The 54,675-nt window shown below is 37.2% G+C and carries 43 protein-coding genes and 1 pseudogene (1 of these 44 running past the window's edge); 32 read left to right on the top strand and 12 right to left on the bottom strand.

The window, feature by feature from the left end:
- Together ACTB0X_RS04685 and metF are read left to right on the top strand one after the other, a co-directional pair.
- Positions 1 to 479: gliding motility-associated C-terminal domain-containing protein (locus tag ACTB0X_RS04685; RefSeq protein WP_463023834.1), on the top strand; the 479-nt coding region annotated here is incomplete at its 5' end.
- A gap of 83 nt (positions 480 to 562) precedes the next feature.
- Entirely contained in the window at positions 563 to 1,516 is a 954-nt protein-coding gene (gene metF / locus ACTB0X_RS04680) for a methylenetetrahydrofolate reductase [NAD(P)H] (protein ID WP_463023835.1), read from the top strand.
- Here metF and ACTB0X_RS04675 read toward each other — a convergent pair.
- The 3 genes from ACTB0X_RS04675 to ACTB0X_RS04665 are packed head-to-tail and all read right to left on the bottom strand — an operon-like array spanning position 1,513 to position 5,877.
- Positions 1,513 to 2,097 carry a riboflavin synthase gene (locus ACTB0X_RS04675; RefSeq protein ID WP_463023833.1) on the bottom strand — a complete coding sequence of 195 codons (585 nt, stop codon included), beginning with the start codon at positions 2,095 to 2,097 and terminating at the stop codon, positions 1,513 to 1,515. The genes metF and ACTB0X_RS04675 overlap by 4 nt on opposite strands.
- Complete coding sequence (locus tag ACTB0X_RS04670; RefSeq protein WP_463023832.1) at positions 2,098 to 4,737, bottom strand: T9SS type B sorting domain-containing protein; 2,640 nt, start codon at positions 4,735 to 4,737, stop codon at positions 2,098 to 2,100.
- A 12-nt stretch (positions 4,738 to 4,749) separates the two neighbouring features.
- Positions 4,750 to 5,877 carry a CofH family radical SAM protein gene (locus ACTB0X_RS04665; protein ID WP_463023831.1) on the bottom strand — a complete coding sequence of 376 codons (1,128 nt, stop codon included), beginning with the start codon at positions 5,875 to 5,877 and terminating at the stop codon, positions 4,750 to 4,752.
- 144 nt (positions 5,878 to 6,021) lie between these two features.
- On the opposite strand from ACTB0X_RS04665, the gene pdxA reads away from it, so the two are divergent.
- From pdxA to accC, 6 genes are all read left to right on the top strand, one after another.
- Positions 6,022 to 7,080, top strand: coding sequence for a 4-hydroxythreonine-4-phosphate dehydrogenase PdxA (gene pdxA / locus ACTB0X_RS04660; RefSeq protein WP_463023830.1), 1,059 nt, complete (start codon positions 6,022 to 6,024; stop codon positions 7,078 to 7,080).
- A gap of 73 nt (positions 7,081 to 7,153) precedes the next feature.
- Positions 7,154 to 7,675, top strand: coding sequence for a YceD family protein (locus tag ACTB0X_RS04655; RefSeq protein WP_463023829.1), 522 nt, complete (start codon positions 7,154 to 7,156; stop codon positions 7,673 to 7,675).
- Positions 7,676 to 7,712: 37 nt separating this feature from the next.
- On the top strand, positions 7,713 to 7,904 hold the full coding sequence (gene rpmF / locus ACTB0X_RS04650; RefSeq protein ID WP_463023828.1) for a 50S ribosomal protein L32: 192 nt from the start codon (positions 7,713 to 7,715) through the stop codon (positions 7,902 to 7,904).
- A 247-nt stretch (positions 7,905 to 8,151) separates the two neighbouring features.
- Positions 8,152 to 9,153, top strand: a complete 1,002-nt coding sequence (locus ACTB0X_RS04645) for a beta-ketoacyl-ACP synthase III (protein ID WP_463023827.1) — start codon at positions 8,152 to 8,154, stop codon at positions 9,151 to 9,153.
- A 50-nt stretch (positions 9,154 to 9,203) separates the two neighbouring features.
- Positions 9,204 to 9,737 carry an acetyl-CoA carboxylase biotin carboxyl carrier protein gene (gene accB, locus ACTB0X_RS04640; protein WP_463023826.1) on the top strand — a complete coding sequence of 178 codons (534 nt, stop codon included), beginning with the start codon at positions 9,204 to 9,206 and terminating at the stop codon, positions 9,735 to 9,737.
- A 68-nt stretch (positions 9,738 to 9,805) separates the two neighbouring features.
- Positions 9,806 to 11,164 (top strand): acetyl-CoA carboxylase biotin carboxylase subunit, encoded by a 1,359-nt coding sequence (accC, locus tag ACTB0X_RS04635; protein ID WP_463023825.1) that lies wholly within the window; start codon positions 9,806 to 9,808, stop codon positions 11,162 to 11,164.
- A gap of 72 nt (positions 11,165 to 11,236) precedes the next feature.
- Here the strand turns inward: accC and dxs are convergent, their stop codons facing one another.
- The 5 genes from dxs to ACTB0X_RS04610 form a co-directional block, all read right to left on the bottom strand.
- Positions 11,237 to 13,171, bottom strand: coding sequence for a 1-deoxy-D-xylulose-5-phosphate synthase (gene dxs / locus ACTB0X_RS04630; RefSeq protein ID WP_463023824.1), 1,935 nt, complete (start codon positions 13,169 to 13,171; stop codon positions 11,237 to 11,239).
- Between the two features lie 303 nt (positions 13,172 to 13,474).
- Positions 13,475 to 16,966, bottom strand: coding sequence for an efflux RND transporter permease subunit (locus ACTB0X_RS04625; protein ID WP_463023823.1), 3,492 nt, complete (start codon positions 16,964 to 16,966; stop codon positions 13,475 to 13,477).
- Between the two features lie 3 nt (positions 16,967 to 16,969).
- Positions 16,970 to 18,142, bottom strand: coding sequence for an efflux RND transporter periplasmic adaptor subunit (locus ACTB0X_RS04620; protein ID WP_463023822.1), 1,173 nt, complete (start codon positions 18,140 to 18,142; stop codon positions 16,970 to 16,972).
- Positions 18,143 to 18,144: 2 nt separating this feature from the next.
- On the bottom strand, positions 18,145 to 19,494 hold the full coding sequence (locus tag ACTB0X_RS04615; RefSeq protein ID WP_463023821.1) for a TolC family protein: 1,350 nt from the start codon (positions 19,492 to 19,494) through the stop codon (positions 18,145 to 18,147).
- 11 nt (positions 19,495 to 19,505) lie between these two features.
- The gene (locus ACTB0X_RS04610; protein ID WP_463023820.1) at positions 19,506 to 20,183 is read right to left on the bottom strand and encodes a TetR/AcrR family transcriptional regulator; all 678 of its coding nucleotides are present in this window, start codon (positions 20,181 to 20,183) and stop codon (positions 19,506 to 19,508) included.
- Between the two features lie 161 nt (positions 20,184 to 20,344).
- On the opposite strand from ACTB0X_RS04610, the gene asnS reads away from it, so the two are divergent.
- The 3 genes from asnS to ACTB0X_RS04595 all read left to right on the top strand — a co-directional run bounded on the left by asnS (position 20,345) and on the right by ACTB0X_RS04595 (position 24,023).
- Positions 20,345 to 21,787, top strand: coding sequence for an asparagine--tRNA ligase (gene asnS, locus ACTB0X_RS04605; RefSeq protein WP_463023819.1), 1,443 nt, complete (start codon positions 20,345 to 20,347; stop codon positions 21,785 to 21,787).
- A gap of 172 nt (positions 21,788 to 21,959) precedes the next feature.
- On the top strand, positions 21,960 to 23,414 hold the full coding sequence (gene rpoN / locus ACTB0X_RS04600; protein WP_463023818.1) for an RNA polymerase factor sigma-54: 1,455 nt from the start codon (positions 21,960 to 21,962) through the stop codon (positions 23,412 to 23,414).
- Between the two features lie 3 nt (positions 23,415 to 23,417).
- Positions 23,418 to 24,023 (top strand): hypothetical protein, encoded by a 606-nt coding sequence (locus ACTB0X_RS04595; protein ID WP_463023817.1) that lies wholly within the window; start codon positions 23,418 to 23,420, stop codon positions 24,021 to 24,023.
- Between the two features lie 48 nt (positions 24,024 to 24,071).
- Here ACTB0X_RS04595 and ACTB0X_RS04590 read toward each other — a convergent pair whose 3' ends face one another.
- A complete protein-coding gene (locus ACTB0X_RS04590; RefSeq protein WP_463023816.1) occupies positions 24,072 to 24,434 on the bottom strand; it encodes a YraN family protein in 363 nt (120 codons plus the stop codon).
- A gap of 152 nt (positions 24,435 to 24,586) precedes the next feature.
- Between ACTB0X_RS04590 and ACTB0X_RS04585 the strand changes: the two genes are divergently transcribed.
- The 16 genes and pseudogenes from ACTB0X_RS04585 to ACTB0X_RS04510 all read left to right on the top strand — a co-directional run bounded on the left by ACTB0X_RS04585 (position 24,587) and on the right by ACTB0X_RS04510 (position 35,426).
- Complete coding sequence (locus ACTB0X_RS04585; RefSeq protein ID WP_463023815.1) at positions 24,587 to 25,264, top strand: porin family protein; 678 nt, start codon at positions 24,587 to 24,589, stop codon at positions 25,262 to 25,264.
- 202 nt (positions 25,265 to 25,466) lie between these two features.
- The gene (locus ACTB0X_RS04580; protein ID WP_463023814.1) at positions 25,467 to 26,570 is read left to right on the top strand and encodes a zinc-dependent alcohol dehydrogenase family protein; all 1,104 of its coding nucleotides are present in this window, start codon (positions 25,467 to 25,469) and stop codon (positions 26,568 to 26,570) included.
- A 54-nt stretch (positions 26,571 to 26,624) separates the two neighbouring features.
- A pseudogene (locus ACTB0X_RS04575) lies at positions 26,625 to 27,494 on the top strand (DnaJ C-terminal domain-containing protein).
- A 9-nt stretch (positions 27,495 to 27,503) separates the two neighbouring features.
- Positions 27,504 to 27,800, top strand: coding sequence for a chaperone modulator CbpM (locus ACTB0X_RS04570; protein WP_463023813.1), 297 nt, complete (start codon positions 27,504 to 27,506; stop codon positions 27,798 to 27,800).
- A 10-nt stretch (positions 27,801 to 27,810) separates the two neighbouring features.
- Positions 27,811 to 28,278, top strand: a complete 468-nt coding sequence (locus tag ACTB0X_RS04565) for an OsmC family protein (protein ID WP_463023812.1) — start codon at positions 27,811 to 27,813, stop codon at positions 28,276 to 28,278.
- A gap of 125 nt (positions 28,279 to 28,403) precedes the next feature.
- Entirely contained in the window at positions 28,404 to 28,616 is a 213-nt protein-coding gene (locus ACTB0X_RS04560; RefSeq protein ID WP_463023811.1) for an SHOCT domain-containing protein, read from the top strand.
- An 82-nt stretch (positions 28,617 to 28,698) separates the two neighbouring features.
- Positions 28,699 to 29,292 carry a YceI family protein gene (locus ACTB0X_RS04555; RefSeq protein WP_463023810.1) on the top strand — a complete coding sequence of 198 codons (594 nt, stop codon included), beginning with the start codon at positions 28,699 to 28,701 and terminating at the stop codon, positions 29,290 to 29,292.
- A gap of 41 nt (positions 29,293 to 29,333) precedes the next feature.
- On the top strand, positions 29,334 to 30,614 hold the full coding sequence (locus ACTB0X_RS04550; protein WP_463023809.1) for a hypothetical protein: 1,281 nt from the start codon (positions 29,334 to 29,336) through the stop codon (positions 30,612 to 30,614).
- Positions 30,615 to 30,677: 63 nt separating this feature from the next.
- Positions 30,678 to 30,908 (top strand): hypothetical protein, encoded by a 231-nt coding sequence (locus ACTB0X_RS04545; protein ID WP_463023808.1) that lies wholly within the window; start codon positions 30,678 to 30,680, stop codon positions 30,906 to 30,908.
- An 18-nt stretch (positions 30,909 to 30,926) separates the two neighbouring features.
- Positions 30,927 to 31,241: an HPF/RaiA family ribosome-associated protein gene (locus tag ACTB0X_RS04540; RefSeq protein WP_463023807.1), complete on the top strand. Its 315-nt coding sequence runs from the start codon at positions 30,927 to 30,929 to the stop codon at positions 31,239 to 31,241.
- A gap of 12 nt (positions 31,242 to 31,253) precedes the next feature.
- The gene (locus ACTB0X_RS04535; protein ID WP_463023806.1) at positions 31,254 to 31,631 is read left to right on the top strand and encodes a hypothetical protein; all 378 of its coding nucleotides are present in this window, start codon (positions 31,254 to 31,256) and stop codon (positions 31,629 to 31,631) included.
- 11 nt (positions 31,632 to 31,642) lie between these two features.
- Positions 31,643 to 32,335 carry a DUF6629 family protein gene (locus tag ACTB0X_RS04530; protein ID WP_463023805.1) on the top strand — a complete coding sequence of 231 codons (693 nt, stop codon included), beginning with the start codon at positions 31,643 to 31,645 and terminating at the stop codon, positions 32,333 to 32,335.
- Positions 32,336 to 32,420: 85 nt separating this feature from the next.
- A complete protein-coding gene (locus tag ACTB0X_RS04525; RefSeq protein WP_463023804.1) occupies positions 32,421 to 33,134 on the top strand; it encodes a ZIP family metal transporter in 714 nt (237 codons plus the stop codon).
- A 26-nt stretch (positions 33,135 to 33,160) separates the two neighbouring features.
- On the top strand, positions 33,161 to 33,868 hold the full coding sequence (locus tag ACTB0X_RS04520) for a VIT1/CCC1 transporter family protein (protein WP_463023803.1): 708 nt from the start codon (positions 33,161 to 33,163) through the stop codon (positions 33,866 to 33,868).
- A gap of 266 nt (positions 33,869 to 34,134) precedes the next feature.
- Positions 34,135 to 34,695 (top strand): helix-turn-helix domain-containing protein, encoded by a 561-nt coding sequence (locus tag ACTB0X_RS04515; protein ID WP_463023802.1) that lies wholly within the window; start codon positions 34,135 to 34,137, stop codon positions 34,693 to 34,695.
- A 104-nt stretch (positions 34,696 to 34,799) separates the two neighbouring features.
- Entirely contained in the window at positions 34,800 to 35,426 is a 627-nt protein-coding gene (locus ACTB0X_RS04510) for a hypothetical protein (protein WP_463023801.1), read from the top strand.
- Here ACTB0X_RS04510 and ACTB0X_RS04505 read toward each other — a convergent pair.
- Positions 35,423 to 36,325 carry a S66 peptidase family protein gene (locus tag ACTB0X_RS04505; RefSeq protein WP_463023800.1) on the bottom strand — a complete coding sequence of 301 codons (903 nt, stop codon included), beginning with the start codon at positions 36,323 to 36,325 and terminating at the stop codon, positions 35,423 to 35,425. The genes ACTB0X_RS04510 and ACTB0X_RS04505 overlap by 4 nt on opposite strands.
- Positions 36,326 to 36,469: 144 nt before the next feature.
- On the opposite strand from ACTB0X_RS04505, the gene metG reads away from it, so the two are divergent.
- The 5 genes from metG to ACTB0X_RS04480 all read left to right on the top strand — a co-directional run bounded on the left by metG (position 36,470) and on the right by ACTB0X_RS04480 (position 53,257).
- Positions 36,470 to 38,542, top strand: coding sequence for a methionine--tRNA ligase (gene metG, locus ACTB0X_RS04500; protein WP_463023799.1), 2,073 nt, complete (start codon positions 36,470 to 36,472; stop codon positions 38,540 to 38,542).
- A gap of 58 nt (positions 38,543 to 38,600) precedes the next feature.
- Entirely contained in the window at positions 38,601 to 39,191 is a 591-nt protein-coding gene (locus ACTB0X_RS04495) for a gliding motility-associated C-terminal domain-containing protein (RefSeq protein ID WP_463023798.1), read from the top strand.
- Positions 39,188 to 40,111, top strand: coding sequence for a PorP/SprF family type IX secretion system membrane protein (locus ACTB0X_RS04490; RefSeq protein ID WP_463023797.1), 924 nt, complete (start codon positions 39,188 to 39,190; stop codon positions 40,109 to 40,111). The genes ACTB0X_RS04495 and ACTB0X_RS04490 overlap by 4 nt, the downstream gene beginning before the upstream one ends.
- Positions 40,112 to 40,325: 214 nt before the next feature.
- Positions 40,326 to 52,337 (top strand): T9SS type B sorting domain-containing protein, encoded by a 12,012-nt coding sequence (locus ACTB0X_RS04485; RefSeq protein WP_463023796.1) that lies wholly within the window; start codon positions 40,326 to 40,328, stop codon positions 52,335 to 52,337.
- Positions 52,338 to 52,339: 2 nt separating this feature from the next.
- Positions 52,340 to 53,257, top strand: a complete 918-nt coding sequence (locus ACTB0X_RS04480; protein ID WP_463023795.1) for a PorP/SprF family type IX secretion system membrane protein — start codon at positions 52,340 to 52,342, stop codon at positions 53,255 to 53,257.
- Between the two features lie 2 nt (positions 53,258 to 53,259).
- On the opposite strand, the gene ACTB0X_RS04475 is transcribed toward ACTB0X_RS04480, so the two are convergent.
- Positions 53,260 to 53,874: a polysaccharide deacetylase family protein gene (locus ACTB0X_RS04475; RefSeq protein WP_463023794.1), complete on the bottom strand. Its 615-nt coding sequence runs from the start codon at positions 53,872 to 53,874 to the stop codon at positions 53,260 to 53,262.
- A 1-nt stretch (position 53,875) separates the two neighbouring features.
- On the bottom strand, positions 53,876 to 54,675 hold the 3' portion of the coding sequence (gene radA / locus ACTB0X_RS04470) for a DNA repair protein RadA (protein ID WP_463023793.1). It continues 571 nt past the right edge of the window; the window shows 800 of its 1,371 coding nt (coding positions 572-1,371); its start codon lies off the right edge, out of view; it ends in the stop codon at positions 53,876 to 53,878.

The following is a 54,675-nucleotide window of genomic DNA, read 5'->3' as shown; positions in this document are numbered from 1 at the left end:
AGTCTATTCCATCTGCATCTTACTATGAGTATAGCTTTGATCAAGTTAATTGGTTGACACTGCCTACTACTATTTCTCCTAATCCTTTATTGGGTGATGTAGCAGCTAGAATTCCTGGACTAGGCAGCCCAACTGCATACATTAGAGCAGTAAGTGATGTGCCTGAAGGCACAGTTGGTGGTTGTAAATATGGCGCTAGTGCTGCTGCTCCTGATTGTGAAATCATTGTAATTATGCCAAACGTATTGACACCAAATGGAGATGGAATCAATGATTACTTAGATTTAGGTTTAATTGACATTTATCCTGGCAATAGTATTTCTATCTATAACAGATGGGGACGTCAGGTGTTCCAAAAAACAGATTACAAAAACGATTGGAAAGCCGACAATGTAGAGGCAGGAACATATTTCTACGTGCTTGACTTAAATGACAATGAGCAGCCCATCCAAAAAGGAACATTGACGATTATTAAATAAATCAACATTTCAATATTTTTAAAAACCTCCGTTTGTGAATAGCAAACGGAGGTTTTTTTATATTTGCACACATGATAGCACCTATTAAAGTTTCTGAATTACTTCGCAACACAAAGAAGACCCTCTTTTCTTTTGAAATATTACCTCCTTTAAAAGGAAAAAGCATTCAATCAATTTATGATGGAATCGACCCTTTAATCGAGTTTAAACCTGCTTTTATAAATGTAACTTATCACAGAGAAGAGTTTATTTATAAGAAAAGAGAAAAGGGCTATTTAGAAAAATTCTCCATAAAAAAGAGACCGGGTACTGTAGGAATTTGTGCTGCAATAAGTAATAAATATCAAACACCATCAGTAGCTCACTTAATCTGTGGAGGATTTAGTAAAGAAGAAACGGAAAATGCATTAATTGACCTCAACTTTCTAGGTGTAAATAATGTTTTAGCATTGCGTGGCGATCCCATTAAAACAGAACAGTATTTTATTCCTGAAGAAGGCGGAAATGAATATGCCGTGGATTTAGTGAAGCAAATCATCAATCTAAACAATGGCAATTACATCGAGGAAAATATTGAAAATGCGGCTCCCACTACTTTCTGCATTGGCGTTTCAGGCTACCCAGAGAAGCACTCAGAGGCACCGAACATGAAAGAAGACATCATGCGCCTGAAAGCTAAAATAGATGCAGGTGCTGAGTATATTGTTACCCAAATGTTTTTTGATAATCAAAAGTACTTTCAATTTGTGGATCTCTGTAGAGAAAGTGGTATTGATGTCCCAATAGTCCCTGGAATAAAACCGATAGCTACAAAAAGACAATTGCAAATCTTGCCAAAGCTTTTTCATATAGACCTACCAGAAGAACTAACAGATTTGGTGGAGGCTTGTACAACTACTGATGAAGTCAGAACAGTTGGCGAAAAATGGGCGCTAAAGCAATGTAAGGAGCTAGTTAATTATGGAGTGCCTTGTATCCACTTTTACACCATGGGTAAATCAAACGCAGTTAGAAATATTGCCAAAGAGATTTTTTAATCTCTTTTAGTCAATCGTTGAACGTATTTCCCAATAATATCAAATTCTAAATTAACTTGGTCTCCCATCGACAAATGCTTGAAAGTAGTGTGCTCAAATGTGAAGGGAATTATGGCAACTGTAAATTGATTGTCGGACACATTAAAGGCTGTTAAACTCACACCATTGATACAAATAGAACCCTTTTCTACTATTAAGTTCAATCGACTAGGAGCTTGAAATGTAAATTCCCAACTTCCCGCTTTGATCACCAAATTGATGCATTGAGCTAATCCATCAACATGCCCTTGAACAATGTGACCATCTAGTCGAGCATTCATTTGCATGCAGCGCTCTAAATTCACTTCCATTCCAACTTTCCATTCGTTAAGTGCGGTTTTTTTCAGCGTTTCATCAATGGCCGTCACTTCATAATCTACTCCATTAATTTGTTCAACAGTCAGACAAACGCCATTATGAGCTACACTTTGATCCACCTTGAGTTCATTAGAAAATGGTGCTTCAATGGTGAACGTTTTATTGGTTTGATTAGAAACTACTTTTTTAATAATTCCCAATTGTTCTATAATTCCAGTAAACATCTAATTTTTATTGAATTTAATAATAGCATCCAACATCGTCACAGTACCTTTCAGTTCTCTACTTCTGATACCTGAACGCGTGAGCTCGAAAACCTTACCGACATAAAAATAAACACCATCTTTCAACAGGTCTTCATCGCCATTTAATTGCCCACTCCAATTAACATCCGGATCTGTGGTATAAAACACCTCTCTCCCCCAACGGTCGTATATGTATAACTCTACGCTTTCTACATATCGATATGGTAATGGAACAAATAAGTCATTGATTCCATCGCCGTTTGGGGTAAATACATTCGTGAGCTCATAGACTGGACAAGTTTCTAAACAAATAGCTTCTGAAAAAGCACTTTCATTTCCAGTTGAGTCCACAGCAGTGATAACATAGCATCCCGCCAACGATTTGTTTTGTATGTCGATTGAAAACAATTTACTTCTTACCGTATTGATTGGAATTGATTCAAATAGAACAAAATCTGAAGTGGTGCTACTTTTATAAATATTGAAACTTTGGATATCATTGGAGGCCAGACATTCGTCTGTGGTTAAATCCCAAGAGAACTCCACTTTCCCATCGATACAATCATAATCTGATTTAAATTCGGGAGCACAAGGAGGCTCAATATCAAGTGGTGTAGCACAGAGTTCCTGAGAGAAATTATAGATTTTTGCTTCAAATACAGTTGAGTCAAATCCTCCAATGGACTGAACTTTATAACAATACTCCTCTCCATTTACGAGTCCTAAAGTATCTAGGTATCTACTAGTTGTGGTTATTCCTAAAGAATCAAACAGACCTGTAGTTTTGTTTTTTCTGTAAATTATAAAGTTCGAATTTTCCCAAGGCACATCAAATGCCCAATTTAAAGTCAACGATTCATCACCAATAGTCGAAGATAGAAAAAGTTGTGAAGCCTTATTTGCGACACCTACTTTTCGCTTACCATTGCCATAACTGAATAGGGTTACGCGATATAAATTTGTATTGACAGTGGTATTTACTCCAAGGTGTGTGAAAGTGGTATCCAACAGGGACAATGTAGAATCAATTACTTGAAAATTAGAACCAACTCTTTTTTCTATCAAATAATGATATGGGGATTGATGAACTGCTTGATCAATGGTGTCGGGAGAAGACCATTCCAAATTAATTATTCCGGAGGAGGAATTCGTAGAATCTACGGACACTTTCGTCATTATAGGCACCACCTTAGTGAAAAGCACACACGCTTCTTCTGAAGCATAACTTTCATCACCATCTTCATAATAAGAAATAATTAAGTAACAGTATTTCCTACCAGGCACCAACCCTTCTCCATTGTTGTCATCTAAAAAAGAGGTCTGAGAAATATCTGTAATAGTCTTTATCCGAGTGTATCCTGTTTGCGCAGGAACACCAGTTTGACAACTATCAGGTAGAAAACCAGAAGAATCAATTCTCCGGTAAATTTTATACCCCTTACCATTCATGCACAAACTAGTATCCCATTCTAAGAAAGCAGTATTGTTCTGCTTGGTAATTCTAAAATTTTGAGGAGCAGGAGCATTTACCTTAACATATGCTGTTTTGTAGGTCGATAAGTTTGGATTTCCATTATCAATTGCTCGAAATAGAAAATTATATTCCGGAAGTCTAACTCTAGTGCAATTTGGAATCCAAACGAAAGTGCCATTTACATTTCTGCTAACAGTAGGCTCTACAAATACTGGCTTATTGGTTCCAAAACCATAAGCGATTCCTGTACTAGTCAATTCTACTTGATTTTTCGAACTTTCAAAATCCGGGTCCGCAGCATTGACATTAAATGACAAGACATCATTAGCTGTGACACAATAATTCTGATTCATTGTTATCACAGGAGGTTTATTATTACACGCAATGACATCTATTTGAATGTCTCTCAAAATATATCCTAAAAGGATTCCATCCCGGTATTCTTTGATTTTCATTGCCACATTAAAACTTCCTGATCTGGTAGGGGAATCCCAAATTAAATCACCAGTAATTGGATTAACTGAAAGTGAATTGGAAGCCTCAGGCAGAAAATATCCATCAGCGATCTCACCGTTATAGGTTCTACTTTTATCTAGTGAATACGCCAAACTGTCTCCATCAGGATCTACTGCTCCAGGATTATGGATAAATAATTGCCCAGTGCAACCATTATCGATTGGGTAGTTCAAGAGTTGAGGGGAATTATTTATATCATTGTTAAAAGGACTAATATTTAAAGTTGTTTCTAGATACAAGGGTACCGAAACAGAATTAGAGATATTTGAAATAGCTGCATTTCTTGCTTGGTCAGTTAAAGAAATGGTGAAAATACCAGCCCCATTATAGGTATGGGTCGCTTTCCACTCATTCCGCTGAACCTTGTCATTAATATTCATCTCAAGTGTCCGTATTAGTAACGTTAAATTATTATCGTTACAAACTCCTTCATCACCCCAACAGACTTTAATCTCATCTCTTGTGCTGGCAATGGAAGATGGATCTGAATAAGTTATGAAGGTCACTTCATAAGTTAACCCACTGATGTGTCGATACACAATTTCTCCAGCTCTGTTGTGAGTGGCCAATAAATTGGCACTCGACAATAGGAAAATCAGAACGAAAATTTGTCTCAGTAGTCTATCCACAGCAATAAGACGCTAATAAGTGATTAATTGTTGCTCGATGTTCTCAGGAATATCGCGGTATTCGTATTGCTGGGTTCTCAATTGAGGAGTAAAGCCTGCTTCACGAATAGCTTCTTGAATACCTTCTGCCGTAAATCGATGTGGTGCTCCTGCTACAGAAACAACATTCTCTTCAATCATAATCGATCCCATGTCATTGGCTCCTCCATGCAAACAAACTTGTGCAGTTTTCTTGCCAACTGTCAACCAAGAAGCTTGAATATTTACTACATTAGGCAACATGATTCTCGAAAGCGCAATCATTCGAATGTATTCTTCGGGACTCACATTATTCTTCACCCCTTTTACTCTCGAAAGCAATGTCCCATCATCCATAAATGGCCATGGAATAAACGCCAAAAATCCTTTTGCCTCTTTTGGTTTTTCTGCTTGTACTTCTCTCAACCAAACCAAATGTTCAAATCGTTCAAAAAGAGTTTCAATGTGCCCAAACATCATGGTAGCCGAAGTCGTTATGTTCAATTGGTGAGCTGCTCTCATCACATCCAACCATTCTTTACCAGTGCATTTTCCTTTTGAAATTAATCGACGAACACGATCATTCAAAATTTCTGCACCTGCTCCAGGCAAGGAATCCATTCCAGAAGCCATTAATGATTTTAACACTTCCGTATGACTTAACCCTTCTAACTTGGAAATGTGTGCAATTTCGGGTGGCCCCAATGCGTGTAACTTTAAGTTAGGATACAATTGCTTCAATTCTGAAAACAGTTCTGTATAAAATTGAAGCCCTAACTCGGGGTGATGACCACCTTGAAGCAATAATTGCGCACCACCGTAGCGCAACATTTCGTCAATTTTCTGCTTGTATTCTGGGATGGAAGTTATGTAAGCCTCACCATGCCCAGGAATTCTAAAAAAGTTACAAAACTTACAGTTTGCGGTACAAACATTTGTCGTATTGGCATTTCGATCAATGATCCAAGTTACTTTATCACCATCAGGCTTATGCTTCTTTTTCATTTCGTTAGCCACATAACTCAATTGAGCAGTAGGTGCATTCTGGAATAAAAAGACCCCTTCCTCAGCGGAAAGAAATTCGAAATTTAAGGCCTTCTCTAATAAAGATTTTACGTTCATTCGATTTATTTTCTCAATAAACAATTGCGCTGTATATTGGTTTGAATTGTCTTAACTTTGAATTTCAAATTTACGAATTAATCCACTTCTAATTTGCGATTTAACAGCGACAAAAAAGATGGATTTACAATTAATTAAGATTAAATGCAAGTAGAAAACAATCAGTTGACTAAAGTGGGGATTTCTGTTGGAGACATCAACGGAATTGGCATAGAAGTAATTTTAAAATCAATACTAGACAATCGAATTTTTGAGCTTTGCACCATAATTATATATGGTTCTTATAAAACAATCAGTTTTCACCGGAAGGCACTAAATATTGCCAACTTAAGTCTACACAAAATAAAAAGTCCAGAAGAAGCCAATCCTAAAATGGCCAACTTAATCAGTTGTTGGACGGAAGAGGTAAATGTAGAATTAGGGACAGTGAATGAAGATGGCGGAAAGTATGCGTTACTTTCATTGGAAGCAGCCACTCAAGATTTAATGGACAAGAAAATTGATGTGTTGATTACTGCACCCATCAATAAAGACAATATTCAATCAGACAATTTCACTTTTCCGGGTCACACAGAATACTTAATGGAGAAAGATGGATCAGAAGAGGTGCTGATGTTTATGGTAAGCGATGTGGCAAGAATAGGCGTTGTAACTGGACACATGCCTTTAAAAGAAGTCGCGGCTAAAGTTACTACTGAGGGAATTTTAAAGAAACTTTTGCTGATGCAAAAATCCTTAATAGAGGATTTCGGCATCATTAAACCAAAAATTGCCGTTTTTGGTTTGAATCCTCATGCGGGAGACAATGGGTTATTGGGCGATGAGGAAGAAAAAATTATTATTCCTGCTATTACACAAGCAAAAAATAGAGGAGTATTGGCCGTTGGACCTTTCGCAGCTGATGGTTTCTTTGGTTCAGGAAATTTTAAAAATTTCGATGGTATTTTAGCCATGTATCACGACCAAGGGTTAATTCCCGCTAAAACGCTTTCCTTTGGCGATGGAATCAATTTTACTGCAGGATTAAAAGTTATCCGCACCTCACCAGATCACGGTACAGGATATGACATCGCAGGAAAAGACATGGCGAATGAATCTTCATTTAGAAATGCGATTTACAAAGCAATTGATATTCATAAAAATAGAGTTCGATATAAAGAAATGACAGCCAATCCACTTCAAGTAAGTCGAGCAAGAAATTAATACCTGAAAACAATTGATATATTTCAAAAATTATTTAATAACTTTGACGCCCTTTAAAAAGTGAGAAGGAAACGTGAAGAAGAAAGATAAATTGATTATCCCTTTTGAGGGTTTAAAAGAAGGAATACATGAATTTGATTTCCATGTAGACCGAGAGTTCTTTAGTGGTTTTGAACATTCAATCATTGTCGATGCTGAGGTTGACGTATTTGTGACTTTTGAAAAAAAGTCAAGTTTATTTCTATTACACCTTAGTATTAATGGAATGGTCAACACAGAATGCGATAGATGTTTGGATGATTTGCAATTAGAAATTGATGGTGAACAGCAATTTGTGGTTAAGATCACTGAAAAATCATTGGATGATGAAGACCACATTATTGCAATATCAGCAAATGAGCAAGAGTTGGATTTAACGCATGTGATTTATGAAAATATTCACTTGTTGATGCCCATAAAAATTGCTCATGAGGATGTTAAAGATTGCAATCCGGAGATAATCAAACAACTGAATCTGGTAAACGATCCAGAGGAAGATGATGAAGACGAAGACGAGCAAGACCCACGATGGGATGCGCTCAAGAAGATAAAGTAGAAAAAAGTAGTATTAAAAAAGTAAATTAAATAGAAAAATGGCACATCCTAAACGAAAGATATCCAAAACAAGAAGAGATAAAAGGAGAACCCACCATAAAGCTGTAAAGCCAACGGTAGCAACATGTAGCACTACTGGAATGCCACATTTATACCACAGAGCTCACTGGCATGAAGGTAAATTGTATTACAAGGGTAAAGTAGTATTAGAAAAAGAAGTTGCTATTTAATTTCCTGACTTTGTATAAAGTTAGAAAACAAGCAATAAAATTCGACGGTTTGATTTATAATTAAACAGAACTATAGATTTAAAAGGCCAATAACGTTCACGTTAATTGGCCTTTTGTTGTTAAATAAAAATAGATGATTTGCATCATTTTAAGGAGTTTTTTGAATATTCCTTTCGTTTTATGCATTTAATCATCTAAATTGTGCGATTATTTCGCAATTTTACACTTTTCACTAAAGAAATTTAGAATGACCAAAACAAAAGCAGCAATTACAGCAATTGGAGGGTATGTGCCTGAGTACCGTTTGACCAATGAGGTGTTAGAAACGATGGTAGATACCAACAATGAATGGATATTGAGCAGAACAGGAATAGAAGAGCGAAGAATTCTAAAAGGGGAAGGCCTAGGAACTTCTGACATGGCTATTCCTGCAGTTCAAGAACTGTTGAAAAAAAGAGGCATTGGCGCAGAAGAAATTGACTTGATTATCTGCTGTACAGTTACTCCAGATATGACATTCCCTGCTACTGCTAATATCATCAGTGATAAAATTGGTGCAAAAAATGCCTTTGGATACGATTTAAATGCAGCTTGCTCTGGCTTTCTTTATGGATTAGTGACCGGTTCAAAATTTATTGAATCAGGACAGTACAAGAAAGTAGTTATTGTAGGCGCAGATAAAATGTCATCAATCGTAGACTATGAAGATAGAACAACTTGCATCATCTTTGGAGATGGAGCAGGCGCGGTGCTTTTGGAGCCAGATACAGATGGAAATGGAATTCAAGATTCTATTTTAAAAAGTGATGGGTCAGGTAGGATTCACTTGCATCAGAAGGCAGGCGGTTCTGTTAAACCATCAACACATGAAACAATCGATCAAAAAGAGCATTATATCTATCAAGAAGGTCAGGCAGTATTTAAATTTGCAGTGACCAATATGGCTGATGTTTCGGCAGAAATAATGAAAAAAAACAACCTTGTTGCAGATGACATTTCTTGGTTAGTTCCGCATCAGGCCAATAAAAGAATCATTGATGCTACTGCTAGAAGAATGGGTGTGAGTGATAAAAAAGTTATGTTGAACATTCAGAAATATGGAAATACGACCAATGGTACTATTCCATTGTGTTTGTGGGAATGGGAAAATCAACTTAAAAAAGGCGATAACCTAATACTATCTGCCTTTGGTGGTGGCTTTACATGGGGCTCCATTTATATTAAATGGGCTTACAACACAGAAAATTAAATTATACAGATTTATTTATATCTTTAATCTTACAACAAAAAGAAACCAATATGAAAATCACAGAAATTCAAGAGCTAATCAAGTTTGTTGCTAAATCAGGAGTAAGTGAAGTTGAAATAGAGGATAAAGACTTTAAAATCAACATAAAAACACCAGCTAGTAAAAGGGGTAAAGGATCTGAAGTGACACAACAAATGATGCCACAAGGGATGCAAATGATGCAACCTCAATATGCACAACCGATGCAACAGCAAATGCAACAAGCAGCACCTGCGCCAGCTCCTGCACCTGCACCAGCACCAGCTGCTCCAGCTCAAACTGCAGAAGACAAAGCAGCGGCGAATTATATTGAGATAAAATCACCAATGATTGGTACATTTTATAGAAGCCCATCACCAGACAAGCCACAGTTTGTGAAAGTAGGTGATACGATCAAAGCAGGCGATGTAGTTTGTATCATTGAAGCAATGAAATTATTTAATGAAATAGAAGCTGAAGTTTCTGGTAAAGTGGTGAAAGTACTGGTAGACGATATGACTCCAGTAGAATACGATCAACCATTGTTGTTGATTGACCCTAGCTAATCTAACTCAGTATTGATAAAAATGTTCTGCTTTAATTTATAAGTAGAATATCGAATAAAACAACATCTATGTTTAAAAAGATATTAATTGCCAATAGAGGTGAGATTGCATTGCGTGTAATTAGAACCTGTAAGGAAATGGGCATTAAAACAGTGGCGGTTTATTCAACAGCGGATGCAGATAGTTTGCATGTGCGTTTTGCCGACGAAGCTGTTTGTATTGGTCCTGCGCCAAGCTCGGAGTCCTATTTAAAAATGACACACATTATTGCTGCAGCAGAAATCACCAATTCTGATGCCATCCATCCAGGATACGGATTTTTGTCTGAGAATGCAAAGTTCTCAAAAATCTGTGATGAGAATGGTATAAAATTCATTGGTGCATCTCCAGAGATGATTGATTCAATGGGTGATAAAGCCTCGGCTAAAGCAACAATGTTAGCTGCAGGTGTACCTTGTATTCCTGGTTCTGAAGGAATTTTAGACTCATTGGAAGAAGCTAAGAAAGAAGCTAAAAGAATCAAATACCCTGTAATGATTAAAGCGACTGCCGGTGGCGGTGGAAAGGGAATGCGAATGATCAAAAGCGAGAAGGAATTGCCTGACGCTTGGGATTCTGCGCGAAAAGAAGCAAAAGCTGCTTTTAGTAACGACGGCATGTACATGGAGAAATTCATTGAAGAGCCTCGCCACATTGAGATTCAAATTGCAGGTGACCAATTCGGTAACTATTGCCACATGTCTGAAAGAGACTGTTCTATTCAGAGAAGACATCAAAAATTAGTGGAAGAAACTCCATCGCCTTTTATGACGAAAGAGTTGCGCGCTGCTATGGGAGAAGCTGCCATAAAAGCTGCTGCTGCTGCAAACTACGAAGGCGTGGGTACAGTAGAATTTTTAGTTGACAAGCACCGAAATTTCTACTTCATGGAAATGAATACTCGTATCCAAGTAGAGCACACCATTACTGAAGAGGTCATTAACTTTGACTTGATCAAAGAACAAATTAAAATTGCTGCGGGAATCAAAATTTCAGGTAGAAATTACGAGCCTCAGATGCATGCAATACAGTGTAGAATTAATGCAGAAGATCCATACAATGGTTTTAGACCTAGTCCTGGAGCAATTACAACTTATCACTCTCCAGGTGGACATGGCGTGCGTGTAGACACTCATTCTTATGCTGGATATGTGATTCCTCCAAACTACGATTCTATGATTTCTAAGTTGATCACAGTGGCGCAAACCCGTGAAGAAGCCATTAAGAAAATGAGAAGAGCGTTGGGCGAATATGTGATAGAAGGAATTAAAACGACTATCCCATTTCATTTACAATTGATGGATGATCCTACTTTCTTAGCAGGTGAATGCACCACTAAGTTTATGGAAACATTTGTACTAAAAGACAAGTCGACTTTAGAAGACTAAATCAAAAATAAAAATTACAAAAAAGGCCCTTGAATTTAAATTCAAGGGCCTTTTTTTATGCTTTAGTAGTTCTCATACAGCCTGCTTACTCAATTTTATTCCCACCAATTTAGCAGCCATTTGTGCGATACTTTCAGGATCAAAACCACATTCTTTGTGCAATTCCATCTGTGTACCATGCTCTATAAATGCATCAGGAATACCCAATCTTACAACAGTCGTGTTTTTGTATTGATGGTCAGCAGCAAATTCTAATATTGCACTTCCTATTCCACCCATCACACAACCATCTTCAATGGTGATCACTTTATCAAATTTCCCGAATACTTCATGCAACAACATCTCATCCAATGGCTTTGCAAATCGCAAATCGTAATGTGCTGCGTGAATGTTGTTTTCTTCTAAACGTTCACAAGCTTCAATGGCATAGTTTCCGATGTGTCCAAAAGATAAAATGGCCACATCCTCTCCATTTTTAATTCGCTTCCCTTGACCAATTTTCATTGATTTTAGAGGTGTTTTCCAATTGGGCATCACCCCATTTCCTCTTGGGTACCGAATCGTAAAAGGTCCATGATTTTTTTCTTGAGCGGTGTACATCATGTCACGTAACTCTTCTTCGTTCATCGGAGAAGCGACAATCATATTGGGTATAGATCGCATGTAAGAAATATCATAAGCTCCGTGATGCGTTGGGCCGTCTGCTCCTGCAAAACCTGCACGATCTAAACAAAATACGACGTGTAAATTTTGCAAAGCAACATCGTGCACCACTTGGTCATAAGCACGCTGCATAAATGAGGAATATATGTTGCAAAATGGAATCATTCCTTGCGTTGCAAGTCCAGCTGAAAAAGTAACCGCATGCTGCTCAGCAATACCAACATCAAATGCCCGATCTGGAATGGCTTCCATCATAATGTTCAATGAACTCCCTGATGGCATAGCTGGAGTAACTCCCACTATTTTCTCATTTTTCTCCGCCAATTCTACGATAGTATGCCCAAAAACATCTTGGTATTTCGGTGGCTGCGGACTCTTTGGTGTTACCTTGATAATCTCACCAGTATCTTTATTGAATAAACCTGGAGCATGCCATTTAGTAGGACTTCCATCCTCTGCCGGCTGGTATCCTTTTCCTTTCTTAGTCAGGCAATGTAAAATTTTTGGTCCAGGAATATCTTTCAAATCCTGTAAAACCTTAGTCATATGATTCACATCGTGCCCATCGATTGGTCCAAAATATCTAAAATTTAAGGACTCAAAATAATTGCTTTGCTTCAACAAAGCACCTTTCAATCCATTCTCTATTTTCTGAACTATAGCCTGTGCATTAGGTCCGAACTTACTCACTTTTCCGAGCAATGTCCAAACCTCATCCTTTACTTTATTGTAGGTATGAGACGTTGAAATGTCAGTTAAATATTCTTTCAACGCGCCTACATTTGGATCGATTGACATGCAATTGTCATTCAAAACCACCAATAAATTAGAGTCTTCTACTCCACCGTGGTTCAACCCTTCAAATGCTAAACCAGCTGTCATGGCACCATCACCAATCACAGCAATGTGCTGCCGATCGTTTTGACCTTTTAATCTGGAAGCAACTGCCATACCTAAAGCCGCAGAAATTGAAGTAGATGAGTGACCTACTCCAAAGGTATCGTACTCACTTTCTGAGCGTTTTGGAAAACCACTTAATCCTTTATAGAGTCTATTGGTGTGAAATTCTTCCCTTCTTCCGGTTAATAATTTGTGCCCATAAGCTTGGTGACCTACATCCCAAACCAATTGGTCATATGGTGTATTGAATACATAATGCAAAGCCACAGTCATCTCCACGACCCCTAAACTAGCACCAAAATGCCCTCCCTTTACAGAGACAATGTCAACAATATATTGACGTAATTCTTTAGAAATTTGAAGCAGATCTTCTTCTTTAAACTTCCTTAAATCAGCGGGTACCTTTATTTGATCTAGTAATTCGCCTGCTTTAAATTCACTCATATTATTCGTGTTGAGAAGAGAAATTTTTAATGAAACAAATGTATGAAATATTTGTTTTTAAAGGCCTTATAGCGCTATTTCATTCAATGCAGTACGCCTTACTTTATGTGGATTTGACAATTACATTTACTACAACCATCAAATCACCAACATAAGCCAGAAAGTTTTGCAAAAAGAATGGGGACAATAACCGCTGTTACTATCCCCATTCAACCAAACCTAAACCTCTATATAACCGCTATAATAACGCCTCAGTTTTTGGAATGTTATATCCGTATTTCTTAAAAATCCTTAATACTATTGCTATTTAGCAAGTCTTATCTTCAATCGATACACTAAGTAGTTCATAACTGGCACCACAATAAGTGTTAAGAATGTTGCAAACGTTAATCCAAAAATTACCGTCCATGCTAAAGGACCCCAGAAAATAACATTATCTCCACCCATGTAAATCTGAGGATCGAACTCTGTAAACAAAGAGAAGAAATCAATATTCAACCCAATTGCTAAGGGAATTAATCCCAATACGGTAGTAATGGCAGTCAAAATAACTGGACGTAATCTAGCTTTACCACCAACCACAATGGCTTCCATTATTTCTTCTTTTGACAATAAATCACCCTTGCCTAAGCCATTTTTCTTCTTCTTGCGCTCGATCAAAATATCGGTATAATCCAGTAGAACCACTCCATTGTTTACCACGATTCCTGCGAGAGAAATAATCCCAACCATCGTCATCATAATTACGAAGTTCCATCCTGTAATAACCAACCCTAAGAATACTCCGATAAAACTTAAGAAAATCGCCATCATAATAATGGAAGGTTTAGAGATGGAACTAAATTGGAAAACCAACAATAGCATAATCAAACCTAAACCAGTTGCAAGTGCTCCAAGTAAAAAGGCCATCTGCTTACCTTGTTCTTCAATTTCTCCAGTAAAGCTAAACGATACGCCTTCTGGAGTTTCGAAATCAAGCATCTCTTGCTTTAATACTTTTACAATCTGATCTGCATTTGCTCCGGGTAATACTCCTGAATAAACCGTAACAATTCGTTGTAAATCTATGTGCTTTATTGCACTAAATCCAGAAGTGTTTTTCTGAGAAGCTACAGTGCTGACAGGAATTTCCTTGATTTTACCTGATGCTTGATCTCTAAAGATAATATTCTGATTAAATAATGCACTTGGATTATTTTTCAAGTCTTCATTGAATCGAACATAAATATCGTAATCATCTCCATCTTCCTTATATACTCCTGCCTTTATTCCGAAAATAGAACTTCTTAATTGATTGCCAACTTGACTTGCACTAACACCCAATTCACCGGCTTTTTGTCGATCTACTTCTACCTGAATTGCAGGTTTACTTTTATTTACATCAATTTTTAATTCTTCGATTCCACCAACATTTTGGGAATTGATGAAATTTCTTATTTTTTCAGCAACATCAATTAATTCGGTATAGTCCTTCCCGCTCACTTCAATATTAATTGGATAACCCACAGGAGGACCTGCAGCATCTTTCTCAACAGAAATTGAAACGCCAGGATATACTCCTCTCAAGGCATCTTGCACTTTTAAACGTAGAGTTTCACTGTCTTCTCCTCTTCTGTATTTATATTCTCTCATTGAGGCTGTAATTTTACCTCGATGAGGCATCTCTGCTGCAGAACCACCATCTGTTTGTGGATTACCCGCACCCTCGCCTACTTGAGAAATAACCGACTCAGTCATGAAGTTGTAACCATCATCAATATATTGTTCATCTTTCAAAACAGCATACACCTGCTTCTCAATACTTTTAGTAATCTCATTGGTTTTGTCAATGTCGGTTCCTTGAGGATACTCAATGTAAACTATAATTTGGTTCGGCTTGTTATCGGGGAAAAACTCAATCTTAGTTCTACCTGAACCAACTGATCCACCGAATAAAAACAATGATACAAACAGCAATATAATAGTTCCAAAAAAGAAGTAGTAAGCGTTTCTTTTTCGAAGTGCAAATATTAAGGTGTTCTCATACCAATTTTCAAATTTTACTAATGTCTTGCGCTGAAAGTTATCTGCCCAGTTTTTGAATACATAACGATACAAAAGAAGCATGATTGCCGTAAAGATCATTAACGTTCCTAATCCCCTAACTTGTCCACCCACAATCATCATGAAAATTCCAAGCGCAACTAAGATGATTACATTTCGAATCAACTTTTTGAATGGCAAAACTTTTTCGTCCACTTCCATGAATTTAGAAACCAACATGGAGTTGATGAAAATCGCAACAAACAAAGAAGATCCTAACACAATGGAAAGTGTAATCGGGAAGTAGACCATAAACTCTCCCATTACTCCAGGCCAAAATCCAAGAGGAACAAAGGCTGCTACAGTCGTTGCTGTTGAGATAATAATAGGAACAGCAATTTCACCGATCCCTTTCTTAGAAGCCTCGTACCTGCTCATGCCTTCACTCATCAAGCGATAAACATTTTCAACAACCACAATTCCGTTATCCACCAACATTCCTAAGCCCATTACCAAAGCAAAAAGTACCATTGTGTTCATGGTGTAACCCAATAATTCAATCACCATAAAGGACATGAACATTGACATCGGAATTGCGAATCCTACGAAAAGTGCATTTCTGAATCCTAGAAAGAACATCAATACCAAAATCACCAAGATAATTCCGAAAATGATGTTGTTTACTAAATCGTTTACTTGGTTGATTGTCTTTGCCGACTCATCGTTGGCAGAAGTAATTTTTACATCTGAAGGAATGTAACTTTCTCGTGCTTCTTGAATAATTTTATCGGCTTGCTCAATAGCAGAAATCATATTTTTACCAGCTCTCTTCTTTACATCAAGCATAACTACTTGATCTCCCCATTCACGGGCAAAAGTAGTTCTCTCTTCTGCTTGAAACTTAACGGTTGCAATGTCCTTTAAATAAATCGAGTTCCCTTTTTCAGACTTTACAACAAAGTTTTCCAAATCAGTAGGTTGGTCAATTTCTCCTAAAATACGAATGGTTCTGCGCTGTCCGCTATTAATCAAGTTTCCCGCAGACATCGTTACGTTTCCGTTACTAATTGCATTCTGAATGTCCTGAAAGCTCACTTTTGCTGCCATCATCTTATAGACATCCACAGCCACTTCAACTTCTTTTTCTTGAGCACCACGTATATCTACCTGCTTAATTTCAGGAATCTTTTCAATTGCATCTTCTAAGTACTCTGCGTATTCCTTTAATTTCTGGATAGGGTAATTTCCTGTTATATTATAATTTACAATAGGCACCTCTTCAGAAAGGTTCAAATCAAATACATTTGGCTCTACCTTAGCTCCGTTAAAAGTCGGCCAGTCCTCGCTCGCCTTAGCTGCATCTACTTTATCTTTTACCTTGACCTTGGCATCTTCTACAGAAATATCTTCATCGAATTCTACAGTAATAATTCCATAATCTTCTTGTGAAGTTGATAAAATCTCTACGACGTTACTTACATCATCTAATTCATCCTCTAAAGCATCAACCAGCAGTCGCTCAATATCTTCGGCTGTATTACCTGGATAAGGTGCGCTAATGTATATTTTAGTCTCCTTAATTTCAGGAAAACTCTCCCTTGGTAATCCAAAATAAGACGAAAGCCCTAGGAATAAGAAAATGGCAATCATCACATAAATAACCGTCGGGTTATCTATTGCCCAAGAAGACAATCCAAACTCTTTTTCTTCTGTGTTTACTTCAGAAGGTTGGATATTTTCCGGCAAATCGTTGTTTTTTGTTTCTTCTGACATCTTCTATTGTTTGATGATTTCTATTGCTTGTTTGTCTTTTACCGTTCTAGCACCTTCTTTTATCACTTGATCATTTGGTGATAAACCTTCCAAAACTTCAATAAAGTCTCCACCTTTCTTTCCTGTTTTGATAAAAACACGCTCTACAAAAGGTTCTGTATTTTTTGAATTCACTTTATACACATATTGCTTACCTTCAGAATCTTCAGATATAATACTCTGAGGAATCAATAGTGCATTTTCAACAGTATAATCGTTAATTTTCAAACGAGCAGTCATGTTTGGCTTTATCATTCCCTCTTTATTTTGAAGCACTGCTTCTACTCTAAAAGATCTATTGTCTGGTTTTATGTAATTACTCGCTTGGCTAATGATGCCGTCAATTGTTTGATTTAAAACCGGAATTTCTACTTTCACAGATCTGCCTTTTGCAATCGCTGAAATATATGTTTCTGGGACATCAGACTCTACGTACATCTGACTCATATTAATTACTCTCATTACACCCATTTGGCCAGGTCCAACAACGTTTCCTTCTTCAATCATAATCTCATCCACTATTCCTGAAAAAGGAGCCTTTATTTGAGTTTTAGCCAATTGTGATTTTAATTGAGCAACTGATTTCTGTTGCGCTTCATAATTTGCCTTTGCTTGAAGAAACTGCATTTCAGATCCAATTTTCTGATCCCATAAACGCTTCTGACGTTCAAAAGTAGTTCGAGATAACTCCGATTGAATTTCCATTTGATTCACTTGTTGAGCTAATCCACCATCTTCGATAGTCGCCAATAACTGACCACTGCTTACTTGCTGTCCTTCTTTAACTAAAATTTTAGTTAGAACTCCTGCATATTCAGGATATAGAACCACATTTTGTTTGGTATCAATGTTTCCTTGAACTTCAACATAATGCTTAAACTCTTCAGGTGTTAGAGTATAAACTGAAACTAAAGGCCTTACTTTATTGCTATCAAGTAAGGCTATAGCAGTTCCTAATTTCTCTATTTGGTCTGCTAATTCGTGCTCTTGAGTAACCAATTCGTTTTGTTTCTCCTTCAATTCTGCTAAATCATTGTTCTCTATAATCTCATCAACAGATTTTCCTTGCTGAGCTCCGCCGCATGACGCTAAAGTTGCACTTATTATGAATGCACCGATTAATTGTTTTGTCTTCATTTTTAATAGTTATTTAACGCCTTATCTAATTTAGATTTTGCTGATATGAGTTGTAAAATTGAATTGAGGTAGTCGCCTTGAGTAGACAACAATTGATTGTTTGCTTGAGTTAATTCCAAACTAGATGAAATTCCTTCTTGATATTTGATCTGTTCTTTTGTAAAAATTCGATTGGCCAGCTCCATGTTCTCTTTTTGAGAATTGTATTGATCCAAAGCAAATGTATAATCCGAACGACTAGTCATTAAACCCATCTTCAAATTTTCAGACACTTGCTTTTTTGCAATCACTACCTTCTCAAAATCTAATTGAGCTTGTTTTACTTTGGACAATCGCATTCCGCTGCTAAAAATTGGTACGGATAAACTAACACCTACATATTGTGAATTAAACCAAGGTGCATCAGAAAAGAAATTAAAGTCGTCGCTGTATGAATTTTCTTGAAAACTATAGTTGGCGGAAAGTCTCGGTAAAAAAGTCGACTTTTCTTGCTTCACCAATAACAAAGAAGCACGTTCTTGATTTTCGATTATTCTGTAGTCGATGTGTGACTCTATATTAAAATCAGAAGAAGCTAATCCTTCAGCATCCACTGAATTTACGATTTGATCCAATGGCTCTGTCAATTCGATGGTATTTGCGATTTCAATACCCATAGAAAACTTCAACAAGTTTTTTGATATTTGAACTTGGCGATTGGCATTATCAAAAGCACTTTTAGTTTGGGCACGTAACAACTGCAATTGGTCATAATCTTGTTCCGCAACAAAACCATTCTCATAAAGCGCCTTATTATCTGAAACGATTTTATCAATATTGGCTAGGTTTTCTTCCAAGATTGTTTTGTTTCGCTCAGCTACTAAAACTCCTCCGTAAGCTTGTGTCACTTGGTCTTTGATTTCTATCTCTGACTTAGCTTTATCGTTTACCGAAATTTCTTTGTACACCTTAGCAGCTTGCAAACCGACAATGTAACTTCCATCAAAAAGCAACTGGTTTACATTAACAGCAGCATTCATGCTCTGCTTGGTTCCAAATGTCAATTCTTGAAAAGTACCGGGAGGTCCACCAAAAGCTTCTGCTGGAACCAATTGTACTGGAAGTTTAATGTTATAATTATAACCTGCTGTTCCAGAAATTTGTGGCAACCCTATTGCTGTGGTTTCCCAAACTTTCTTTTCTGCTTTCTCTACATCCAATATGGCAGAAAGTGTTTGGTAGCTGTTTAAGACTGCGTAGTCTTGCGCCTGCTTGAGCGTAAATTTGTATGTCTGTGTGCTTTCTTGCGCATTTGCTGTTGCAAACAAGAAAGAAAACAGAGACAAAGTAATGAGCTTATTCAGCTTCTTCATGGTTCTATATGTTAATTGTCCTCTTTAAATTTTTGCTTTAAGTACTCTCTTCCTTTTCCATTTGCTATTCCTCGAATATGATAGCGCATCAACTCCAAGTGAAGCTCTTGAAAATTGAATTTTCCCGGGATTGCCAATTGATTAGACATCATTGCTTCAGTCATTACCAAAAAAGCCTTGGTTAAAACTTCAGGATTCAAATTGTCTCTATACAATCCTTCACTCATCCCTCTTTTTAAGTTGGTCAACATTTTATTGAACACAAACTCTTCTTTATGATTCATTAATATCCGCCAAGCTTGAGGATAATATTTTTGGATGTCAAACATGATGGATGGATGTGCATCTGAAAGTCCTTCGTTCACTTTTCGGCCAATCCCCATTAATTCATCTATCGCATTCTCCCCTTCGATGCATTCATTCTCCACTTCACACTGCACAGTGCTGATTTGGTATTCCATAACTTTCTTTACCAAATCCCTCTTATTCGCAAAAGAGATGTAAAGTGTCTTTTTTGAAATTCCCAACTGGCGAGCAATGTCATCCATTGTAAGGCTCTTAATGCCATACTTTACGAACAAGTCGCGAATTGAATCGAATAATTTATTATCAGTAGTTGAATTTTTCACGCTGCAAACGTAAGAAACAAAAAATACATTGGAAACGTTTTTTGTGAAAAATGTTTCCAATGTCTCAACATTTAAAATAATTTCACATTTTTTAAGCATTTGTAAAACTTACAATCGCATGAAATTGAATTCAAAATTTCATCAAAAAACCGTTCCTTTGCGGTTCTATTCGTAAGAATTGAAGCAATTTGAAAATCAATAATTTTTAATCAGATAATTGAATGGGACGTCAAACAGTAAATGCATTATTAAACAGCACAGAGAAAGACATCGAAGTAAACATTAGTGCATGGGTAAGAACTAAACGCGGAAGTAAAAATGTAGCATTTATTGCAATCAATGATGGCTCCACTCAACATAACCTTCAAATTGTTGTAGACTTAGAGAAAATGGGTGAAGCGACAGTTGAAAAAGTTACAACAGGCTCATGCATTAAAGTCATTGGAAAACTAGTAGAATCTCAAGGTAGCGGACAGAAATACGAAATTGAAGCAACCTCTGTTGAAGTATTAGGAGAAGCCGATGCCAATGAATATCCATTGCAACCAAAGAAGCACTCATTAGAATTTTTGAGAGAAAATGCACACCTAAGATTCCGTACAAGTACATTTAGTGCAGTAAGTAGAATTAGACATACCTTAATTTTTGCAGTACATAACTTCTTTAATAGCCGTGGATTTTACAACATCCACACTCCTATTATTACTGGTTCGGATGCAGAAGGTGCTGGTGAGACATTCAATGTTTCTACATTAGATAAAAAGAACCCACCATTAACAGAGGAAGGTGAAATCGATTACAAAAAAGACTTTTTCGGCAAACTGACTAACCTAACCGTTTCAGGTCAGTTGGAAGCGGAAGCTGCTGCAATGGCTTTAGGAAAAGTATACACTTTTGGGCCAACTTTTAGAGCGGAAAATTCAAACACCACGAGGCACTTAGCTGAATTCTGGATGATTGAACCTGAAGTGGCATTCAATGAATTGGAAGACAACATTGACTTGGCGGAAGATTTTATGAAATATTTGATTGCCTACACCTTAGAAAATTGTCACGATGATTTAGTGTACCTTGAAAATCGAATAATAGAAGAAGAGAAAAATAAAAAAGCAGACGAACGCCAACCTATGGACTTGATTGAAAAATTAAAGTTTGTGGTTGAAAATGATTTTGAGCGATTGACTTATACCGAAGCGATTGAAATACTGCGTAACTCAAACCCCAACAAAAAGAAAAAATTTCAATACCCGATTGAAGGGTTCGGAACTGATTTACAATCGGAGCACGAAAGATACTTGGTCGAAAAGCACTTCAAAAAGCCTGTGGTTTTAACAGACTATCCTAAAGAAATCAAGGCGTTTTACATGCGTCAAAACGAGGATGGAAAAACTGTACGAGCAATGGATATCCTATTCCCGGGGATTGGAGAAATGGTAGGAGGATCTCAGCGTGAAGAACGATTGGATTTATTGTTAAAACGTATGGAAGAGATGCACATTGAAAAAGATGAATTGTGGTGGTATTTAGAGTTGCGTAAATTCGGTACCGCACCACACAGTGGATTTGGATTAGGTTTCGAACGATTGGTTCAGTTTGTAACTGGAATGGGCAATATTCGTGATGTGATTCCATTTCCGAGAACACCTAAGAGTGCAGAATTTTAATACCGAAAGGAAAAATAATATAGTCCAATTTAGACTAAAGTCTTATTCAACTATTTATTTTAACCATCGGCATATACTTCTGTAAGATTTATAAAACCTAAAAACTGTTTTATAAATCACATTGATTTAAAAAAATAGTTACATTTAATTCCACCTACTCAATCTTTGAATTATGTTAAAGCAGTCGTTACAACAAAATATGCTTCAGAAGCTTTCTCCTCAGCAAATTCAGCTGATGAAGTTACTTCAATTGCCTACTGTTTCTTTGGAGCAAAGAATTAAAGAAGAGCTAGAGATTAATCCTGCACTGGATGAAGGGAAGGATAACGACGAAGAATTCGAAGAAAAAGAGGAGGATTACGAGGAGAGAGAAGATGCTACTGAGGCACAGGAAGATTTTGATTTCTCGGACTATATGGACGACGATGGCACGCCAGATTATAAATACAATATCTCCAACCACAGTAAAGATGATGAGGACCGACAAATTCCATTGAGTGGAGGAAAAACCTTTCACGAACGGTTGGAAAATCAATTGTCGTTGCAAAATTTGAACGAAGCAGAATTCCAAATCGGACAGCACTTAATTGGCAGCCTTGACGATTCCGGCTATTTGAGAAGAGAGTTATCAGCGATTGAAGATGATTTAGCTTTCACTCAAAACATCATGACTACAGAAGATGAGCTGATGAAGGTTCTCCGCATTATTCAGCAAATGGACCCAGCTGGGGTTGGCGCTCGTGATCTACAAGAATGTTTGTTGATTCAAATACATCGAAAGGATAGAAACAAGCTTTCCATCGTATTTGCGACTCATATTTTAGAGGAGTACTTTGATGAATTTACCAAAAAGCATTACGAGAAAATCAAGAAAAACGTAGAAATTTCGGATGAAGATTTAAAATCAGCCATCGACGAAATTTTACGATTAAACCCCAAGCCGGGCAACTCTATGAACGAATCTGCCAAAAGCGTGCAAGTAGTTGTTCCTGATTTTAACATGACCATTAAAGATGGTAACATTGAAATTTCGCTTAACGGAAGAAATGCCCCAGAATTAAAGGTGAGCCGTGAATACAAAAACATGATGCAAACCTATTCTGAATCCAAAAAAACGGATAAATCACAGAAGGAAGCATTGATGTTTGTGAAGCAAAAGTTAGACAGTGCCAAATGGTTTATTGATGCGATAAAACAGCGTCAAGGAACATTGATCAACACTATGGAAGCGATAGCAGCTTACCAAAAAGCCTACTTTTTAGATGGAGATGAAACCAATCTTCGTCCAATGATTTTGAAGGACATTGCTGACATTGTTCATTTAGATATTTCAACAGTATCAAGAGTCGTGAACAGTAAATATGTGAATACTCCATACGGTACGTTTTTATTGAAATCGTTCTTCTCAGAATCACTATCAACAGACAGCGGAGAAGAAGTAAGCACGAGAGAAGTAAAGAAAATATTGCAAGACTTTGTCGAAGCAGAAAGTAAGAAAAAACCAATTACTGACGAAAAATTATCACAACTATTAAGAGACAAAGGATACAACATAGCTAGAAGAACTGTTGCCAAGTATCGCGAACAATTAGGCATTCCAGTTGCTAGACTAAGAAAAGAACTCTAATTGATGTCTACTGGACTCGCTAATTTTCTATCAAAATTATTTCATCCGCTATTTATGCCCGTGTTGGGTATGGGGGTCATTTTCAGTAGTCCCACATTTTTCAACTATCGATATCCGTTTCTTTTAAAGGCCATTGTTATCGGATTTCTATTTCTAAACACTTTTATTTTTCCTTTAATATTCAGCTTATTACTTAAAAGAAGAGGCACCATCAATAGCCTAGAAATGGAAACGTGTAAAGAAAGAAGGTGGCCCTATTTCTTCACTACAGTAATGTACCTTACATCTGTTTGGCTGTTTGTAAAATTGAATATTTCATCCGTCATTCTGCACTTTACATTGGGGGCAGCCATTTCTATTTTTATCTTGTTTTTAACTTCATTCATTCAATTTAAAATTAGCGCTCACATGATAGGATTGGGTGGATTAATCGGGATGATACTAGTTCTTTCGTTAAAAACTCAAGTCGAATTAATTTCAACAATCTCGGTATTTGTTCTGATTAGTGGGTTTGTTGCGATGGCTAGGTTACAACTAAAGGCACATCGACCAGTAGAAATTTACACCGGCTTTTTAGTTGGCTTTTTGATTCAGTTGTATTTTTTATAGGGGATTTTTTCTGTTAAAATTTGAATCTCTTTCTCACTTTTATATCCATCACAACAACGGATAAAACGCATCTTCAATATGTTCAACTTCTGTTTTCTTCCCTTCTAACAATACACTAACTATATCAAACCGCGCCTCCAAATCGCAATTCGCTTGCTCAATGTATGCGTGTGCTGCTCTAATAATGTTCTTCTGTTTCTTTTTAGTCACCGCATCTTTTGGATTCTCAAAATACCGGGATGTTCGTGTCTTCACTTCTACAAAAATGATTTGGGTTTTGGTTTTGCAAACAATGTCCAGCTCTGCTTTTTGGAACGTCCAATTAATCGCTTCAATGGAATATCCTTTATCGGCCATTAATTGTTGAGCAATTTGTTCTCCGCGTTCCCCGATTTCATTGTGTTCTGCCAAAAGAGTTCCATTTTAGATTAAAGGTTTCACAAAATAGGAAATTTCATCGAGTTAACCTGTGTCTTATTGAGCTAATTAAAGCTGTGAATTATATAACTCTTTTCATTTATTGTATAACTCAATTTACGAGCAAAGAGCTAAACTTTGACCTGTTGCAGAAAATCATTTGCACCACTAATTTGAAAGAAATGAAATGCATTCTAATTGCTTCGAGTTTAACGCTCCTATTCTTTGCAAACCCTTTGATGGCGCAAAAAGATTACAATGATTTGAGAGAAGATTTGACCATCGGCTTCAAAGCTGGAATCAACTATTCAAACGTTTGGGACGAAGAAGGACAGGACTTCAAAGCAGATCCGAGAGTAGGGTTTGCAGGTGGAGCTTTCATCAGCATCCCCATTGGAAAATACTTAGGAATTCAACCTGAAGTTTTAATTTCTCAAAAAGGATATGAAGGAAAAGGAACCCTATTGGGAACTTCTTATTCTTCTTCAAGAACAACAACCCATTTAGATATTCCTTTGCAACTTCAATTCAAACCTAGCGAGTTTATAACTATTGTTGCAGGTCCTCAGTTTTCGTATTTATTCAACCAAAAAGACAGTTACACTTTTGGAGCCAACAACACCGAGCAAGAAAAGGAATTTAATAATGAAAATCTGAGAAAGAATACGTTGGGTTTTGTGACAGGTGTAGACATTATGTTAAAACACATCGTGCTATCAGGTAGAGCCGGATGGGATTTTCAAACCAACAATGGAGACGGATCATCCTCAACACCACGCTACAAAAATCAATGGCTACAGTTTACTGTAGGATACGTACTATAGCTATATTTAAAATTATACTGATTATTGAAGCACTTCTAATTCATTGATTCATTTCAATGCAATAGAGGTGCTTTTTTATTCTAATTTGAGCGATAAATGTGTGATATGTGTAAGGATAACAATTAATTGTATAATAATTCTAAAAATTAACAGACCCATCTTTACGGAATTAATATTCAGTTTCATTTAATCATAAAGTAAAATGTCAACTACAGTAGATTCGACCAAAACGAACTCATCAATTGGCTCCTCAAATGGAGTACTTACCACCATGAAAGGCTTGGTTTATAATGGCCCAGGTAAAATTGAGTGGAAAGAAGTTCCGATGCCTAAAATAGAAAAGCCAACAGACGCAATCGTAAAAATAGTAAAGACCACCATTTGCGGAACTGATTTAGGGATTTTGCATGGTAAAACGCCTTCTGTAAAACCAGGCACTACTTTAGGTCATGAAGGGATTGGTGTAATTGAAGAAGTCGGATCATCGGTGACTAATTTTAAGAAAGGCGACCAAGTGATTATATCTTGTATTACATCTGATGGCTCATGCGAGTATTGTAAAAAACAAATGTATGGACATTGTGAAGATGGTGGTTGGATTCTTGGAAACTTGATCAATGGCACACAAGCAGAATATGTGAGAATTCCTCATGCGAACAATAGTTTATATGCGGTTCCAAAAGGGGTTGATGAAGAGGCATTAGTGATGTTGAGTGATATTCTTCCTACTGGCCATGAAATTGGGGTAATTAGCGGAAGGGTTAAACCAGGAGATACCATCGCCATCGTTGGTGCAGGTCCAATTGGGATGTCTGCATTATTGACCGCTCAATTTTATTCTCCAGCCAAAATTTACATGATTGATTTAGATGAAAATCGATTAAAATTGGCCAAAAAATTAGGTGCAACGCACACGATTAATTCGGGTGAAGAAGATGCAGTTAAGAAAATATTGAATGCCACAAAAGATGGGGTGGATGTAGCCATAGAAGCAGTTGGAGCTCCTGCGACATTTGATATTTGTCAACGAATAGTTCGGCCAGGTGGTCATTTAGCAAATATTGGGGTACACGGTCATGCTGTGGATTTGCAAATTCAAGATCTGTGGATTCAAAATATCACCATTACAATGGGATTGGTGAATACGAACACCACAGCAATGTTGCTAAAAACTGTGGAGTCTGGAAAAATCAAACCAGAAGAATTAATCACACACCGATTTAAATTGGATGAAGTCATCAAAGCGTATGAAGTATTTGGAAATGCCTCTAAAGAAAAGGCATTGAAGATTATATTGACGAATTAAGGAGTACAGAATTATCCGAAAATATCGCTTTAAAAACGTTGTTTAAAATACCTTATGGATTTCATTGACTACTATAAAATTCTGGAGATTGATAAAAATGCGAGTCAGGAGGATATCAAGAAGGCTTATCGAAAATTGGCTCGAAAATATCATCCTGACTTAAATCCAAACAATGCGGCTGCAAACTTAAATTTTCAGCGCATCAATGAAGCCAACAGTGTACTAAGTGATACAGAAAATCGTAAAAAATACGACCAGTATGGAAAGGATTGGGCTCACGCCGATGAGTTTGAAAAAGCAAAGAAACAAAACACGTCAAGCCAGAGAACGTCTAGTGCCCATCAAAGTGGAGGCGATTATTCAGACTTCTTCGAATCAATGTTTGGTGGAAATCCATCGGGAGGGCGAAGTGTAAAATTCAGAGGAGAAGATTTTCAGGCCAACTTGCAATTGTCCCTTCTCGATGCATAAAAGACGCATCAACAAACGATTACTGTCAACGGTAAAAACATAAGAATAACGGTACCTGCAGGTATTGAAAATGGACAAACCATCAAAATTAAAAATCATGGTGGTCCGGGAGTAAACGGAGGACCTAATGGGGACTTGTACATTGCTTTTTCAATAGCTACTCATCCAGACTTCAAGCGCCTAGAAAATGATTTGTACCTCACGAAAGAATTGGATCTATATACGGCTATTCTTGGCGGAGAAATGATCATAAATACCTTAGATGGGAAAGTTAAACTCAAGGTGAAGCCAGAAACCCAAAACGGAGAGAAAGTGAAACTGAAAGGAAAAGGATTTCCAGTGTATAAAAAGAATGATGTCTTTGGTGATTTATACGTGACCTACACCATCAAAATGCCTACAAATTTAACAGAACGACAAAGGGAATTATTTACTGAGTTAGCGCAAAACTAAAAAGTGACTATGCAACGAAAGAATCTAATTGAATTGAACCAAATATGTGTCCACTATAACATTGACGCTGATTTTATTGCCTCCCTGAAAGAAAAGGGATTAATAGAAGTGGTCACTATTAGGGAGACAATCTACGTCGACAATCAACAACTTGTGCTGCTTGAAAAGTACATTCATTTTTACCATTCATTGGACATCAATTTGGCGGGAATAGAAACCATCAGTCACCTACTTCAAACCATAGAAATTCTTCAAGAAGAAGTGACTCAATTAAACAACAAGCTTCAATTTTATAAATCAACTTAATAAAAAAACAATGGAACCACACTACTATAACGTAGATATCAATTGGGAAAACACGCGTAAAGGCATGATGTGTTCACCGGAATTGAATAAGAACAATGGCGTATGTATTGAAGTGGCTACTCCTCCAGAATTTGCTAAAGGAATCAAAGGGATTTGGTCGCCAGAGCATTTATTTGTAGCGGCGATTAGTGGTTGCTTGATGACTACTTTTCTGGCAATTGCTGAGAATTCTACATTGGAGTTTGCAAGTTTTAGTTGCACAGCAAAAGGAAAGCTAGAGAACGTCGACGGTGCATTAATGATTAGCGAAATTCTGCTAAAACCGACAGTTGTCATCCACAATGAGAAATACAAAGACAAAGCAACTCGCATTCTGAAAAAAGCGGAAGATGCCTGTTTGATTACCCATTCTGTAAAATCAAAAATAACTATGGAAGTAACTGTTCTAGTAGAACCTCTTTTGATCCAGAATAACTAAAGACAGTACTTTAATGTGGGAAATGTGTAAGATATATACCTAAATCTATAACACTTTCATTAGCTTTTAAAAAGAACTTTGAAAAGAACCTTTTAAAGGAAATAGTCACTTAATAATAAGTAATCATGGAGATGTATGAAAATTATCATTATTGGGGAATGCACTTGGTCTGGTGGTTCGTTTGGATCGTATTGCTTTTTTGGATTTTTGCACTGCCGTATAATATTCCCGGACAACGTTCGAAGAAAGAAACTCCACTGGATGTAGTAAAAAAACGTTTTGCTTCGGGTGAAATCAATAAAGAAGAATACTTGGAGAAAAAAGACCTACTTCAATAGTTCTGTTTTATCTCAATGCATTTTCCATTGTCAGGATAGAAAATGCATTGATCACATTATAACTCACTAAAAAAATTAATAAATGAAAAAACTATTGAACCGATTGACTGTGCTCCTAATCAGTGTCATGTTTACAATTAGCACAACCGCTCAATCACTATATAGCATCGACAATACAACAAATAGTACTGTAAAATTATTGGGAACTTCTACTTTTCACGATTGGGAAATGGATGCCAAATCCACAAAAGGAGAAGCTAAATTTGAAGTTAATCCGGCACAAAGCAATGACCTTATTGGTATAAAATCGCTTTGGTTTTCCTTGAATGTTAAAGATTTAAAAAGCGACAACAGTGCACTTGATGACAATGCCTACGAAGCTCTAAAGTCAGATGAGTTTAAAGACTTACGATACGAGTTAACTTCTGCTACTGTAACTCCTGAAGTGGGAGGGAAACTAATTCACTCTAAAGGGAATCTGACCATAGCAGGAGTGACGAAAGAGATAATAATGCAAGTGCATTGCATTATCAATGCTGACGGCTCTGTTACCTCTAAAGGGTCTTACCAGCTCAATATGACTGATTATAATGTAGAGCCCCCCTCATTTATGTTTGGGGCTATGAAAACTGGCGATGCATTGACGCTAAATTTTGAAGTCAACTATCAAAAATAATAATGAGCATAATGCTCGATCAAACAACTAACTAAATAATCATGAAAAGAATTTTATTTTTATCCGTATTTATTATTTCGATTGGTCTTAAAGCCCAACAACCGAATCTACAATACTACAGAGCCAATGACAAAAACGGACTCAACGTGTATGAAAGTTCGAAGATCGATTCCTCCAAATTTGACGGAGTGAAAGTACGCGTTGGTGGAGATTTCGCCATGCAATTTCAAAGCATCAACCAAAGCAATGATGCCAATAATCTAGTAGAATTAGGATCAAACTTGAATTTACCAACTGCCAACCTAAATCTAGATGTTCAATTACTAGATGGTGTTCGCATGCATTTAGGAACTTATTTATCTTCCCAGCATCACGAAGAATCGTGGGTAAAAGGTGGCCACATTCAGATAGACAAATTAAACTTTATTAAAGATGGATTCCTTGAAGGTATCATGGAATATACCACCATTAGAGTAGGTTTGGATGAGTTTAACTATGGGGATGCTCACTTTAGAAGAACAGATAATGCGAGAGCGATATTCAATCCTTTTATAGGAAATTACATCATGGATGCTTTTTCTACAGAAGCTTTTGGTGAAGTAACGGTTCAGCATAGCGGATTCCTTGCTGTAGCTGGTTTGACCAATGGGAAGTTGAATCAAAATGTAGTAGTCAATGACCAAACAGACAACAAAGTTTCTATTTATGGGAAATTGGGTTTTGACAAACAATTGAATGAAGACCTGAGAGTAAGATTAACAGCTTCCATTTATACCAACCAAGGGAAATCGACTGGAGCCTGGTTATATGGCGGCGATAGAACTGGAAGTAGGTATTATGAAGTATTGCATACTGTAGCCGACTCTTCTGGTAACACCCAAGGTGGTGCATTTGAAGGCAGATACAATGCGCGTTTTGTAAAACTAACAGCCATTCAGATCAATCCTTTCATCAAATATAAAGGACTTGAGTTTTTCGGGATTTATGAATTAGCTTCAGGAAGCAATGAAGTGAGCACTCCAGTAGCTTATAAAGAAGGCGCTTTTACACAAATGGCTGCTGAATTAGTTTACCGTTTTGGACAAGAAGAAAAATTCTACGTTGCCGGAAGATACAATACCGTACAAGGAAAAGCCACAGAGGGCGCAACTGAAGATTTAAAAATCAACCGTTTGAATGTAGGCGGTGGTTGGTTCATCTCTAAAAATATTGTGACTAAAATAGAATATGTGAATCAGCAATACACTGGTGATGCATGGACAGGTCGATTTGCGGGTGCAGAATTTAATGGAATAAATGTAGAAGCTGCAATAAGTTTTTAAGTAAAAGAATACCTGTTCAACGGAAAAAACCCGCATAAAAAATCTTAAAAAAATATAGCGCATATGAAAACAAAATTGGAATTGGAACAGAAGATTGTCAATATTACTTCGTTGATTAGTAAGGAATTCCCAGAGCTTTCAAAATATATTTCTGAAATGCCACAGGATCATACAGAAAAAGATAGAATCAATATTCAAAGCCTTGAAGACTACTTTAATTCTTTGGTAGATCTTTTAAATGAATATTCTAAAACTCATATGCATGAAAAGATTAAGAGGAATTCAAACAGTTAAACCAATAAAAATACAACAATGAAAATTCAATTTAATACGGATAAAACCATTGATGGGAAAGAAGCAGATCAGGTTTATTTTAGTTCCATGATAACAGAAGGACTTACAAAATTTGAATCTTATATATCTAGAATAGAAGTGCATTTGTCAGATGAGAATGGCAAAAAGGAGGGACAGAATGACATCCGCTGCCTACTAGAAACTAGGATAGAAGGCAGACAACCATTGGCAGTTTCTTGTCAGACCGAAACCGTTGAATTAGCGGTTTCGGGAGCCATCGACAAACTCAATGCGACTTTAGAAACAATTTATGGTCGTTTAAAAAATCACTAACCCAAACAGAAAATGAAAACTCAAAAACAGATAGGCATTTGGATGGATCACTCGGTGGCTAATTTAATAGACACCAGTTTAAATACCAATAAACATGAAATTACTTCAAAATTTACGGAGGAGGTCAAAGAAGAAGCATTCGAAAAAAGTGAAAGTTTGATGCACAATAAACGGCAGCAAATGAATGAGGCATTTTATAAAGAAATATCAGAAGAGGTATTGAAATACGATGCTGTCCTTTTATTTGGACCGACGGATGCAAAAACAGAACTGCGCAATTTCTTAAATAAAGATCAGCATTTTAAGAAGATTAAAATTGATGTGGCATCAGCTGATAAAATGACGGATAACGAGAAAGATGCTTTTGTAAAAAAGCACTTTAACCATTAACTCTAAAAAATATGTGTTTTTCGGCAAGTGCAAGTTTTAGTGCAGGAGTTGTACTCACAGTAATTGGTGTTGCGTCTATTAAAAAGGCGCAACACCCTTCTCAGATACTATTTGCTAGCATTCCTTTAATTTTTGGAATCCAGCAATTTGCCGAAGGTATTCTATGGGTTACATTGCCCCTTTCAAACTTTGAGAATACTCAGAGAGTAGCCACTTATATTTACCTCCTATTTGCTCAAATAATTTGGCCCATTTGGACGCCAATTGCCATCTTGTTATTGGAGAAAAATAGAACTAGAAAAACAATACAAAAGGGATTTGTTGGAGCAGGGGTTTTAGTTGGGGTATATTTAGCATATTGCCTAATCATGTTTCACCTAGAAGCCAAAATTGAAGGGAAACACATTCTTTACATACAAGATTATCCGACCTATTTTAAAAACTTTGGTATCGTGTTTTATGGTTTGGCCACCATTGCTCCTTCTTTCTTTTCCCACATCAAACGGATGTGGATACTTGGAACCACCATTCTGATTTCATACATCATCACCACCATTTTTTACGAGCATTACATTCTTTCGGTATGGTGTTTTTTCTCTTCCATTATTAGTTTATCCATCTATGCGATAATGTTGGAGATTTCAAATGCTAAACAAAAAGAATCCATCAATTCACAGTTAACTCAGGACAGTGAATCAACCTAAAAGAATACTATAACTGTTAACCTAGAAAAAGAATGAGCTATAACTTTCGTCTAAGTTATTATTGAAAATAATAAAATCCAATAAAGTGACTGACCTACAACTCATGTTCATATACTCTTTACTCTCCGGATCCACGGTATTTATTGGCGGAGTTTTATCCCATTACTTTGGCCATTATGTCAAAAATGGACTGCTCAAAGATGAAGTCATTCACAGTTCCACTGCTTTTGGAGGTGGTATTTTAATGGCAGCTGCAGCTTTGGTTTTGATTCCTGAAGGAATGAAAGTTTTTTCAATCTTTCCAATGGTCTTTTTTTTCCTAGCAGGTGCAGCAGTTTTCTTCCTCTTGGATCGATACATCAGTAAAAAAGGAGGAACCATGGCACAACTTCTTAGCATGCTCTTGGATTTCATTCCTGAATCGATTGCAATGGGAGCTGTGTTCACAAAAAATATAAAATTGGGCACCTTGCTGGCCATCATTATTGGGATCCAAAATTTGCCTGAAGCGTTTAACTCCTACTTGGATTTGAAGACAAAATACTCCAGTGGGAAATGTTTGACAATATTATTTTTACTCAGTTTCTCCGGAGTGGGATCTGCATTCTTGGGATATTATTTTTTGTCTGATATGCCTGGAGCTGTTGGAGCGCTCATGCTGTTTTCATCAGGAGGAATTGTTTACCTCATTTTTCAGGACATTGCCCCCATGTCAAGCTTAAAAAAGAATTGGATTCCTGCACTGGGAGCGTGTTTAGGGTTTTTAGTAGGAATGGTAGGTGTGAAATTTTTAGCCTAATTTAATGCCGATTAAAATCAATAATTATGAACGATAGTTTAAACGAATACATCGGAAATCACTACATCAACCGAAGCAATTGGTTGAGAGCAGCCGTTTTGGGTGCCAATGATGGGATTCTTTCCACCGCTAGTTTAGCAATAGGAGTAGCAGCAGCAAGTGAATTTAGAGAACCGGTGGTATTGGCCACTTTGGCTGGCTTAGTCGCCGGAGCATTGTCTATGGCCGCTGGAGAATACGTTTCAGTGAGTTCACAAACCGATATAGAGCATGCAGACATTGAACGGGAGAAAATTGAATTGAGTGAGACCCCTGAACTAGAATTGTTGCGACTAACCGAAATTTATGAAAGTAGAGGGTTAAAAAAAGAAACAGCAACACTAGTCGCCAAGGAACTCACGGAATTAGATGCATTAGCAGCTCACGTGAGAGATGAATTAGGAATTAACGAGATGAGCAAAGCCAATCCCATTCAGGCTGCTTTTGCTTCAGGAGCTGCTTTTACCGTTGGTGGAATCTTACCACTTATTGTGACTATTTTTTTACCGCTTCAATACATGGAATATTGGTTGTATGGTTTTGCAACTTTATTTCTAATCCTGTTGGGTAGTCTGGCAGCAAAAACTGGCGGCTCCAATGTGCTCAAGGCAATCATTCGAATAACCTTTTGGGGAACGGTAGCGATGGGACTAACGGCGTTAGTTGGATATTTGTTTGGTGTGCAGCTTAATTAATTTTCCAAAATTGACAGTTGTCAAGAATTCTATTCACATCAACTTATATAAAGGTCTAGCTAAAGGCAATCACAATCTAATTTAAGGTTGTTAATTTAGCGTATAGAATGCTTCTCGACCTGCTCTAGTTTTAAAAAGACTATATTTAGACAGAATACCGAATAAGATCAAATGGCGCCTTGTTAAACCCTGTATCTCCTTTTACTGTACTCCAATTTTAACATTGTCTTTTTTTTAGCATCCATTTCTTAAACTAAACGATTAGCATGAAATTGTATATCAAGTATATGGTCAGCTTAAGATGTAAAATGACCGTAAAACAAGAGCTGAAGCGCATCGGATTGCACTTTGTCTTTGTGGATTTAGGAATGATAGAAATTTTAGAAGAAATCAGTACTGAACAACGTAATCAGTTAAAATTAAATTTATTGAGATATGGTCTCGAATTGCTTGAAGACAGTAAGAATATTTTAATAGAAAAGGTAAAAAACGTCATTGTTGAAATGATTCATCATTCCGAAGAGTTTCCTAAAGTAAATTATTCAGATTATATAAGCAATCAATTGGGCTATGATTATACGTATCTATCCAATATTTTTTCTGAAGTCAAGGGTATTACCATTCAGCATTTTATCATCATGCATAAAATAGAAAAAGCAAAGGAGTTATTACTGTATCAAGAGTTGAATCTAACTCAAATCTCTCAAAAACTACACTATAGTAGTGTTTCCCATTTATCCAATCAGTTTAAAAAGATAACTGGATTGACTCCGACTTATTATAAGTCATTAAAGAAGAAACGAACATTAAACTTGGAAGACATGTAGGTTTTTGAACCTACTTATAACCAAAATTAAACTAGACTTTATTGCTCCCCGATTTCGTTGTGTTCTGCCAAAAGAGTTCTATTTTTGATTTTAAATTAACAGAAATGAAACCATTCTTCTTCCTTTTAATTCTAATCAACAGTTTGATTGCAATCGGACAAGAGGACTTTCGTGGTAAAATTTCTTGGAAAATAGAGCGTGGAAAGGAAACTTTCTATCGCGATGTATATGTAAAAAATGACAGTGTTAAGGTCATAGAATGGAACAAGCTTTCGCCTAAAAATAAAAGCACGATTATTTTGGATTTAAAAGCTGGAAATGCCAACATTCTGAGTAATGAACGAAAAACCTACCTTGTAGTGCAACCCCAAAATGAAACCCAAGAAAAAATAGATTTCACTTTCAAGACGGATGAAGCAATAGATAGTTTAATGAACTTGTCCATTACCAAATGGAAAGTAGATGCTTATAATCTTTCTCGCTCTTCCAGTTATTGGTTTTCTGCGGCAAATTTTATTTTCTACCATAAAATGCTGGAATTGTTACCCGATAAAAATTTCTTAGAAAGGCAGTTTTTACAGCTTCCGATTTCACAAGAAGTGATGCCCATTAAAGCCGAATATTCTAACATCAACAAATCACAAATCACTTCAATGGAAGTCATTCAAATTGAAAATAGCACACTTCCTGATTTGACTTTTAAAATACCTAAAGGGTACCGAGCCTTCTAAAATTGTAAAGAAGATCCATTCGAATCCACTTTCAATTGACATTTCCTGCCGAAGTAAATTGCTTTATTCGGATCGCAATGCCCCGCCGGGAAATTGTAAGTAACCGGAATATCCAAATCAGCTACTCGATTTTTTATAATCTCCAGAGCAGTTTGTCCATAAGGTATCGCATTGTCATTCATGTCTGACATTCCGCCAACAATAATTCCTTTCAATCCAGCTAAAAAACTCGATTTTTTCAGGTTCATCATTATGCGATCAATGTGGTAGAGGTATTCATCTAAATCCTCGATAAACAAAATCTTACCATCAGTATTTACAGCAGAATTAGTCCCACTCAGACTGTATAGAATAGATAAATTCCCGCCAATTAATTCTCCTTCACATTCACCCAATTGATTGAATTCATTCGACTCAAACTCATACCCTTTCAATTGTCCAAATAGCGCTTGTTTTAAGGTTTTTGTCGATTCATTTTCGGAACCATCTTTTGGAAAATTAATGGGCATAATTCCATGAATGGTTTCTACTCCCACATTTTGATGAACATGACAGTGTAAAGTAGTGACATCGCTATAGCCAATCACCCATTTAGGATTGGATTTGAACTTCGTAAAGTCTAACTGATCGACAATTTGAACCGTTCCATATCCTCCTCTCGCACACAAAATAGCGTGAATAGTACCATCGTCTAAAAAAGCTTGCAGACTTTCTGTTCGCTGCGCTTCCGTTCCCGCAAATTGATGGTCTTCCTCAAACAGGTGTTTAGAAAACTTCACATTCAACCCCCAACTTTCTAACAATTCAATAGCGGGCTTTAGTTCCTCTGAAGAAATTTTACGAGCAGTAGAGACTATTCCAATGGTATTTCCTGATGTTAGATATGGTGGTTGTGTCATGTAAACAAGTGTATTTTTCGTTAAAAATAGGAAGGTTTTCTTGAAGTCAAAGATAATGACGTATAGAACCAAAGTTTTCTACTTCCTCGTTTTAAAGTGCAATAGGGATAACTTATCTTTGCACTCTATTATAAAAAAGACACATTGGAAAAGCCGAAAAAACATCTAATTACAGCAGCATTACCCTACGCAAATGGACCATTACACATCGGGCACATTGCAGGAGCTTACCTTCCTTCAGACATTTACACTCGATTTTTAAAACTGAAAGGAGAAGATGCGGTATTGATTTGCGGATCTGATGAACATGGAGCAGCCATTACTATTCGAGCTAAAAAAGAAGGTATATCTCCACAAGAAATTGTAGACAAATATCATGATATCAACAAGAAGGCTTTCCAAGATTTGGGAATTAATTTTGATATATATCACAGAACGAGCTCTGAGTTACACAAAGAAACTGCCCAAGATTTTTTCAAAGTGTTGGACAATAAAGGAAGCTTTACCAAGCAAACCAATCTTCAATATTTTGACGAGACCGCTCAGCAGTTTTTAGCTGATCGATACATTATAGGAACCTGTCCAAATTGCAGTTTCACCAATGCTTATGGTGATCAATGTGAAAGCTGTGGATCGACTTTGAATCCTGAAGATTTAATTGATCCAAAATCTACTCTAAGTGGAGAGAAGCCAGTAAAAAAAGAAACTACACATTGGTTTTTGCCAATGAATCAGCACGAAGCATGGTTGAAAGAATGGATTGAACAAGGTACATTAGATGGTCAACCACACCACGATCCAAAAACGTGGAGAAACCAAGTGATTGGACAATGCAAATCATGGATCGATAATGGTTTGCAACCAAGAGCAATGACTCGCGATTTAGATTGGGGAGTAAAAGTTCCTGTTGCTGGTGGCGAAGGAAAAGTGCTTTATGTTTGGTTAGATGCTCCAATCGGATATATTTCAGCAACCAAACAATGGGCTACTGACAATAACAAAAACTGGGAAGAGTATTGGAAAGATGACACTACTCAAATGGTTCATTTTATCGGTAAAGACAACATCGTGTTTCACTGTATTATATTTCCGATTCTATTGAAAGAACATGGTGGATTTAACCTTCCAATCAATGTTCCCGCCAATGAATTTTTAAACTTAGAGGGTGGAAAATTATCTACTTCAAGAGATTGGGCAGTTTGGGTACATGAATATTTAGAAGACTTCCCAGGCAAAGAAGATGTGTTGCGTTATGTATTGTGCAGCATTGCACCAGAAACCAAAGACAGTGAATTTACTTGGAATGATTTCCAAGCTAGAAATAACGGTGAGTTGGTTGCTATTTTTGGAAACTTCATCAATAGAGCGGTAGTATTAACACATAAGTATTATGAAGGTAAAGTTCCTGAAATCGCTACTGATGCCAATAAATACAGTGATGTTTTTACTCAGTTAAACACTTTAGTAGAATCTGTTAACACTAAGTTATCTGCATTTCAATTTCGTGATGCACAAAATGAAGCAATGGCAATCGCCCGTTTAGGGAATAAATTCTTAGCTGAAACTGAGCCTTGGAAGTTGATTAAAACGGATGAAAATGAAGTAAAAACGATCTTAAATATAGCACTTCAAATTGCGGCTAATTTGAGTATCATCTTCGAACCATTTTTACCATTTACATCCAAAAAGCTTCAAGATATTTTAAATATCACTCACTTAAAATGGAATCAATTAGGAGCTGATAATTTATTAATTGCTGGTCACCAATTGAATCCTGCCACATTGTTGTTTGACAAAATAGAAGACGACATTGTAAATGCGCAAATTGAAAAGCTGAAACTAAAAAAAGCGACAAAAGAAGCCGAAAATAAACAGGTAACTCCAGCTAAAGACACCATCAGTTTCGAAGATTTTTCAAAGATTGACATCCGTGTTGGTAAAATTATAGAAGCAGAAAAAGTAGCCAAAACAAAAAAGCTATTGAAACTAAAAGTGGACACTGGCATTGATGTTCGCACAGTAGTATCCGGAATTGCGGAATCTTATTCTCCAGAAGAAGTAATTGGCAAACAAGTTTCAATTCTCGTTAATTTGGCTCCTAGAGCAATTAAAGGAATTGATAGCGAAGGGATGATTTTAATGGCGGAAGATGCCAATGGAAAACTGAGTTTCGTTTCACCTGACTTAGAAAACCTCACAGGAAGTGAAGTGAAATAATCAAAAAATTTGTTTTGAATTAGAATTGTTTTATCATTATACCCTGAATTAAAGGATAATGATAAAGGGTTTATTATTTCTGATTAGTGTATTTTCTTTCCAGTCACATTGTTTTTCACAGTGTGATTCTGTATCTATTCAAACAAATGCGCAATCAATTGCCAGTATTTGCAATACAGCAAATGGCTCCATAAGAATATCTGGATCTAGTGGCGGCAGGGCACCCTATTCATGGGCATTAAATGACACTAACTATAGTATCTCTACTAGATATGACAATTTAACTCCAGGAGCTTACCTTTTGTTGACACGAGATAGTATAGGATGCGCTGACACTAATACTATTATAGTTGGAAATCGTCCGTTAAGAAATGAGTTTGGTATCGGCAATGCATTTAGTCCCAACGATGATGGAATCAATGATGAATTACGTATCACGATCACTAATAACATAGTAGCTGCCGAAATTGTGTTCATCAATCAATATGGGCAGCGAGTATTTAAAACAACTTCTAACGACGCATTACAAACATGGGATGGAATTCACAATGGACTACCACTTCCAGAAGGAACCTACTTTTATTTAGTAACCGCTAGTACTCTCTGTGAAAAGGGTGCTTTCTCAGGATACATAACATTATTGCGATGAGAAATTGGTTCCTAATATGCTTTTCTTTTTTGATCTATCAATCGGCAAGTTCACAACAAATTGCAACTTTTAGCAACTATATCCTTGACCCATTTTCTTTAAATCCAGCATTGGCAGGCTTACAAAATTGCTTTGATATGAAAGTAGGAAGAAGAGTGCAATGGACAGATCTTTATGGAGCTCCAGAGGTGAATTTTTTCAGTATTAATTTCATGCTCAACAAGAGTGAACGAAATAGTTTCAGAAAACAAGGGCTAGGACTTTATTTCCAAAACCAATCTGTTGGTATCTTTAATACCAACTATTTAAAATTAGCCTATGCCTATCACTTAAGATTGTGGAAACGATACAAAATGTCAGTCGGAATTTTTGGAGGAATTCAACAAATGGGATTATCCGATGCTTCATTTTTAAACAGTCAAGATCCTGCATACAAAAGCAATAGAACTTATGTGGTTCCTGAAATTTCTCCTGGAATATTTTTATATACCAAAAAGTCAGGTTTAGGATTATCTTTATTTCAAGCCTACCCAAAAGACTTAGGGAAAATTGGTGATCAAGCACGACTTCGTCAACATGTATTTGCCACATTCTATCATAAAGTCGTTTATGGCTACTGGACTTATATGCCTTCTACTCTAGTTAGATTAAACCCCTATCTCAGTCCATCTGCAGATATCAACTTCTTGGCAGACTACGATAATCTAATTTCCTTTGGACTAGGCATTAGGACATTTAGGTCACTACAAGCAAATTTAAATGTCAAAATTTTTGATAAAATTAGAGTGGGATATACCTATGAATATCCATTTTTACAAAATAGTCAACAATTGGGGCCCACTCATGAAATTATTGTTGGTTTCGGCAATTGTTTTAAAAATGGCCCTAAGCCAAAATTCATTTGCCCAGTATTTGAATAATGATTTTTAAATGGTGAGCCAACCTTCTATTACTTTTAAACGTTTTAGTGTTACTAAAAGAAGTTAGAAATAGTTTAGTATCAAGGCTCTAATTTCTATATATTTGTTATATAATGTTAAACAGTTAAATTATAATCAATAACTGCCTAAGCGATTGATTATAAAAATATTGTCATGCATTTATTATTATTCCAAGCAAACACTTTAACAAGTTATGAAAAGATATTATTCCATTCTATCTACCCTACTGCCCCTTTATATTCTCTCTAATGTATTTTTTTCAACAAATTTGTTAGCGACAAATGCTTCGAAAAATAATATATTGATAGAAGATTGGTCGTTTGAGAATAGCTTGATGTTAAAAAATCATTCCCTTTCCTTGGACTATTCAACGAAAATAACTGCCAATTTAAAATCTACACCAAATGCTTTTGCGATTCGTGTAATTGGAGCAGACATTGGTACAAAAAATCCTACTTGTAATGGAGCAAATGATGGAAAAGCTTGGGTTAATTCCATTACTATTTTTGCAGGAAGTCCTGGCCCATTTACATATACTTGGACATTACTTGGAGTAACTGTTGCTACAGGCGATACTGCTAGAAATTTAGGTGGTGGCTCTTATATTTTAAGAGTATTTGATGCCAATGACAATACTACATTCAGTAAAGGGTTTACCATAACAAACCCAATTGATTTAGCAGCCAACATGTTCTCAGTAGATGAAACCTGTTTTGGAGCATGTGATGGATTTGCATTTACAAATGCTACAGGTGGAACCCAATTTTCTGGCGGCACTTATAAATACATTTGGTCAAATAGCGCTACTACTTCTTCCATTTCGGGATTATGTGTCGGAAACTATAGTGTAACGATTACCGATTCTACGGGTTGTACAGCTGTTGATAATATTGCAGTTGGAGGACCTTCCCTAATTCAACCAAATGTGACAGTAACACAAGTCAAATGTAAAGGAGACAATGATGGCACCGCAACTTCTAATCCAAGTGGAGGTACATCAAACTATACTTTCCTATGGTCTAATGCTGCAACAACAGCCACTATTACAGGTCTGGCTCCAGGAAATTATACAGTAACAGTTTCGGACAATACTCCTTGTACTAGAACACAAACAGTTGCAATTACGGAACCTGCGACTTTGTTGTCAGCTAGCATTAATGTCGTTAACCCAATTTCTTGTAATGGAAATACAGATGGAATACTAACGGGTAATGGAATAGGTGGTGTGGCAGGATATACATATGCTTGGTCAAATAGCCAAAATTCGAAAACAGTAATAAATCTATCAGCAGGAACATATACCGTAACAGTAACTGACAATAATGGTTGTACAAAAACAGCTTCAACGACGCTTGTTAACCCAAGCTCGGTTTCAGCAGTAATCACCTTGCCTGCAACGAATGTGAGCTGTAATGGGTTGTCAGATGGATCTGCAACAGTAGTTCCAGGAGGTGGAGTAGGTGCTCCTTACACTTTCTTGTGGTCAAATAATCAAACAAATGCAACTGCAACCGGCTTGGCCGTAGGAAACTACACAGTGACGGTATTTGATGGCAATAATTGTGAAGGAACTGACCAAGTTACAATTACAGAACCAGCCGTTTTAGTAGCTTCTATCAAAGCATCTAAAAAGGATGTTTCTTGTTTTGGAGGAGCTGATGGAGAAGCAGAAGCTGAAGGAACAGGTGGAACTTTAAATTATAGTTTTTTATGGAGCAATGCTGCAACCACAGCAATTAACTCAGGTTTGGCCCAAGGAACTTATACAGTAACTATTACTGACAACAATAATTGTACAGCTACAGCACAAACTACGATTGCACAACCAACACAGGTTGGTGTCTCAATAGCTAAAACTTCAGATATAACTTGTAATGGAGGAAACCAAGGAGCATTATTGGCCACGGGAGCAAATGGAACACCAGGGTATACCTTCACTTGGAGCAATGCTGTAAACACTGCTGCAAATACAGGATTAGCTGCCGGAACTTATACCGTGACGGTTACTGACTCTAAGTTATGTACCTCAACTAATCAATTTATATTAGGAGAGCCTTCCCCTGTAAATGCAGCTATTAACAATTCAAATCCACCCCTTTGCAATGGACAGTCAAATGGATCGGCTACAGTAACCCCGGGTGGAGGAACACCAGGATATACTTATCTCTGGAATACAACTGCAACCACCCAAACCATTAGTGGTCTGTCATCAGGAACCTATTTAGTTACCGTCAACGATGCAAACAATTGTTCCGCGACAACTCAAATCACGTTAAACGATTTAAGTACGGTAACAGCTAGTATCAACTTACCTGCAACTAATGTTTCTTGTAATGGGGGAAATAATGGTGCAGCTACAGTTACTCCTGGTGGAGGAGCAGGAGGATATTCATTTTTATGGTCTAATAATCAAAATACGCCAACAGCCACAGCACTTATTGCAGGCACTTATACAGTGACAGTGAGTGATGCAAATGGCTGTACCGCTCAAGACCAAGTAATTATTACAGAACCTACCTCTTTAACAGTAAGCATTGCGACCTCATCAAATCCTTCATGTAATGGTTTATCAAATGGTAGCGCAACCGCTGCAGATAATGGAGGAGGAACTGGAGCAATTGGCTATTTGTGGAACAACTCAGCAACCACTGCTTCAATAACAGGTCTAGCTGCGGGAACATATACTGTCACAGTTACAGATGGCAACTCTTGTACTGCGACCGATCAAGTTACACTTGTTGCGCCGCCGGTTTTAGGAATTTCAGTTACATCTAAGATTGATGTTAATTGTAAAGGTGATAATACTGGATCATTAACGACAACCATAACTGGAATAGGAACTCCTGGTTACACCTTTTTATGGTCCAATAGTCAAACCACACAAAATGCGACGAATTTAATTGCTGGAAATTACACCATCACTATTACTGATGCAAACTCATGTACTGCAACTGCCACAGGCACAATAAATGAACCAACAAATGCTTTAAATGGAGTTATTAGCAGCACAAATGCGACTTGTAATGGATTCGCTGATGGAAGTGCGAGCATCACTCCCTCAGGTGGAACAAGTACAGGTACTTATAATTTTTTATGGTCTAACAATGCAACTTCATCTACCATCACCAATTTATTTGCAGGAACTTATACAGTAACAGTAACAGATGATAATGCATGTCCATTTATAGATCAAGTAATAATCGGACAGAATACGGTTATATCAACAACAGTGACCGGAACAAACATTAATTGTTATGGTGACTCAACAGGCACAGCATCAGTTACAGCCTTACCTGCAAATCCTAACTACACTTATTTATGGTCGAATGGTAAAACCACAACAAATGTATCTACGTTGCCAGCCGGGAAATTTTATGTTACGGTAACCGATCCTGTTGGCTGCTTTGCCATTGACTCAATAACCATTATTCAAAAAGATAGCATCCAATTTAACATTACCAAATTTGATGCAACTTGTAATTCCTCAACAGATGGGATCGCGACTGTTAATGGAGTTACAGGAGGAACACCAGGCTATACTTACGCTTGGAAAACTGGCTCATTAACAGGTCCTACTTTTTCTACATTCAGTACCATTTTAAACGTTGCTGCGAATAGATATTACATCATAGTTTCAGATGTAAATGGTTGTTCAAGTAGTGATAGTGTGGACATTTTGCCATCAAATCCAATCAACTTGTTAATTTCTGATACGAATCATGTAAGTTGCAATGGCGGGTCTGACGGAAGTGCAGTCGTAGTTGCAGCAAATGGTGTAGGTGGTCCATACACATATTTGTGGAATAATAATCAAACTTCAGATACATTAAAAGGTGTAATAGCAGGAACATATACTGTAACCGTTACAGATAATAGTTCTTGTACAGGTGCTATTTCAATTTTAATTACAGAACCAACAGCAATAGCAACTGTGATGTCAGCAGACAGTGCATCGTGTTTTAGTTTCGCTGACGGATCGGCTACTGTGACTCCTAGCGGAGGAACGCCGAGTACCACAGCTCCGAGCTATACTTTCTTATGGTCAAATTCTGCAACAACATCTACCATAAATGGATTGGTTGCCTCTAGGTATTTTGTGACTGTAACAGATGGAAATGGCTGTACTAAAAAAGACTCAGTAGATGTTGAAGAACCAGTAATTCTTGCTGCGACAATAACTCCAACTGATGCACTTTGTAAGGACAGTACGGATGGTTCTGCAACAGTTAATGCAACAGGAGGAACCCCGAATTACACTTATTTATGGAGCAACGCAGGTACAAATCAAACTGAAAATGGTCTTTTAGCAGGCAGTTACACCGTTACAGTCACCGATAAAAATGGCTGTACCACTTCATCTACAACAATTGTAGGAGAGCCTGCTACATCAGTATCGTCTTTATTAACAGTGACAAACGCTACCTGTAGTGGAAAAGCAGATGGAACCGCGACAATTAATCCTTCTGGCGGTACTCCTAGTGCAATTGCACCTGGATACACCTTCTTATGGTCAACTACCGCAACTACACAAACAATAACTGGTCTTGCAGCTGGAAGTTATTTTGTAACCATCACTGATGGAAATGGATGTATAAAACTAGATACCGCAAGGGTATTGGATGGAGTTTCAATTTTCGTTTCTGTAGATTCAATAAAAATGGTCAATTGTAATGGTGGAAATGATGGCCATATTGAAGTTTCAGGGATCAACGGAAGTCTTCCATACACTTATGCATGGACAAATACAACCTCTACCACAGGAATTGCAACTAACTTAATCGCGAATTCATACACTGTTACCATTACTGATAACAATGGCTGTTTCAAAGACACCACATTCATCATAACAGAACCTAATAAACTTACTTTATCAGTAGCTACAAATGATGAAAGCTGTAAAAATAAAGCTGATGGAGATGCAACTGCAACTGCATTAAATGGAACCCCAGGGTATACATTTAATTGGTCCACTTCTCAAACAGGAACAAGTATCAATAACCTAGCTTCAGGAAATTACTCAGTGACTGTTACTGATTTAAATGGTTGTACTGAATCAACAAACTTTACCATCAATCCTCAACCAGGATTTACTATAGTTGACTCAATAATTCAAAATCGTTGTTTTGGAGATTGTAATGGATCAATCGAAATAATTAATGTGTTTAATAGTACAGCTCCATTAACTTATACTTGGAACCCAATACCTGCAAACGGACAAGGAAATAATATCGCAACCGGTTTATGTGCAGGAACCTATAATTTAAATATTCGTGACGTAAGTGGATGTGATACCAATTTAACTTATACTATAACAGAACCAACTATAATAACTAGTCTTACTGCAACAACTGATGCCACATGTAGTGGATTTGCAGATGGAACTGCAACAGTTACTCCAAGTGGAGGAACACCAAGAGTAATTGCACCAGGATACACTTACTTGTGGTCAAATAATGCAACTACTCAGTCAATATCTGGTCTATCTTCAGGACAATATATAGTGACTATTACTGATAGTTTAGGATGTATAAAACGTGATACTGCCATTGTACTTGATGGAATTTCAATATTTGCTTCTTTAGATTCCATCAAAATGAATAAATGTAATGGAGATAATACAGGATATATCGAAGTTTCTGGTATCGGTGGAACAGGTCCTTATACCTACGCATGGACTAACACCACTTCTACAACAGGAATCGCAAATAGCTTAGCTGCTAATTCGTATACTGTAACAATTACGGATAATAACGGATGCTTTAAAGACACCACTATAATTATAACAGAACCTGCTCAAATAAATATTACAGGTACTATTAGTGGTCTTAGTTGCAATTTTGGAGCTGATGGTTCAATCACTGCTTCAGTTTCCGGAGGGGTGCCACCATATACTTTCTTATGGTCAAATGCACAAACAAACTCAACAATAAACAATTTAATAGCGGGTAATTATTCAGTTACAGTAACAGATGATAGTAGTTGTACTGCTTTTGCCAGCTATACAATCAATCAAAAACCTGGGTTTGTTGCAGTAGATTCAATCACAAATAACAGATGTTTTGGAGAATGCAATGGTACAATAGAAATTCTAAATGTATTTAATGCTGCACCACCTTTAACTTATACATGGTTTCCAGCTCCGGCTAATGGTCAAGGGACAAGCTTTATTTCCGGTTTGTGCGCAGGAATATATAGAGTAGTAATTGAAGATGCAAATGGATGCGATACCTCATTTAGTTATTCAGTGACAGAACCAACCTTATTAACAAGTATTGCAACCTCAACTGATGCCACATGTAGTGGATTTGCAGATGGAACTGCAACGGTTACTCCGAGTGGAGGAACACCGAGAGTAATTGCACCAGGATACACATACTTATGGTCAAATAATGCAACAACCCAATCATTAAATGGACTTACTTCTGGGCAATACCTAGTAACTATTACTGATAGTTTAGGATGTATAAAACGTGATACTGCCATTGTACTTGATGGAATTTCAATATTCGTTTCTTTAGATTCCATCAAAATGAATAGGTGTAATGGTGATAATTCTGGATATATTGAAGTTTCGGGCATTGGTGGAACTGGCCCATATGCATACGCTTGGACTAATACCACTTCTACAACAGGAATCGTAGGTAGTCTAGCCGCTAATTCGTATACAGTATCTATTACAGATAATAATGGATGTTTTAAAGACACCACTATAATTATTACTGAACCAACCCCTATAATCATAGCCGGTACAGTAACTAATACAAGCTGCAATGGAACTGCTGATGGAGCTATTACTGCAAATGCTTCAGGTGGAGTTCCACCATTTACGTATTTATGGTCAACTGCTCAGACCAACTCTACTATCAATAATTTAAGTGCAGGAAATTATACAGTAACAGTAACTGATGACAGTCTATGTGCCCAAAGTAGAACATTCATAATTGCACCTCAATCAAATTTCACTTTTGTTGATACGATCTTTAACAACAATTGCTTTGGAGATTGCAATGGATCGATTGAAATATTCAGCCTGGCAGGTGGAACAGCTCCATATACTTATACTTGGAGTCCAATCCCACCAAATGGTCAAGGCAATAGTGAAGCTACAGGATTATGCGATGGAACTTACGATTTGACCATCTCAGATGCCAATGGATGTGATACTTCCTTAAGTTACACATTAGTTTCTCCAACTGATATTGTAGTAACTACATCAACTACAAACTCAGATTGCTTGGTATGTAATGGAACTGCCACTGCATCACCAAGTGGAGGAATTCCAGGATATACCTATAATTGGTTGGATGCTTCATTTAACCCAATCGGGCAAACAGGAATAACTGCTAACAATTTGTGCGCAGGGGTATTCAATGTAGTAACTAGAGATGCATTTGGCTGTTTAGATACCGCTTCAGTAATTGTGGCAAACAACAATGCCCCAGTAATAGCCGCCACTGCAACTGATGTATCTTGTTTTGGATCTACTGATGGTACAGCAACAGTAACAGGACCATGTATGCCAGGTATAGGTTGTACTGTTGTGTGGTTAAATAATTCAGGAGTACCAATTGGCCAAACAACTGCAACTGCGACTAATTTAGCAGCAGGAGTTTATATAGTAGAAGTTACTTCTGCAACTGTGAATGGTTGTAAAGCTTATGATACCGTTACTGTAGGAACTCCTACACAAATTATTGCGAACCCAGGATCTACACCTGTAAGCTGCACTGCAGCCACTATTTGTGATGCAACTGCTTTTGTAGCTCCAACAGGTGGAAGTAGCCCATATACATACTTATGGTCAACAACAGAAACTACAGATACCATTAAAAACCTTTGTGTTGGAGCATTCACAGTGACCATAACAGACAACAATAATTGTTCGATTACTTCAACCATAAATGTCGTATTAGGAGGTTCTTATACCGTTACAATGACGACTACACCTGAATCATGTGGAAATTCATGTGATGGAACAGCTGCAGTTTCAATTCCTGCAGCTTCATTCAATCCACCTTACTCTTACAATTGGAGCCCTGTTCCAACAGGACAACAGGGAAATGCAACCTTAAGTGGATTGTGTAATGGTGTTTATAATGTAACTGTGACTGACGGTTCAGGATGTACTTTCACAGCAAGTAATACTGTCAATACTCAAAACTTAATTGTTCCAAATGATAACTTTACGAATGTAAGTTGTGGAGCAACAAATGATGGAACAGCTATCGTAAATCCAACAGGAGGATCAGGAACATACATCTACACATGGACTCCTATTCCTGCAAATGGTCAAGGAACCAATACAGCAACGGGTTTACCAGCAGGTCCAATAGAGGTATTAATTGTAGATCAATTAAATGGTTGTGATACACTAGTACAATTCAACATCGGTAATTCAATAAAAATTTCGCCAAACGAAACAGTAACTGCTGCAAATTGCAACGGCGCTTGCGATGGAAGCATTTCATTAGCACCGACTGGCGGTAATGGTTCTGCATACACGTATACATGGACCCCTGTTCCACCAAATGGCCAAGGAACTCCAAATGCCAATGGACTTTGCACAGGTATATACGCTGTAATCATTTCTGATAATGGAGGATGTGATACTACTCTATCAATTACAATTACAGAACCCTCTGCAATTATTTCAGGAATTGCAAAACTTGATGCTACTTGTAATGGAGTTTGTGATGGACAAGCATCAGTGAATCCTACAAATGGCGTGGCACCTTATAGTTATTTATGGTCTAATAATTTAACTACTGATACTATTAAAAATATTTGTGCAGGAATCTATACAGTTACAATCACTGATAATAATGGTTGTGCGATTACTGATCAAGTGACAATAACTGAGAATTCAGCTATTTTAGCTACTACTAATTTTACACCTAGTACATGTGATGTTTGTAATGGTACGGCTACAGTAAATCCAACAGGAGTTGGACCATTCGCCTTTGAGTGGTTTGATAACTTAGGAGCACCACTAGGAGTAACCAATCAGTCAATTATCAACCGATGTGCTGCGATTTATTCTGTAGAGGTTACAGACCAATCAACAAATTGCAAGAATCTATTCATAATTCCTATAAGCGATGTTGGCGGTGAAACTGTAGCAATGAGCTTTACAAGTGAATCTTGCATTGGAGCCTGCGATGGAACTGCAACTGCTACATTTACATGTTCTAGTCCAGTTTGTACTGTTGAGTGGTTTGATGGAGCAACTGGTTTAACAATCAATCAAACAACAATTACTGCAACAAACCTTTGTGCAGGAAACTATTTCGCTCAAGTTTCTAACGGATTCCAATGTGTAACAATAGAACCTGTTACAGTTGGATCTCCAAATGCATTAAACGTAACAGCAACCTCAACAGATGCTAGTTGTGCAAATAGTTGCGATGGAACTGCCACAGCAACTGCAGCAGGAGGAACAGCGCCATACAGATATGTTTGGTCTCCTGCACCGACGACAGGACAAGGAACAGCGAATGCAGGCGGACTTTGCGATGGAACATATACTGTACAAATTTTTGATGCCAATGGATGTGATGTTTCAACAACAGTAACAATCGGATCACCGCAAGCAGTTTCTGTATCCTTTACCTCTATTGATCCTAACTGTGGACTATCGAACGGAAGTATTACTGCAAATATTAATGGAGGATCTAGTCCATATACATTACAATGGTTTGATGGAACCAACACCTTGCTAGTCGGACAAACCAATCCTTTAATTAATGGATTGGCAGCTGGAAACTATACATTAAGGGTTAGGGATAATTCAAGCTGTGAAGATTTCTTCACTTTTGGTTTATCGAATTCAAATGGACCTACAATTACGTTAGATTCAACAACTAATGTATCTTGTTTTGGAGCAAATGATGGAGAATTATTTATCACTGCATCAGGCGGAACAGCACCATACAATTTCGTATGGTCTCCAAATGGCTTGACATTCGAAGATATTTCTAATTTAAGAGCAGGGACTTATACAGTAAAGGTTACGGATGCAAGCGGATGTATTTCTTTTGAAACCTATACCGTAACTTCTCCACAACAATTAACGGCTAGCTTTACTACAACTGATGCAGCTTGTGGAGTGTGCGACGGAGTGGCAGAAGTAATCATGTCGGGAGGAACTGCACCATATACTTACAACTGGAGTTCAGGCTCTACAAGTACGAAAGCAGAAAACCTATGTGCGGGAATTTATGTCTTAAATGTATCAGATGCCAATGGCTGTTCTGAAACATTCAATATTAATATAAACAACAATGGAGGACCAACAAATGAGATTGTAAGTGTAACGGATGCAACTTGTAGAAATACTTGTGATGGCACAGCAACGATCACTCCAATAGGAGGAACAGCACCTTACACTTTCTTCTGGCCACACAACAGCTCTACAGCAAACACCCTTAATAATTTATGTGCAGGTTCTTACTTTGTTCAAATAATGGATGCGAATGGCTGTATGCGAGTTGCCAATGTAATTGTTGATGAGCCTGATGAGTTGATTCTAAACAGCACAATAACTCCTGCGACATGCAATAACTTCCCTTGTGATGGCTCAATTCTATTGAATGTTACAGGTGGAACGGCACCATACACATACAATTGGGGACCAATAACTTTACCCAATTCAAATTTCGTAGATGGACTTTGTGCGGGTAGCTATACTGTAGATATTTTAGATGCAAGTGGCTGTACACAAACATTTACATTCGTAGTTTCCAACACAAGCATTCCAATTAATCCTACACCAACAGCAACAGATGCTAGTTGCTTTGGAAGCTGTGATGGTACATTGGCAGCAAACATTACATCTGCCTTAGTCGATTACCAATGGTTTGATGCCAATAATTCAGCGGTGGCGGCAATCAATACAGATGCATCTGGCCTATGCCCAGGAATATATACATTGGAATTAACATCAATTCCTGATGGATGTAAGTATTATGAAACAATAGAGATTAAAGAACCAAACAGATTAATTTTGACTCAACCGGTGGTTAAAAACATGAACTGTGCAACTGATTGCGATGGTCAAATTTCTGTGAATGCAATTGGCGGATCATTGCCGTATCAATTCTCTTGGGACGATCCAAACAGTCAGACAACAAATGTAGCTTCCAATCTTTGTGTTGGCACTTACAATGTAGTGGTTTCTGATCAAAATAGTTGTTCAGCAAGCACAGGAGCTTCTATAACTGCTCCTACTCCAATAACGATAGCAGTCGTTGCAAAAACAGATGTAACATGTAGCAGCAATTGTGAAGGTACAGCAGAAATCTCCGTTGCCGGTGGAATTAGTCCTTATTCTGTATCTTGGAGTGGAGGTCAGACCTCAACGATCGTTACAGGTTTATGTTTCGGTCCTAACTTGGTTACAATAACCGATGCCAATAACTGTGAATTCATCGATACAGTATTTATTGCAGCCCAAGATACAGTAGTTGCATTGGCAGGAAATGATACGATTATTTGTAACAGCGGAACTGTAGTGCTGAAAGGAGCAACATTAGGAACTGGAGTAACAAATGCAGATTGGTATACTTACCCTGCATTTAATTTATTCACCACTTCGCTTGACACTACTTTTGAGCGTTCATTAGGCCAGTATCAATTTGCATTAATTGCAACCAATGGAATCAGTTGTAACGATACCACCATTAAAACAATTCAAGTAGTACCTAGCCCATTAATAGATGCCGGCAGAAACGTTAGAATCTTTAATGAAGAGATCGCTCAAATTAGTATTCTAGGAGAAAGTTCAACCTACAAATACTTATGGGTACCTAGTACAAATTTGAACGATTCAACCATTGCCAACCCAACTTCTGATACTAGAAAGACAATTACGTATACACTATTTGTAACTGACACGAATGGTTGTATTGGAAGCGATTCTATGCAGGTAATTTATCAAGAACCAATTACCTTCCCAACAGGATTTACTCCGAACGGAGATGGAAACAACGATGTTTGGAACTTGTACTTTATAGCAGACTTCCCGAGTACGACTGTTACCATATTCAACCGATGGGGTGAGAATATATTTGAATCTAATGGTTACACAAAACCATGGGATGGAACCTATAAAGGAGAAGATTTACCAAGTGGAACGTATTATTATATCATTGATTTGAATGATTCTAACTTCGAACCAATGACAGGACCAATTACGATAATAAGATAATTATGAAAAAGTATATCAGTATCATATATTTACTATTCATTGGCGTGACCATTGAGGCATTTGGACAACAAATGCCTCAATTCACCCAATATCAATTGAACGATTTTATTATGAATCCTGCAGTAGCCGGGTCAAAATCGTATTTTGAAGCGAAGTCTAACAACAGGTATCAATGGGAAGGAATCACTGATGCGCCTAGAACTTTTACACTAGGTGTAAATGGTCCGCTTAAAAAGGAGAATATGGGAATCGGTGGTTACATTTTTGTTGATGTAACTGGGCCAACTAAAAGAACTGGTTTTAATTTAGCCTATGCCTATCATATACAATTAGGAACAAATATTAAACTTTCATTAGCTGCAAACGCAGGAGTTGTCCAATACACGCTAGATGGTTCTGAAATTATTCTTGAAAATGCGAATGACGATGCATTTAACGGTAGCCTGCAGTCCAAACTTAAACCCGATGTTGGCTTCAGCTTTTATTTATATGGAAAGAATTTCTACTTCGGTGGGTCTGCGCCTCAACTAGTAACAAGCGATCTAAAATATGACAATACACCACTCCGATCAGGTAAAATAGCCGATCATTACTTTTTAATGGGTGGTTACAAATATGAAATTAATGATAAATTTACATTAGACCCTGGGGCAGTATTAAGATATGTAAAACCATTGCCGTTACAGTATGAATTCACTCTAAAAGCAACTTACAATGAGATGTTATGGGCGGGATTCTCTTATCGTAAAACGGATGCTTTGGCTTTACTAGTCGGCTATACAATGAATAATACCATATCGATTGGGTATTCTTATGATTTTATTCAATCATCAATTGCCACTTATAGCACTGGTTCACATGAATTAATGATAGGAATTCGTTTCAACGAAACCGGTGTAAAAAGAGAAAAGGTAGATTAATCTTACCGCTTAATGGAAACTCCACGAAGCCCATTTTCTTTCATGTAAATTAAGGTTTGAACAAGCGCATACTTCATATTGCGCTCCGCTTTCAAACTATCATGAAACAACACAACAGAGCCTGGTTTAATATTTCTCTTTACGTTATTGAAACAGGCTTTAGGCGATCTATTTTTATTGTAGTCTCCGCTTAGTACTGACCACATAATAATGTGATAATTTAATTGTTGAATTAACCGAATTTGAGATTTCCGAATTCGTCCATAGGGCGGTCTAAATAAATTGGAAGAAATAAAGGCCCCAGCATTTTCAACATCTTTCAGGTAAACTTCATCCTCTGTGGACCATCCTTTGATGTGGTGCTGGGTATGATTACCAACTGCATGTCCATCATTTAAGATCTGTTTATAAATATCAGGGTACTTCTCTACATTATCCCCAATACAAAAGAACGTAGCTTTTACATCAAATTCCTTTAGCTTTTCCAATACCCAAGGAGTTACTACAGGTATCGGACCATCGTCAAAAGTTAAAAAGACTTCCGAATCAGTCGTCTGCTCTTCCCAACTCAATAAAGGATAGATTTTCTTAAACACTTTTGGAATAGTCGCAATCATATTAACCAAACAATAATTCAAATACCTGTTCGATTTTCGCTACAAAAACCAACTCAATTTTATAATTCTTCTGTTCAATTCCCTTTTTATTATACTTCGAAAGGAATATTTTTTCAAAGCCTAATTTTTGGCCTTCCATGATTCGCTGCTCGATTTTACTGACAGGTCGAATCTCTCCGGAAAGTCCAATCTCTGCAGCAAAGGCAAATTTTGAATTAATATTGATATCCTCACTAGAGGATAAAATCGCACTAATCACCGCTAAATCTATTGCGGGATCATCTACACGAATCCCACCAGCTATGTTCAAAAAGACGTCCTTAATTCCCAATCTGAATCCACACCGTTTTTCCAACACAGCCAAAAGCATGTTTAATCTACGCAAATCAAATCCAGTAGAAGAACGCTGAGGTGTACCATAAGCAGCACTGCTTACTAACGCTTGTACCTCGATGAGTAAAGGTCGGATTCCTTCTACCGTTGCTGCAGTTGCAGATCCACTTAAAGGTTCGTCCCGACTACCAATCAACAACTCTGAAGGATTGTGAATGGGCATTAACCCCATGCTATTCATCTCGTAGATTCCTAACTCATTGGTTGAACCAAATCGGTTCTTTTGAGCTCGTAATAATCGATACATAAAGTTTCGATCACCTTCAAACTGAAGCACAACATCCACCATGTGCTCCAACACTTTTGGACCAGCAATAGTACCATCCTTAGTAATGTGACCAATTAAAAATACAGGAGTAGCCGTTTCTTTTGCAAATCGCATCAACTCTGCGGTGCATTCACGAATTT

The organism is Acidiluteibacter sp., assembly GCF_055129545.1.
This window is presented reverse-complemented; position numbering and strand designations above follow the sequence as displayed.

Excerpts from the sequence above, each read along its gene's own strand:
- ACTB0X_RS04675 (WP_463023833.1), bottom strand. The coding sequence starts at position 2,097 with ATGTTTACTGGAATTATAGAACAATTGGGAATTATTAAAAAAGTAGTT.
- ACTB0X_RS04665 (WP_463023831.1), bottom strand. The coding sequence starts at position 5,877 with ATGAACGTAAAATCTTTATTAGAGAAGGCCTTAAATTTCGAATTTCTT.
- pdxA (WP_463023830.1), top strand. The coding sequence starts at position 6,022 with ATGCAAGTAGAAAACAATCAGTTGACTAAAGTGGGGATTTCTGTTGGA.
- rpmF (WP_463023828.1), top strand. The coding sequence starts at position 7,713 with ATGGCACATCCTAAACGAAAGATATCCAAAACAAGAAGAGATAAAAGG.
- ACTB0X_RS04645 (WP_463023827.1), top strand. The coding sequence starts at position 8,152 with ATGACCAAAACAAAAGCAGCAATTACAGCAATTGGAGGGTATGTGCCT.
- accB (WP_463023826.1), top strand. The coding sequence starts at position 9,204 with ATGAAAATCACAGAAATTCAAGAGCTAATCAAGTTTGTTGCTAAATCA.
- accC (WP_463023825.1), top strand. The coding sequence starts at position 9,806 with ATGTTTAAAAAGATATTAATTGCCAATAGAGGTGAGATTGCATTGCGT.
- dxs (WP_463023824.1), bottom strand. The coding sequence starts at position 13,171 with ATGAGTGAATTTAAAGCAGGCGAATTACTAGATCAAATAAAGGTACCC.
- ACTB0X_RS04625 (WP_463023823.1), bottom strand. The coding sequence starts at position 16,966 with ATGTCAGAAGAAACAAAAAACAACGATTTGCCGGAAAATATCCAACCT.
- ACTB0X_RS04620 (WP_463023822.1), bottom strand. The coding sequence starts at position 18,142 with ATGAAGACAAAACAATTAATCGGTGCATTCATAATAAGTGCAACTTTA.
- ACTB0X_RS04615 (WP_463023821.1), bottom strand. The coding sequence starts at position 19,494 with ATGAAGAAGCTGAATAAGCTCATTACTTTGTCTCTGTTTTCTTTCTTG.
- asnS (WP_463023819.1), top strand. The coding sequence starts at position 20,345 with ATGGGACGTCAAACAGTAAATGCATTATTAAACAGCACAGAGAAAGAC.
- rpoN (WP_463023818.1), top strand. The coding sequence starts at position 21,960 with ATGTTAAAGCAGTCGTTACAACAAAATATGCTTCAGAAGCTTTCTCCT.
- ACTB0X_RS04595 (WP_463023817.1), top strand. The coding sequence starts at position 23,418 with ATGTCTACTGGACTCGCTAATTTTCTATCAAAATTATTTCATCCGCTA.
- ACTB0X_RS04580 (WP_463023814.1), top strand. The coding sequence starts at position 25,467 with ATGTCAACTACAGTAGATTCGACCAAAACGAACTCATCAATTGGCTCC.
- ACTB0X_RS04570 (WP_463023813.1), top strand. The coding sequence starts at position 27,504 with ATGCAACGAAAGAATCTAATTGAATTGAACCAAATATGTGTCCACTAT.
- ACTB0X_RS04565 (WP_463023812.1), top strand. The coding sequence starts at position 27,811 with ATGGAACCACACTACTATAACGTAGATATCAATTGGGAAAACACGCGT.
- ACTB0X_RS04560 (WP_463023811.1), top strand. The coding sequence starts at position 28,404 with ATGGAGATGTATGAAAATTATCATTATTGGGGAATGCACTTGGTCTGG.
- ACTB0X_RS04555 (WP_463023810.1), top strand. The coding sequence starts at position 28,699 with ATGAAAAAACTATTGAACCGATTGACTGTGCTCCTAATCAGTGTCATG.
- ACTB0X_RS04550 (WP_463023809.1), top strand. The coding sequence starts at position 29,334 with ATGAAAAGAATTTTATTTTTATCCGTATTTATTATTTCGATTGGTCTT.
- ACTB0X_RS04545 (WP_463023808.1), top strand. The coding sequence starts at position 30,678 with ATGAAAACAAAATTGGAATTGGAACAGAAGATTGTCAATATTACTTCG.
- ACTB0X_RS04540 (WP_463023807.1), top strand. The coding sequence starts at position 30,927 with ATGAAAATTCAATTTAATACGGATAAAACCATTGATGGGAAAGAAGCA.
- ACTB0X_RS04535 (WP_463023806.1), top strand. The coding sequence starts at position 31,254 with ATGAAAACTCAAAAACAGATAGGCATTTGGATGGATCACTCGGTGGCT.
- ACTB0X_RS04530 (WP_463023805.1), top strand. The coding sequence starts at position 31,643 with ATGTGTTTTTCGGCAAGTGCAAGTTTTAGTGCAGGAGTTGTACTCACA.
- ACTB0X_RS04520 (WP_463023803.1), top strand. The coding sequence starts at position 33,161 with ATGAACGATAGTTTAAACGAATACATCGGAAATCACTACATCAACCGA.
- ACTB0X_RS04515 (WP_463023802.1), top strand. The coding sequence starts at position 34,135 with ATGAAATTGTATATCAAGTATATGGTCAGCTTAAGATGTAAAATGACC.
- ACTB0X_RS04510 (WP_463023801.1), top strand. The coding sequence starts at position 34,800 with ATGAAACCATTCTTCTTCCTTTTAATTCTAATCAACAGTTTGATTGCA.
- ACTB0X_RS04505 (WP_463023800.1), bottom strand. The coding sequence starts at position 36,325 with ATGACACAACCACCATATCTAACATCAGGAAATACCATTGGAATAGTC.
- ACTB0X_RS04495 (WP_463023798.1), top strand. The coding sequence starts at position 38,601 with ATGATAAAGGGTTTATTATTTCTGATTAGTGTATTTTCTTTCCAGTCA.
- ACTB0X_RS04490 (WP_463023797.1), top strand. The coding sequence starts at position 39,188 with ATGAGAAATTGGTTCCTAATATGCTTTTCTTTTTTGATCTATCAATCG.
- ACTB0X_RS04485 (WP_463023796.1), top strand. The coding sequence starts at position 40,326 with ATGAAAAGATATTATTCCATTCTATCTACCCTACTGCCCCTTTATATT.
- ACTB0X_RS04480 (WP_463023795.1), top strand. The coding sequence starts at position 52,340 with ATGAAAAAGTATATCAGTATCATATATTTACTATTCATTGGCGTGACC.
- ACTB0X_RS04475 (WP_463023794.1), bottom strand. The coding sequence starts at position 53,874 with ATGATTGCGACTATTCCAAAAGTGTTTAAGAAAATCTATCCTTTATTG.